General features: G+C 68.8%; 50 protein-coding genes (2 of these 50 only partly in view). 15 read left to right on the forward strand and 35 right to left on the reverse strand.

What is annotated here, in order from left to right; translation table 11 throughout:
• The 6 genes from ACIBL3_RS19215 to ACIBL3_RS19240 form a co-directional block, all read right to left on the reverse strand.
• Window positions 1-1,739: the 5' portion of a hypothetical protein gene (locus ACIBL3_RS19215; protein ID WP_396354754.1), read on the reverse strand. Its footprint begins 574 nt before the window's first position; 1,739 of the gene's 2,313 nt are visible here — the first part of the coding sequence; its start codon is at window positions 1,737-1,739; the stop codon falls past the left edge of the window.
• Complete coding sequence (locus ACIBL3_RS19220) at window positions 1,736-4,081, reverse strand: hypothetical protein (RefSeq protein ID WP_396354755.1); 2,346 nt, start codon at window positions 4,079-4,081, stop codon at window positions 1,736-1,738. Before ACIBL3_RS19220 ends, ACIBL3_RS19215 begins: the two co-directional genes overlap by 4 nt.
• A gap of 6 nt (window positions 4,082-4,087) precedes the next feature.
• On the reverse strand, window positions 4,088-4,954 hold the full coding sequence (locus tag ACIBL3_RS19225) for a carbohydrate ABC transporter permease (RefSeq protein ID WP_396354756.1): 867 nt from the start codon (window positions 4,952-4,954) through the stop codon (window positions 4,088-4,090).
• Window positions 4,951-5,892, reverse strand: a complete 942-nt coding sequence (locus ACIBL3_RS19230) for a carbohydrate ABC transporter permease (protein ID WP_396354757.1) — start codon at window positions 5,890-5,892, stop codon at window positions 4,951-4,953. Before ACIBL3_RS19230 ends, ACIBL3_RS19225 begins: the two co-directional genes overlap by 4 nt.
• Window positions 5,889-7,280, reverse strand: a complete 1,392-nt coding sequence (locus tag ACIBL3_RS19235; protein WP_396354758.1) for an ABC transporter substrate-binding protein — start codon at window positions 7,278-7,280, stop codon at window positions 5,889-5,891. The genes ACIBL3_RS19230 and ACIBL3_RS19235 overlap by 4 nt, the downstream gene beginning before the upstream one ends.
• Window positions 7,281-7,420: 140 nt before the next feature.
• Entirely contained in the window at window positions 7,421-8,401 is a 981-nt protein-coding gene (locus ACIBL3_RS19240) for a LacI family DNA-binding transcriptional regulator (RefSeq protein ID WP_396354759.1), read from the reverse strand.
• 165 nt (window positions 8,402-8,566) lie between these two features.
• On the opposite strand from ACIBL3_RS19240, the gene ACIBL3_RS19245 reads away from it, so the two are divergent.
• Together ACIBL3_RS19245 and ACIBL3_RS19250 are read left to right on the forward strand one after the other, a co-directional pair.
• Window positions 8,567-9,706 carry a mandelate racemase/muconate lactonizing enzyme family protein gene (locus ACIBL3_RS19245; protein WP_396354760.1) on the forward strand — a complete coding sequence of 380 codons (1,140 nt, stop codon included), beginning with the start codon at window positions 8,567-8,569 and terminating at the stop codon, window positions 9,704-9,706.
• Between the two features lie 138 nt (window positions 9,707-9,844).
• Entirely contained in the window at window positions 9,845-10,420 is a 576-nt protein-coding gene (locus ACIBL3_RS19250; protein ID WP_396354761.1) for a GNAT family N-acetyltransferase, read from the forward strand.
• Here ACIBL3_RS19250 and ACIBL3_RS19255 read toward each other — a convergent pair.
• Window positions 10,417-12,042: an ABC-F family ATP-binding cassette domain-containing protein gene (locus ACIBL3_RS19255; protein WP_396354762.1), complete on the reverse strand. Its 1,626-nt coding sequence runs from the start codon at window positions 12,040-12,042 to the stop codon at window positions 10,417-10,419. The two genes, ACIBL3_RS19250 and ACIBL3_RS19255, sit on opposite strands and share 4 nt — an antisense overlap.
• Window positions 12,043-12,484: 442 nt before the next feature.
• On the opposite strand from ACIBL3_RS19255, the gene ACIBL3_RS19260 reads away from it, so the two are divergent.
• The 3 genes from ACIBL3_RS19260 (at window position 12,485) to ACIBL3_RS19270 (ending at window position 16,027) form a co-directional block, all read left to right on the forward strand.
• Window positions 12,485-13,498: a LacI family DNA-binding transcriptional regulator gene (locus tag ACIBL3_RS19260; protein WP_396354763.1), complete on the forward strand. Its 1,014-nt coding sequence runs from the start codon at window positions 12,485-12,487 to the stop codon at window positions 13,496-13,498.
• A gap of 101 nt (window positions 13,499-13,599) precedes the next feature.
• Window positions 13,600-14,700 carry a glycoside hydrolase family 172 protein gene (locus tag ACIBL3_RS19265; protein WP_396354764.1) on the forward strand — a complete coding sequence of 367 codons (1,101 nt, stop codon included), beginning with the start codon at window positions 13,600-13,602 and terminating at the stop codon, window positions 14,698-14,700.
• A gap of 13 nt (window positions 14,701-14,713) precedes the next feature.
• Complete coding sequence (locus ACIBL3_RS19270; protein ID WP_396354765.1) at window positions 14,714-16,027, forward strand: glycoside hydrolase family 32 protein; 1,314 nt, start codon at window positions 14,714-14,716, stop codon at window positions 16,025-16,027.
• Here the strand turns inward: ACIBL3_RS19270 and ACIBL3_RS19275 are convergent.
• Together ACIBL3_RS19275 and ACIBL3_RS19280 are read right to left on the reverse strand one after the other, a co-directional pair.
• Window positions 16,017-17,579 (reverse strand): GAF domain-containing protein, encoded by a 1,563-nt coding sequence (locus ACIBL3_RS19275; RefSeq protein WP_396354766.1) that lies wholly within the window; start codon window positions 17,577-17,579, stop codon window positions 16,017-16,019. The two genes, ACIBL3_RS19270 and ACIBL3_RS19275, sit on opposite strands and share 11 nt — an antisense overlap.
• Before the next feature lies 1 nt (window position 17,580).
• A complete protein-coding gene (locus ACIBL3_RS19280; RefSeq protein WP_396354767.1) occupies window positions 17,581-18,744 on the reverse strand; it encodes an FIST signal transduction protein in 1,164 nt (387 codons plus the stop codon).
• 184 nt (window positions 18,745-18,928) lie between these two features.
• Here ACIBL3_RS19280 and ACIBL3_RS19285 point away from each other — a divergent pair, with 184 nt between their 5' ends.
• From ACIBL3_RS19285 to ACIBL3_RS19300, 4 genes are all read left to right on the forward strand, one after another.
• Complete coding sequence (locus tag ACIBL3_RS19285; protein WP_396354768.1) at window positions 18,929-19,303, forward strand: response regulator; 375 nt, start codon at window positions 18,929-18,931, stop codon at window positions 19,301-19,303.
• The gene (locus ACIBL3_RS19290; protein WP_396354769.1) at window positions 19,300-19,950 is read left to right on the forward strand and encodes a response regulator; all 651 of its coding nucleotides are present in this window, start codon (window positions 19,300-19,302) and stop codon (window positions 19,948-19,950) included. Before ACIBL3_RS19285 ends, ACIBL3_RS19290 begins: the two co-directional genes overlap by 4 nt.
• Before the next feature lie 116 nt (window positions 19,951-20,066).
• Entirely contained in the window at window positions 20,067-21,752 is a 1,686-nt protein-coding gene (locus ACIBL3_RS19295) for an alpha-amylase family glycosyl hydrolase (RefSeq protein WP_396354770.1), read from the forward strand.
• A 1-nt stretch (window position 21,753) separates the two neighbouring features.
• On the forward strand, window positions 21,754-21,903 hold the full coding sequence (locus tag ACIBL3_RS19300; RefSeq protein WP_396354771.1) for a hypothetical protein: 150 nt from the start codon (window positions 21,754-21,756) through the stop codon (window positions 21,901-21,903).
• Here ACIBL3_RS19300 and ACIBL3_RS19305 read toward each other — a convergent pair.
• From ACIBL3_RS19305 to ACIBL3_RS19340, 8 genes are all read right to left on the reverse strand, one after another.
• Window positions 21,891-22,490: a short chain dehydrogenase gene (locus tag ACIBL3_RS19305; RefSeq protein WP_396354772.1), complete on the reverse strand. Its 600-nt coding sequence runs from the start codon at window positions 22,488-22,490 to the stop codon at window positions 21,891-21,893. The genes ACIBL3_RS19300 and ACIBL3_RS19305 overlap by 13 nt on opposite strands.
• A gap of 10 nt (window positions 22,491-22,500) precedes the next feature.
• Window positions 22,501-23,982 carry a gamma-aminobutyraldehyde dehydrogenase gene (locus ACIBL3_RS19310; protein ID WP_396354773.1) on the reverse strand — a complete coding sequence of 494 codons (1,482 nt, stop codon included), beginning with the start codon at window positions 23,980-23,982 and terminating at the stop codon, window positions 22,501-22,503.
• Window positions 23,983-24,218: 236 nt separating this feature from the next.
• The gene (locus ACIBL3_RS19315) at window positions 24,219-24,908 is read right to left on the reverse strand and encodes a GntR family transcriptional regulator (protein ID WP_396354774.1); all 690 of its coding nucleotides are present in this window, start codon (window positions 24,906-24,908) and stop codon (window positions 24,219-24,221) included.
• Window positions 24,909-24,923: 15 nt separating this feature from the next.
• The gene (locus tag ACIBL3_RS19320; RefSeq protein WP_396354775.1) at window positions 24,924-26,210 is read right to left on the reverse strand and encodes an NAD(P)/FAD-dependent oxidoreductase; all 1,287 of its coding nucleotides are present in this window, start codon (window positions 26,208-26,210) and stop codon (window positions 24,924-24,926) included.
• 23 nt (window positions 26,211-26,233) lie between these two features.
• The gene (locus ACIBL3_RS19325; protein WP_396354776.1) at window positions 26,234-27,130 is read right to left on the reverse strand and encodes a dihydrodipicolinate synthase family protein; all 897 of its coding nucleotides are present in this window, start codon (window positions 27,128-27,130) and stop codon (window positions 26,234-26,236) included.
• A 34-nt stretch (window positions 27,131-27,164) separates the two neighbouring features.
• The gene (locus tag ACIBL3_RS19330) at window positions 27,165-27,938 is read right to left on the reverse strand and encodes an amino acid ABC transporter ATP-binding protein (protein ID WP_396354777.1); all 774 of its coding nucleotides are present in this window, start codon (window positions 27,936-27,938) and stop codon (window positions 27,165-27,167) included.
• The gene (locus ACIBL3_RS19335; RefSeq protein ID WP_396354778.1) at window positions 27,938-28,660 is read right to left on the reverse strand and encodes an amino acid ABC transporter permease; all 723 of its coding nucleotides are present in this window, start codon (window positions 28,658-28,660) and stop codon (window positions 27,938-27,940) included. The genes ACIBL3_RS19330 and ACIBL3_RS19335 overlap by 1 nt, the downstream gene beginning before the upstream one ends.
• Window positions 28,661-28,690: 30 nt before the next feature.
• Entirely contained in the window at window positions 28,691-29,533 is an 843-nt protein-coding gene (locus ACIBL3_RS19340) for a substrate-binding periplasmic protein (RefSeq protein WP_396354779.1), read from the reverse strand.
• Window positions 29,534-29,672: 139 nt separating this feature from the next.
• Here ACIBL3_RS19340 and ACIBL3_RS19345 point away from each other — a divergent pair, with 139 nt between their 5' ends.
• Entirely contained in the window at window positions 29,673-30,740 is a 1,068-nt protein-coding gene (locus ACIBL3_RS19345) for a proline racemase family protein (protein ID WP_396354780.1), read from the forward strand.
• Window positions 30,740-31,741 (forward strand): proline racemase family protein, encoded by a 1,002-nt coding sequence (locus ACIBL3_RS19350; protein ID WP_396354781.1) that lies wholly within the window; start codon window positions 30,740-30,742, stop codon window positions 31,739-31,741. The genes ACIBL3_RS19345 and ACIBL3_RS19350 overlap by 1 nt, the downstream gene beginning before the upstream one ends.
• On the opposite strand, the gene ACIBL3_RS19355 is transcribed toward ACIBL3_RS19350, so the two are convergent.
• The 4 genes from ACIBL3_RS19355 to ACIBL3_RS19370 are packed head-to-tail and all read right to left on the reverse strand — an operon-like array spanning window position 31,738 to window position 34,906.
• Window positions 31,738-32,121: a DUF2255 family protein gene (locus tag ACIBL3_RS19355; protein WP_396354782.1), complete on the reverse strand. Its 384-nt coding sequence runs from the start codon at window positions 32,119-32,121 to the stop codon at window positions 31,738-31,740. The two genes, ACIBL3_RS19350 and ACIBL3_RS19355, sit on opposite strands and share 4 nt — an antisense overlap.
• 13 nt (window positions 32,122-32,134) lie before the next feature.
• Window positions 32,135-33,172 carry a zinc-dependent alcohol dehydrogenase family protein gene (locus tag ACIBL3_RS19360; protein ID WP_396354783.1) on the reverse strand — a complete coding sequence of 346 codons (1,038 nt, stop codon included), beginning with the start codon at window positions 33,170-33,172 and terminating at the stop codon, window positions 32,135-32,137.
• Window positions 33,172-33,561, reverse strand: a complete 390-nt coding sequence (locus tag ACIBL3_RS19365) for a cupin domain-containing protein (RefSeq protein ID WP_396354784.1) — start codon at window positions 33,559-33,561, stop codon at window positions 33,172-33,174. The genes ACIBL3_RS19360 and ACIBL3_RS19365 overlap by 1 nt, the downstream gene beginning before the upstream one ends.
• Window positions 33,500-34,906: an MFS transporter gene (locus ACIBL3_RS19370; RefSeq protein WP_396354785.1), complete on the reverse strand. Its 1,407-nt coding sequence runs from the start codon at window positions 34,904-34,906 to the stop codon at window positions 33,500-33,502. The genes ACIBL3_RS19365 and ACIBL3_RS19370 overlap by 62 nt, the downstream gene beginning before the upstream one ends.
• A gap of 100 nt (window positions 34,907-35,006) precedes the next feature.
• On the opposite strand from ACIBL3_RS19370, the gene ACIBL3_RS19375 reads away from it, so the two are divergent.
• Complete coding sequence (locus ACIBL3_RS19375) at window positions 35,007-35,864, forward strand: helix-turn-helix transcriptional regulator (protein ID WP_396354786.1); 858 nt, start codon at window positions 35,007-35,009, stop codon at window positions 35,862-35,864.
• Window positions 35,865-35,867: 3 nt separating this feature from the next.
• Here the strand turns inward: ACIBL3_RS19375 and ACIBL3_RS19380 are convergent, their stop codons facing one another.
• Genes ACIBL3_RS19380 through ACIBL3_RS19395 form a run of 4 tightly spaced genes read right to left on the reverse strand, consistent with a single transcriptional unit; the run spans window position 35,868 to window position 42,368 of the window.
• A complete protein-coding gene (locus ACIBL3_RS19380) occupies window positions 35,868-36,716 on the reverse strand; it encodes a carbohydrate ABC transporter permease (RefSeq protein WP_396354787.1) in 849 nt (282 codons plus the stop codon).
• Window positions 36,700-37,641 carry a carbohydrate ABC transporter permease gene (locus ACIBL3_RS19385; RefSeq protein ID WP_396354788.1) on the reverse strand — a complete coding sequence of 314 codons (942 nt, stop codon included), beginning with the start codon at window positions 37,639-37,641 and terminating at the stop codon, window positions 36,700-36,702. The genes ACIBL3_RS19380 and ACIBL3_RS19385 overlap by 17 nt, the downstream gene beginning before the upstream one ends.
• A 6-nt stretch (window positions 37,642-37,647) precedes the next feature.
• Window positions 37,648-38,931, reverse strand: coding sequence for an ABC transporter substrate-binding protein (locus ACIBL3_RS19390; RefSeq protein ID WP_396354789.1), 1,284 nt, complete (start codon window positions 38,929-38,931; stop codon window positions 37,648-37,650).
• Window positions 38,932-38,960: 29 nt separating this feature from the next.
• A complete protein-coding gene (locus ACIBL3_RS19395) occupies window positions 38,961-42,368 on the reverse strand; it encodes a DNRLRE domain-containing protein (protein WP_396354790.1) in 3,408 nt (1,135 codons plus the stop codon).
• 181 nt (window positions 42,369-42,549) lie between these two features.
• Here ACIBL3_RS19395 and ACIBL3_RS19400 point away from each other — a divergent pair, with 181 nt between their 5' ends.
• Window positions 42,550-43,581, forward strand: coding sequence for a LacI family DNA-binding transcriptional regulator (locus tag ACIBL3_RS19400; RefSeq protein ID WP_396354791.1), 1,032 nt, complete (start codon window positions 42,550-42,552; stop codon window positions 43,579-43,581).
• 204 nt (window positions 43,582-43,785) lie between these two features.
• Window positions 43,786-44,736, forward strand: a complete 951-nt coding sequence (locus ACIBL3_RS19405) for a hypothetical protein (protein ID WP_396354792.1) — start codon at window positions 43,786-43,788, stop codon at window positions 44,734-44,736.
• Between the two features lie 297 nt (window positions 44,737-45,033).
• Here the strand turns inward: ACIBL3_RS19405 and ACIBL3_RS19410 are convergent, their stop codons facing one another.
• The 9 genes from ACIBL3_RS19410 to ACIBL3_RS19450 form a co-directional block, all read right to left on the reverse strand.
• A complete protein-coding gene (locus ACIBL3_RS19410; protein WP_396354793.1) occupies window positions 45,034-46,272 on the reverse strand; it encodes a serine hydrolase domain-containing protein in 1,239 nt (412 codons plus the stop codon).
• Window positions 46,273-46,361: 89 nt separating this feature from the next.
• Window positions 46,362-47,117 (reverse strand): peptidoglycan-binding protein, encoded by a 756-nt coding sequence (locus ACIBL3_RS19415; RefSeq protein ID WP_396354794.1) that lies wholly within the window; start codon window positions 47,115-47,117, stop codon window positions 46,362-46,364.
• 84 nt (window positions 47,118-47,201) lie between these two features.
• Complete coding sequence (locus tag ACIBL3_RS19420; protein ID WP_396354795.1) at window positions 47,202-48,263, reverse strand: hypothetical protein; 1,062 nt, start codon at window positions 48,261-48,263, stop codon at window positions 47,202-47,204.
• A 35-nt stretch (window positions 48,264-48,298) separates the two neighbouring features.
• On the reverse strand, window positions 48,299-49,255 hold the full coding sequence (locus ACIBL3_RS19425) for an RNA polymerase sigma-70 factor (protein WP_396354796.1): 957 nt from the start codon (window positions 49,253-49,255) through the stop codon (window positions 48,299-48,301).
• Window positions 49,256-49,310: 55 nt separating this feature from the next.
• Window positions 49,311-50,498, reverse strand: a complete 1,188-nt coding sequence (locus tag ACIBL3_RS19430; protein ID WP_396354797.1) for an NAD(P)/FAD-dependent oxidoreductase — start codon at window positions 50,496-50,498, stop codon at window positions 49,311-49,313.
• Window positions 50,499-50,610: 112 nt separating this feature from the next.
• Window positions 50,611-51,564: a sigma-70 family RNA polymerase sigma factor gene (locus ACIBL3_RS19435; RefSeq protein ID WP_396354798.1), complete on the reverse strand. Its 954-nt coding sequence runs from the start codon at window positions 51,562-51,564 to the stop codon at window positions 50,611-50,613.
• A gap of 18 nt (window positions 51,565-51,582) precedes the next feature.
• Window positions 51,583-52,824, reverse strand: coding sequence for an NAD(P)/FAD-dependent oxidoreductase (locus ACIBL3_RS19440; protein WP_396354799.1), 1,242 nt, complete (start codon window positions 52,822-52,824; stop codon window positions 51,583-51,585).
• A 126-nt stretch (window positions 52,825-52,950) separates the two neighbouring features.
• The gene (locus ACIBL3_RS19445) at window positions 52,951-54,159 is read right to left on the reverse strand and encodes an acyl-CoA dehydrogenase family protein (protein WP_396354800.1); all 1,209 of its coding nucleotides are present in this window, start codon (window positions 54,157-54,159) and stop codon (window positions 52,951-52,953) included.
• Window positions 54,159-55,460 carry an acyl-CoA dehydrogenase family protein gene (locus ACIBL3_RS19450; protein WP_396354801.1) on the reverse strand — a complete coding sequence of 434 codons (1,302 nt, stop codon included), beginning with the start codon at window positions 55,458-55,460 and terminating at the stop codon, window positions 54,159-54,161. Before ACIBL3_RS19450 ends, ACIBL3_RS19445 begins: the two co-directional genes overlap by 1 nt.
• A 63-nt stretch (window positions 55,461-55,523) precedes the next feature.
• On the opposite strand from ACIBL3_RS19450, the gene ACIBL3_RS19455 reads away from it, so the two are divergent.
• The gene (locus ACIBL3_RS19455) at window positions 55,524-56,594 is read left to right on the forward strand and encodes a methyltransferase domain-containing protein (protein WP_396354802.1); all 1,071 of its coding nucleotides are present in this window, start codon (window positions 55,524-55,526) and stop codon (window positions 56,592-56,594) included.
• On the opposite strand, the gene ACIBL3_RS19460 is transcribed toward ACIBL3_RS19455, so the two are convergent.
• On the reverse strand, window positions 56,557-57,280 hold the 3' portion of the coding sequence (locus ACIBL3_RS19460; RefSeq protein WP_396354803.1) for an alpha/beta hydrolase fold domain-containing protein. 491 nt of this gene lie beyond the right edge of the window; only the last 724 of its 1,215 coding nucleotides appear in the window; its start codon lies off the right edge, out of view — the gene reads right to left on this strand; it ends in the stop codon at window positions 56,557-56,559. The genes ACIBL3_RS19455 and ACIBL3_RS19460 overlap by 38 nt on opposite strands.

Here is a 57,280-nt window from a genome sequence, read left to right on the forward strand (position 1 = left end):
ATGGTGTCGTTCCACCAGTAGTTGGGCCGGGTGCAGGCGTAGGCCTCGGTCAGCCACAGCTCCTTGCCGCCGCCGTACTCGGCGATCCGGCGGTTGGCCTCGCGGACCGAACCGAGGAAGTTCCAGTAGGTGCCGTTGTCACCGGTCACCCACTCGTCCGGCGTCGGCGCGTAGTCCGGGGTGAAGTTGCCGCGACCGGGGTGGAACGCGAACACGTCGATCAGGTCCCAGCCGCCGGCGGCGTGGAAGTTGTCGGTCCAGTTGACGTCCATCCCGCCGAGACCGTTGTTCATCACCTTCACGTCGTACCCGACCTCGGCCAGCCGGTCGACCACGGGACGCAGGCCGTCGCGGATGTACTTGTCGGCGTACAGGCCGGACATCCACGGCTGGTTGCGCTCGTTGTCCACCTCGAAGTAGCGCGCGCCGGCGTCGACCACGACGTCGACGAGCTCGGCAGCCCAGGCCTTGGCCTGCTCCGGCGTCGAGTCGAAGACTACGTCGCCGTGCTGGATGTTCGTCATGATGCCCAGCGCCCGCAGCTCGTCCGGCGCGATCCCGGGTGCGCCGTTGTAGGCGATCCGCACCGAGGCAACGCCGATCCGCTGCATCAGCGCGGCCACGTCTTCCTTGCTCGGCTCGAGCAGCCAGGGGTAGTTCGCGATGCCGAAGATGCCACCGCCTTGATACTCGTACGGCGGCAGCGTGGACAGCGTCGTCCGCGCGAAGGCCTCGGCGCCACCGGTCGACGCCTTCACCTCCACGAACGCGATGCCCTGTTCCTTGAGCGCGGGCACGGTCAGCGTCCGGTCGGTGCTCTCCCCCGCCGCCAACATGAGCGTCGTGGACCCGCCCGCGAGCTTCCGGCCGTCGAAGTCGCGAGCGAACCAGGTGAGCTGGATCGACGCGGAGGTCTTGCCACCGTTGACCACCTGCGCGTTGACGGACATCACCTCGCCGACCTCGTACAGGTTGAACGGCTGGTCGGTCCAGACGTCGACGCCCACCGGCCGGGCGACGGCAGCGGCGTTGGCGGCGGCCGGTCGCATCTCACCCAGGACCAGGTCGGCTTCGTGCACGAGCACCCCGAACGCGTCGTACGTGCCGACGATGTGCATCCAGGACGGGGTCGTCCAGGCGGGGCGGCTGGACTCGAGGCGGAAGTAGGCGGTGAGGTCCGGCCAGGACGAGGCGTAGACGATGCCGTCGTTGGTCTCGTACGGCACGCCGCCGCCCGCGTCGCGGTTCCACCGGGTCATCGCGGTCGGGCGCTCGGGCCCGCTCGCGTTCACCACGGTCCGGTGGAACTGCGAGTTGAGGTACATCGTGTTCGAGCTCGTCGCGTCCCAGCGCACGTGCAGGCGATGGGCGGTGACGTCGAACGTCCCGGTGACCGTGATCCCAGCCCCGGCCGCGCCCATCCGGTAGTCGACCCGGATCGCCTGCCGGCCGTCCGCGAGCGTGACCAGCGACGGCGTACCACCGAACGTCCGCTGGTTCCCGAGCACGGTGTCCTTCACCTGGAAGTGTGCGATCCGGACCCGCTCGGTGCCGGCGCCGTCGCTGACCACCACGGTCCCGTCGGTCTGGGCGACGACCGAGATCCCGTCCGCGCTGAGCGTGTACGCCGTCGCCGCCCGGGCGGTTCCGGTCGGGAGCAGCCCGCCGGCCACTCCGGCGGCGGCGATCGATCCGGCCACGAAGGTCCGGCGGGACGGCTTCGATACGTGTTGTGTCATGGCGTTCCTCCGGTGGTCTGCAGGGGCAGGGCGAGGCCGATGAAGATCCGCGGGGCGCCGTCCAGGGTGACGGTCACCTGCGAGTTGCTCGCCTGATGGGTGGCGACGTCCATGCCGAGGCAGTTCAGCTCGCGCACGGTGGTGGTCGCGGCCGGCGTCGGCAGCGTTGCGCTGGTCTTCGTCGGCCACAGGTCCTCCCACGGTTCGGGAGTGCGGTAGTACTCGGTGCTGCTGGGGATCCGGCGGGCCGGGTCGGTGATGAGCAGGTACCCGTCCTTGCGGGACCACAGGATGTTCACCTTGCCGCCCGGCCCGCTGAAGACGAGGCCGAACAGCTGTGGATCGGCCAGGTCGGCCCAGCCGAGCCAGGTGGACTGGTCGAGCCAGCGCGCGACGGTCGCGAACGCCAGCAGCGACGGCTTCGGGCTGAGGTCGCGGTTCAGCAGGCCGTAGTGGTACTCCGGATCGTCCGGGTCGGCCTCCATCGGCTGGAACTGAATCGAGTCGTTCAGCGTGTACCAGGTCACGCCGCGGACGCCGTACACCTTCGCCAGCGCGAGCTGGAGCAGCACGTTCTCGGCCGCGTTCCGGTGGGTGTCGGACCACCATCGGTTCGGCCGCGTCACGGCGTACGCCTCGGTGAGCCAGAGCTCCTTGTTGTTGGCAACGGCAGTCGCCTTGGCCTTGCGGAGCGTGCCGAGGAAGTTCCAGCGGGTCTCGTTCGACCACGGCTGCGGCGGGTCGTAGTCCGCCACGTAGTTGCCGCGCCCCGGGTGGTACGCCAGTACGTCGACGTGTTCCCAACCGCCCGCATCGCCGAAGTCGGCGACCCACTGCTCGGGGAAGCCGGCCAGCCCGCAGTGCATCACCTTGAAGGTGGCGCCCTTCGCAGTCATTGCCGCGCGCAACGGAACCAGGACGTTGTCGACGTACTCGGCGGGCGTCCGGTCCGAGGCTGTGAGGTTCAGCTCGTTGCCGCACTCGTAGTACTGGGCACCCGAGTACATCGCGCGGCCGACCATGTCGTCGGCCCACGTCGCGCCGCCACCGTCCCACGGAAGCTCGCCGGCCAACTGCATGTTGTGCGCGAAGCCCTCCGCGTCCAGAGCGTCGACCGTCGGCCCGGGTGAGGCGCCGAAGTTGTTGTAGTTCCGGTACGCCGTCCGCACCCAGCGCATCCCGATCAGCTGCATCAGATCGAGCACGGCGCCGGACGACGGCCGCTCGAGATACGCGAAGTTCGCCATCCCGAACATGCTGGCGTCGCCATCCCCGTAGGAGTACGCCGACAACACCGCGAGGTTGGTGCGGGCAAACGCGACCTCGGTCGTCGGCGCGGTCGCGTCGTACACCACTGCCTCGACGAAGCGAACGTCACGACCACCGAGGGCGACCTGGAAGTACGCGTTCCAGACCGCGCGGGCGCCGACGGTGCCACTGACTGTCCCGGTCGTGCTGGTGTTGTTCCAGTCCCGGACCAGCCAGTCGACGCGGACCGTCCGAGAGGTCAGGCTCGCGTTGACCACTTGGAGGTTGACGGTCTTCGACCCGCCGGTGGGCCACAGGTTGAAGGCTTGGTCGGTCCACAGGTCGATCCCGAGGTCGCCGTCGCGAGCGATCACGCCGGCCGAGTGCGGTCGCATCACCCCGAGGACGACGTTGCTCTCGACGTACCCGCTGGAGCTGTTGATCGCCGTCCCTACCGCGTGCAGGTAGCCGCCGTTGGTGAAGCCCTTGGTGCTCTGCGGCACCCGGACGAAGGTCCGGTTGTCCGACCAGGTGTAGGAGTAGCCGACGCCGTTCGTGGTCTCGAACGGGATGCCGCCGCGCAGAGCTCCCGTAGTGGGGTCGCGGTCGCGGTTCCAGAGCGCCACCGGGTCGTAGTCCTCGGACGCCGTACCCTTCACGACCCGGGCGAAGCGGAAGGAGTCGGTCCGCAAGTTCGCCACGCCAGTCACGTCCCAGCGCACCCGGGCCTTCCGCAGCCCGACCGCGAACGTCCCGACGACCGAGCCGACCGGCGCGGTGTAGGTGATCGTGAACTGCTGCGCGCTGTCCGACCTGATCGACGTGATCCCGGTCGTCCGCTGCACAACCTTGGTCTCGCCGGTCCCGTAGGCGTACTCGAACGTCGTCAGCTCTAACCGATGGACGCCACCGCCGTCGAGCACCTTCACGTAGCCCGGGACACCGGCACCGTCAGGTACGGCGACCAGGCTGACGGTCCCCGCCGAGTCGGTGATCTGTACGTCGGCGGCGTACGCAGGAATCGCGGATGCGCCGGCGACTGTCGCAGCCACCGTGCCGCCGAGGACGATCCGCCTGCTGATCGGTGTTTCCATTGCCGATCACCCCTTCACACCGGTGAAGCCGAGGCCCGCGACGACGTAGCGCTGCAGGACGAGGAAGACGAGGACAGGTGGGGCAAGCGCCATCGCCATCGCGGCGATGAGCTCGTCGAGCGGAGCGGCGTCGACGAGGTTCACCAGCGCGACGCTGATCGGCTGCAGGGTGGGATCGGAGATCACCACGAGCGGCCAGATGAACTCCTTCCAGGAGTGCATGATCGCCAGCAGGCTGATCACCGCGATCACCGGCCGGCTCATCGGCAGCACGATCCGGGTGAGCAGTTGCCAGGTACTCGCGCCGTCGACCTTCGCGGCGTCGTACAACTCCTGGGGCAGGGCCTCGAAGAACCGGGTCGCGAGCAGCACGTTGAACGCGTTGGCACCGGCCGGCAACCAGATCGCCCAGTAGGTGTCGAGCAGGTTCACCTCGAGGACCGTGAGGAACAAGCTCACCAGCGACACCGTGTACGGGACGAACATCGTGGCCAGGATCGCCGCGTAGACGTAGCGACCGATCCGCGGCCGGATCACCGCGAACGCGAACCCCGCGGTCATCGCCACGAACAGCTGGACGAACCACGAGCCGAACACGACCTGCACCGTGTTCCACAGGTACCGGCCGACCCTGAGCTCGGTGAACGCGGTGCCGAAATTGCCGAAGTCCGGCTCGATCGGCCACAACCGCAGTGGATGCGCCACCAGTTCCGACGGTGGCGAGATGGCGCCCTTGATCGTCCAGTACAGCGGCCCGACCCCGATCACCAGGAGCAGGATCAGGGTGAGCACCTGCGCGGTCCGGAGCGCGAACGCCACCGGCGGCCTTCGCAGGTCATTGCTCGAGGCAAACGTCGTCGATTGCTCACTCACGTCGTGCTCCAGCTTCTCGTCAACCGCAGGTAGACCGCGGACAGCGCCGCCAGGACGATCGCCAGTACGACGGACAGCGCGGCAGCCTGCCCGTACTCGCCGTCCTGGAAGCCGTAGCGGAAGATCAGCAGCAGGATGGTCAGGGTCGCGTTGTCCGGACCGCCTTGGGTGAAGATGTACGGCTCGGTGAACACCTGGATCGTGCCGATCAGCTGCAACAGCAGCAGGAGCCCGATCACCGGTCGCAACTGCGGCAGCATCACGTGCCAGATCCGCCGCCAGATCCCCGCGCCGTCGCTCTCGGCCGCTTCGTACAGCTCGGCCGGGATGCCGGTCATCGCGGCCAGGTAGATCAGGGCGGCGCCGCCCATCCCCGCCCAGGTTGCCTCCAGCACCAGGCTCAGCATCGCCGACTCCGGCGACTGCAACCACGGGTACGGGCCGAGACCGATCAGGCCGAGCGCCTGGTTGAACAGCCCGGTGCCCGGGTCGTAGAACCACTTCCACAACAGGATCGCCACGACCGGCGGCACCACCACCGGGAGGTACACCAGAACCCGGTACACCGCGCCAGCACGCCGTACCGTCGACATCAGGGCGGCCAGGACGATCGGCGCCGGGAACCCGATGACCAGGCCGAGCGCGACGAAGAGCAGCGTGTTCAGCACCGCCGTGCCGACCAGTGGATCGGTCAGGACGGCCCGGAAGTTCTCCAGGCCGACCCAGACGGCCGGATCGACCAAGTTCGTGCTCTGGAACGAGATCAGCAGTCCGCGCAGGATCGGCCACCAGGAGAACAACCCGAAGACCACCAGGGCCGGCGCGAGGAAGAGCAGGCCGAGGAGCTCGCGGCGGAGCGCGGCCCGCCTGCGGGACGCCGGCGCCGGTTGGACGGCGACGGTGTCCCGCTGCGGCGCGGGCGCCAGGAGTGCGGTCACTTCTGCTCCGTGGCGAGCATCTTGTTCGCGTCCGCCTCGGCCTTGGTCAGCAGGGCGGCGATGTCCGCGTCCGGCTTGGTCAGGACCGACTGCACCACCGGGTCGAGGATCGTGTAGAGCTTCTGCGCCGCCATCGGCGGCTCAGGACGCAGCTCGAGCTTCGGCGTGCCGTCCAGCCAGGGCTTGAAGTGCTCGAGCTCGACGTTCACGTGCGGCTTGATCGCGGCGTCGATCTTCTGCTGCTGCTCGACGCTGAACATCGGCAGCGTCGGCACGCCGACCGCGGCCTCCGGGTCCTTGGCGAGCGCCTTCGCCCGCTCGGCGGCGACGTCCGGGTTGTACTGCGGCTCGGCGTTGGCGAACAGCAGCCACTTCGCGGCGGCCTCCGCCTTCTTCTTCGACACCGATGCCGGGACCATGAACACCTCGGCCCCACCGAGGGTGGCGTTCCCACCGGCCTGTGGGAGGGCGGTGATGCCGTAGTCCGCGGTGTTCTTCATGCCGAACTTCATCTTGGCCAGCCGGTAGGTGCCCGGGGTGCCCATGAACATGCCGATCTGGCCGGCGGCGAACTGCTTGACCACGTCGTCCTGGTCCATCAGCTGGTTCTGGCCCATCGAGTTGTCGGTCCAGCGCATCGCCTTGAGCAGCTCGAGCGACTTCTTCGCCGGCTCACTGTTGAACGCGGCAACGAACTTGCCGCCCTGCTCGGTCTCCATCGAACCGCCGTGCGTGTAGGTCAGCATGGTCAGCTGCCAGCCGCCGGTGTTGCCCTTCGCCTCGTGCACGAACCCGGCCTTCCCGGTCTTCGCGCTGATCTGCTTGGCGTAGGCCCGGACCTCGTCCCAGTTCGCCGGCGGCTTGTCCGGGTCCAGGCCGGCCTTGGTGAACAGTGCGCGGTTGTACACCAGCCCCTGCGCGAACGGTGCCTGCGGGACGCCGTACACCTCCCCCGCGCTGTCACTCAGCGGCTGCAGGACCTGCGGGTTGAACTCGGTGTAGTGGTTCCAGGCCTTCAGCGAGGAGGTGATCGGTTGCACGTGCTTGCGCGCGATCAGACCCTGCGGCTCGGTGAGCGGGACCTGGATGACGTCCTCGATCGTCTTGCCGGCCAGCTTCGCGGAGAACGTCAGCGGGTCCCAGCGGTTCTCGGTGCCCTCGATGGTGATGCCGGGGTTCTTCGCCTCGAAGTCGTCGGCCAGCCGGTTGAACTGCTCCAGCGCGGCCTTGTCGGTCGCGGCCGGCATGCCCTGCACCCGCAGCACGATCGCGGATCCGGTCCCGCCGCCGTCGTCGCTCTTGCTGGGGGCCAGCCCCGAGCAGCCGGTCAGCGCGAGGGCTGCCGCTGCGCCAACCACCAGGTATCGGGCACGCGTCGATGTAGCCATGTCTGTTCTCCAGGGGAGTGCGTACGACGAGCCGCCGGCCCGTCGCCGTGGATGAGTTGCGCGCCGTGGGCGAGTCGGCGCTTGGCCGCGCTGGTACTGCGCGGTGTGGTGACTGGTGTGGTGACTGGTGTGCTGAATGGTCAGGCGCGTTGTGGTGCGGGGCCGGTCGACGCGCGCGGGATGAGGCGCGAGCCGACTTCCACCGGCAGCAGGCTGGTGACAGCACCGGTGATCGCCGCGACGATCAGGTCGGTGGCGTGGGTGGCCACGGTTTGCGGTGAGATCCGGATCGTCGTCAGCGCTGGGATCGACAGACTGGCGAGCAGCGTGTCGTCGATCCCGATCACACTCACCTCCCCCGGTACGTCGACGCCGGCGGCGGCCAGGCCGTGCAGCACCCCGACCGCGACGAGATCGTTGTGCGCGAGGATCGCGGTGGCGCCGTTCGCGATCGCGAGGGTCGCCGCGTGCAGCCCGGTCTCGAAGCGTGGTTCGTACGGCCCGAGCTCGACGAGCGCCAACCCCTGCGCGTCGAAGGTTTCTCTTATCGACTTGCCCCGCAGGTGTTCCGGACGGGAGCAGTTGACGAAGACGCAGCTGGTGTGGCCGAGCGCCCGCAGGTGCTCGGCGGCCTGCGTGACACCGGGGGTGAGTGAGACGTGCAACTCCGGGATGCCGGGCAGGTGCCGGTTCACCAGCACGAGCGGGATCTCCGCGGCCAGCTCCCGCAACTTCGGATCGGACAGGGTCGATGCCCACAGCACCAGACCGTCGACCTTCTTGACGATCGCTCCGATCGTCTCGAGCTCGTCCGCCTCCCGCTCGTCGCAGTCCGCGACCAGCAGCGTCTGGCCGTGGTTGCGCGCCCTGGTCTGCATCGCCTTGACGATCGGCGGGAAGAACGGGTTGGCGATGTCCGGGATCACCAGACCCAGCGACTCCGTCCGCCCGCTGCGCAACGTCCGCGCCGCCGGATCGGGCCGGTAGCCGAGGTGGGCCGCCGCCTCCACCACCCGGTCCCGGGTCGCGGCCTGCACTTGCTCCGGCACGGTGAAAACCCGGGACACAGTCGAAGCCGACACCCCGGCCGCCCTCGCCACGTCCCTGACTGTCACTGCCATCCGGACCACCTCCGTCACTCGTTCGCAACATGTTTGCAATCGATCCCGAAACATGTCAACTCCTCAGATGGGCTTGTTTTCCGCACGCCTCCGACTTGCGCCAACAGCAAGCCGCGAGGTTTCATGGAGTTGTCCCGCAACGTTTCTGAAACACAGTGAGGCTCGATGAAGATCACCGGCTGGGAAGTTCTCACCCTCCCCGACCGCGGCGACGCGATGATGCTCGTCGTCGTCGACACCGACGAGGGCATCCACGGCATCGGCGAGGTGGGCGTCCGCTCCCGGCAGCGTGCGGTCGCCGGCGGGCTCGACCACTTGGGAGAGCTGATCACCGGCGAGGACCCGCTGCGGACCGAGCATCTGTGGCAGCTGATGTTCCGCAGCGGCTTCTATCCCGCCGACCGCATCCTCACCTCGGCGATCGCCGCGCTCGACGTCGCGTTGTGGGACATCCGCGGCAAGGCACTCGGCGTTCCGGTGCACCAGTTGCTCGGTGGGCCGGTGCGCGACCACGTGCCTTGTTACGTCCACGTCGGGGACGGGATGAACGATCGTCCCCGCTTCCTCGAACGCTGCCGGACGTTGGTGGCCGAGGGCTGGCGGCACCTGCGGTTCTCCGTGCCGCACGACGACGACGTGCTGGACGAACGCCGTACGCTCCGGCATGGGATCGAGTTGTTCCACCAGGTTCGGGAGGTGGTCGGTGCCGATGTCGAACTGATCCTCGACGTGCACACCCGGCTCGACCCGCCGGAGGCGTTGACGTTGTGCCGGGAGATCGAGTCGGCCCGGCCGTACTTCGTCGAGGACGCGATCCGCGCGGAGCATCCGGAGACGTATCGCATGCTGCGGGCGCGGACCGGCGTACCGCTGGCTGCGGGTGAGCAGTTCGCGTCGAAGTGGGAGTTCGCCCGGTTGATCGAGACCGAGCTGATCGACTACGCACGCGTCGACGTGGCGATCGCGGGTGGCCTGACCGAGGCGTGGAAGATCGCGGCCGGCTGCGAGACGCACTACGTCAAGCTGGCGACGCACAACCCGCTCGGCCCGGTGACCGCGGCTTCGTCGCTGCAGCTCAACCTCGCCAGTCCCAGCGCTGCGATCCAGGAGCACCAGTCGGAGCCCGCGCCCGAGCTGGCCGACTTGTTCACCGCTCGCCCGACCGTCGTCCCCGGGCGGGTGCTGCTCTCGGACCTGCCCGGTCTCGGCGTCGACATCGACCGCGAACGCGCCCGCGCCTTCCGCGCCGAGTCCCGTGAGCTCCCCCAGTTGCGCAAGCCCGACGGATCCTTCACGAACTGGTAGCGCTGACCCACCGGCTGAATAGCGTCTCCGGGATTGGACCTCCGGAGGTGGGATGGCAGCTCAAGGGACTGTCGTTCGGGCGCACCGACCAGCGAGTCCCGCGGTGGACTGCGCCGGCACCTCTGAGATGGTGGACCCATGGCCATCGAGGTTCGTCCGGCGTCGGTGTTCGAGGACGTGCGGGCCGTGCTCGGCCCGAAGTCGCCGAACTCCAACGTCTGCTGGTGCTTGAGCTACCGGATCCCGTCCAAGCTCAACAACGAACTGCGCGGTCCGGCCCGCGGTGAGTACGTCGCCGAACTGTGCCGCGCCGAGCTCGCGCCCGGCGTCCTCGCGTACGACGGCGACGAGCCGGTCGGTTGGGCTGCGATCGCACCGCGCTCGGACACGTCGTTCGCCCGCAATCGCAAGATCCCGCACGTCGACGACCTGCCGGTGTGGTCGCTGTGGTGCATCCGCGTTCGTCCCGGTCACCGCAAGCAGGGCATCACGCACTCGCTGATCGCCGGCGCGGTCGACTTCGCGCGCGAGCACGGCGCACCGGCGATCGAGGCGTACCCGCTGGACAACGGCGACGCCAAGGTCGACCTCACCATGGCGTACGCCGGTATCCGCAAGAACTTCGAACGCGCCGGCTTCACCAAAGCCGCCGACACAACCTCCGTCCTGGCCGGTCACCCCCGAATCCTGATGCGCCTCGACCTGACCCGCTAGCTGTCCTGCGGGAGCGTGAGGCGGGGCCAGTTGGTGGTGTCGCGCAGGAGTTGTCGGTCGTGGGTGGCTATCAGGACTGCTGCGGGCGTTGCCTGTAAGGCCTCGGTCAGTTCGTCGACCAGGCTGATCGACAGGTGGTTGGTCGGCTCGTCCAGGAGTACGACGTGCGGCTGCGACGCGAGCAGGATCGCCAGGTCCAGACGGCGTTGCTGCCCGATGGACAGCTCGGCCACCGGCCGGGACGCATCCCGGGACCCGAACAACCCCAGCGAACCCAGCGACACCCGATCGGCCTCGGCCAGCTTCCCGGCGCTCACCATGCGGCCGAGTGCGGCGTCGTACGCATCGATCGCACGCCGTCGCGACGGTGCCGGTGACTCCTGTGCGAGCAGGCCGATCCGCGCTCCCGGTCCGGTTTGTACGACGCCTTCCGTCGGGGCCAGCGTTCCGACCAGCACCGACAGCAGGGTGGACTTCCCGGAACCGTTGCCCCCGGTGATCAGGAGCCGGTCGCCGGACCGCAGCAGGAGCGGGTCGACTCGTTCGAGTCGTCCCGCGACTGCTACGTCTGCGGCGTACACGAGCGTCGAGCCCGGGCGGGCAGGCAGCTCAGGAAGGCGGAATCGCAGCGGCGGACGTGGGACATCCATGACGTGCGCTTCCAGATCCTCCTGACGGCGATGCACCGCTCGGACCAGACCCGGCGCCCGGGTGGCTCGAGTGTGCTTGCCGGTGCCCTTGTCGGGCCGCCATCCGGTGGACAGCCGGTTCTGCGCTGCCGACAGGTCGTCGGCGAGTCGCTGCCGCTCGGTGACCTGCGCACGATGGGCACTTTCCCACCGTTCGCGTTCGGCTTCGCGCCCTTCCCGGTAGCCCTGGTAGCCGCCGCCGTACATCCGCGGTCGGCCGTTGCTGGTCGGGTCCAGGTCGAGCACTGTGGTGGCGACGTCCGCCAGCAGCGCACGGTCGTGGGTGACCAGGACGACACCGCCTTGGTGCGCCCGCAGCTCGGACGTCAGGTACGCCAAGCCGTCGGCGTCGAGGTGATTGGTCGGCTCGTCGAGCAGCAGCAGGTCATGCCCAGCACCGAGCAGGCACGCGAGCCGGATCCGATAGCGCTGACCGACCGACAAGTCGGCCAGCAACCGGCTCCGATCGTCGATCGCACCGAGTGCGGCCAGCGAGACCTCGACCCGGCGATCCGCATCCCAGGCATCGAGTGCCTCGACTGCGCTCAGCGCCTCGGCGTACTCGTCGTCGGCGTCCGGCCGGGCCTCGGCGAGGGCCGCCGTCGCCGCATCGAGCGCAGCGAGCGCCGCGCGAATGTCGGCCAGTTCGACATCGATGAGATCGCCGACGGTACGGTCGTCGGCGATCGGCATCTCCTGGTCGGCGATCCCGAGGGCGCCGGCGCGATGGACCTGACCCGAGTCGGGCGCGAGCCGCCCGGCCAGGATCTGCAGCAAGGTGGTCTTGCCCCGGCCGTTCTCGCCGACCACGCCGAGCCGGTCACCGGCCGAGACGGTCAGGTCGACTCCGGTCAGAACAGGTTTGCCCCCGCGCGCGACGCTGACGTCGGTGGCGGTCAGATGGGCACGGGAACGGACAACAGTGGTGGACATACTTCCTCCGAGACGAATCCCGGGCACAGAACGGCCAGGGATTCGATGACGTGCAACGGACAGCGGACACGAAGAACCGCGGCCGGCACGTCGAACCGTGCACAGTGACCGCGGGGCCCTGGCTGTCAGAGGAAGAAGAGATATTGCACGAGACAACTCTAACAACCGCGGGACCAAGGGGCCTGTGAGTTTCGTCAACCCTGGCAGGCGGGTCCCCTCGAGGTGGAGGCTCAGGTGCCGACGACAGGGGGACTCATTCGATGGGTGCGGCCGCAACGGCCCTGTAGTCACCGCCTGCAGCAACTGGCAGACGGCCGAGGCCTAACCCCGCGGCTGACGCGGCACAGCCGGCGGTGGCTTGCCGTCGGCCGTGCCGGCTCGGGGGTGCGTGAGATGCTGGGCCGGTCGGTCTAGCGAGGGCGGAGTGATGGGGCAGCGGCGGGTGACGTCGGCGGATATCGCCAAGGCGTCTGGAGTGTCGCGCTCGGCGGTGTCGCTGGTGCTGAACGGCCGGGCCGCCGGCATGGTCGACGCCGAGAAGCAGGAGCGGATCCGTGCGGTCGCGCGTGAGCTCGGCTACGTGCCCAACGCGTCGGCCGTCAACCTGCGCCGGCAGCGGACCGCGACCATCGGCCTCGTCACCGACGCGATCGCGAGCGCGCCGTTCGCCGGACCACTGCTGTCGGGCGCGAGTGACGTTGCGCTCGAGGCCGGGTACATGATCCTGACGATCGACACCTGGCAGCATCCCGCGTACGTCGACGGCGCAATGGCAACGCTTCGGGCCCGGGACGTCGACGGCCTGATCTGCGCCGACGCCGGACTACGGCGGGTCGACCGCCTCGACGTACCGCCGGGCCTGCCACTGGTGATGGCCAACGCGTTCCTCCCGGACCATTCGCTCCCGGCCTTCATCCCGGACGACGAGGGCGGCGAACGCTCAGCCGCCGAGCTCGTGCTCGAGGCCGGCCACCGCCGGATCGCCTTCATCACCGGCAACGCGGACTCCCCCGCCACGACCGCCCGGATCCAGGGCTTCACCGCGGCGATGAAAGCCGCCGGTCTGCCGGTCACGGACGCCATCGTCCCCGCCCGCTACAGCCTCGGCTCCAACCACGCCGCCGCCCTCGAACTCCTCCAGCGCCCCGACCGCCCGACCGCGATCCTGGCCGCCAACGACCGCGGCGCCATCGGCGTCATCCTGGCCGCCACCTCGCTCGGCCTCTCCGTCCCCCGCGACCTGTCGGTGATCGGGTACGACGACGAGCAGTTCCTGGCCGCCGAAGTCCCGCCAGGCCTCACCACGATCGCGCTCCCCCACCGCGAAATGGGCCAACTCGCTGCCACCGAACTCCTCGCCCGGATCGCCGGCGAGGCCCCCGGCGAAGTCGGCACCAGGAGACTTCCCTGCCTCCCGGTCGTCCGCGAGACCGTCGCCCCACCGGCACGCCTCTGACACCTCACCAGAGCCCGGAACGGCCCTTGACACCCGCGACCTCACACCTGTTAGGTGGTTCGACCTAACACGTGTCAGGTCCGCCGCCCCAGAGGATTCAGATGACCGACTGGACCGCCCTCACCCGATCCCCCGGCCGACGTCGAAGCCGGTCGATCAACGCCGAGAACCCGACCGGCGCACCAGGCCAAGCAGCCATGACCGCCTCGGCTCTCGGCCCGTCCCGCAAAGGCCGGCCGGCCATCTCGCTGGACCCGGGCGAGACAGCCACTCTGGCCGACATCACCGGCCCCGGCGTGATCCGGCACCTCTGGATGACCGTCCCGGACAGGACCTCCGCAGGTCCCTGGGTACTGCGGGACCTCGTCCTGCGGATCTGGTGGGACGGCGACGAGCGGCCCGCGGTCGAAATACCGCTGGGGGACTTCTTCTGCAACGGCTTCGGTCAACGTGCCCTCGTCACCTCGGTTCCGATCGTGGTCGCGCCGACCGGCGGGATGAACAGCTACTTCCCGATGCCGTTCCGCCGGCACGCCAGGCTCGAGCTCACCAGCGAGCACCCTGGCCGGGTCGACGGGATCTACTACCAGATCGACTACACCGTGGACGACGAGCTGGACGACGAGACCGCCCGCTTCCACGTGCACTGGCGCAGGAGCAACGGCTCGACCGCACCGGCCGAGGACCACGTCGTCCTCGACGGAGTCGTTGGCAGCGGCAACTATGTCGGCACGTACGTCGGCCTCACCGCACTGGAGCGCTACTGGTGGGGCGAGGGCGAGCTGAAGTTCTACATCGACGACGACGATGCCTACCCGACCCAGTGCAGCACCGGGCTCGAGGACTACGCCGGCGGCGCCTGGGCGTTCCAGGACGCGCTGCGGCATGATCCGCCCCCGGTCCCGCTCACGTTCAGTGCGCCGTACTGCGGCTATCCGTTCTACTCGGCCGAGGACACCACACGCGCATCAGGGTTCGCGACCAGCACGCTGCAGTCGCACGGCATGTACCGCTGGCACTTGCCGGATCCGGTGATCTTCCACGAGCGACTGCGCGTCACCCTGCAGCAAATCGGCGCCTGGGACCACGGGCACTTCGAGCGGTCCGACGACGTCACCAGCGTCGCCTACTGGTACCAGCTGCCCGGTGGATCGAACGACCTCCCAGCACTGCCGACCCGCGAGTACCGCCGTCCCCGCTAACGGAAGGACAGCCGTGACCGACTACCAGGAAAGCAATCGCGGTCAGTTCCACTTCAGCCCGCGGCGCGGGTGGATGAACGACCCGAACGGGCTGCTGCACTACCGCGGCGTCTACCACTTCTACTTCCAGCACAACCCGCACAGCCTGGTCTGGGACACCATGCACTGGGGTCACGCGACCAGTCCGGACCTGGTGCACTGGACGGAGCAACCAGTCGCTCTCGATCCCGCGATCCACCCTGGCGAACTGTGGTCGGGCGGCGGCGTGGTCGACGTACACAACACTTCTGGCCTGAAGGACGGCGACCACGACCCGATCCTGGTGTTCACCGGCACCCAAGGCGTGCGGGTGTTCTACAGCCTCGACGGCGGCATGACGTTCACGGCGTACGACGAAGGCCGGGTCGTCGCTCAGCCGAGCGGTCGCGAGAGCCGGGACCCGAAGGTGGTGTGGCACCCGTCGAGTGAGCGCTGGGTGATGGTGGTCTGGTCCGACAACGACGGCAACGGCGTGGACTTCTTCGTGTCGCCGAATCTGCGCGACTGGGAACGGACCAGCCGGTTGGTGGCCGACTGGTTCTTCGAATGCCCGGACTTCACACCGACGACACTGGCCGGCGAGGTCGCCTGGGTACTGCGCGACGGCCGCGGCTCGTACCTCGTCGGCGACTTCGACGGCAAGCAGTTCACCACGGCATGGACGACACCGCAGACGATCACGGCCAACCCCGGTCCGGCAGCCGGCCCGTACTACGCGGCGCAGTCCTTCGACAACCTGCCCGACGACCGCGTGGTCACGATGGCCTGGCAGGGCGAGAACCGCGGCTCGACCTGGACCGGCAACGCGAGCTTCCCGGTCGAGCAACGCCTGGTCACAACTCCCGACGGCCCACGCATCCACAGCCAACCCGTCGAGGAACTCAAGGCCCTCCGCCGTACGACGAGAACGCTGGGCCCCACGCTCGTCACCCCGGACACCCCGATCGACGAACCCGCCGAAACCGTCGACGTCGAAGCAACCTTCGACCTCACCAAGACGACCGCAACCTCCTTCACCCTCCACGTCCGGCCCGGGGTCGACCTCACCTACGACCTCGCCTCCGAGCAACTCAACGGCGTACCCCTGGCCACCGACGGCACCCTCACCCTCCGCCTCCTCATCGACCGCGGCCAACTGGCCATCTTCGCCGCCAACGGCGCCTACTACGCCTGCCACAACGTCGAACCCGGCGACAACCTCCGCCTCACAACAGACGGCAACCTGCACGTCCACTCCTTCGAAATCCACCACCTGGCATCGATCTGGCCGCCCGCGGTCAGAGGTTGAGGGGTGGGTTCAGGGGGAGTTCGGCGGTGAGGTGGGTGCCTTGGCCGGGTGGGCTGGTGATGGTCAGTTTGCCGTCGGCGGCTTCTACTCGGTCCTTGAGGCCGACGAGGCCGGTGCCGCGGGTGGGATCCGCGCCGCCGATGCCGTCGTCGCTGATCGTGAGGCGGATGGTCCCTTCCACGGTCTCGACCTGCACGGTGATCGCCTCGGCGTTCGCGTGCTTGGCCGCATTCGTCAGCGCTTCCGACACCACGTAGTACGCGGTCACCTCGATCCGCTCGGGCAGCCGTCCGTTCGTTCGTACGGCGAGGTCGACCGGGACCGGGGACCGCCGGGCCAGCGTCCGCAGCGCGGGCGCGAGTCCGCCCTCGGCGAGGATCGTCGGGTGGATGCCGCGGGCGATCTCCCGTAGTTCGTCGAGGGCTGTCGACAGGTCGGCGGCCACCCTGTTCAGGTGCTCGGCCACCTCCGCGTGCTCGGCCGGCACAGCTTCTTGAGCGGCTTGCAGTCGCAGCGCAAGCGTGACCAGCCGCTGCTGCGCGCCGTCATGGAGATTGCGCTCGAGCCGGCGCCGCGCCTCGTCGGCGCTGGCAACGATTCGCGCGCGGGACGCCTTCAGCTCGGTCTGTGCTCCGGCGTTGGCGATCGCGGTCGCGACCAGTTCGGTGAAGTCGGCGAGCCGGGACTCGGTGTGTGGCGGCGCCGGCTTGTCCCCCGCCGACCCGACGGCGATCACTCCCCACAGTTCGCCTTGCACGATGATCGGCACCCCGACCGCGGACCGGATCCGAACCCGTCCGGTGACAGCCGGAGGCGGCGTACTCCGCTCGTCGTACTCGAGCCGCTCCGGCTGATGGGTCCGATGGATCAGCGTCGACAAGTTGCGCCCGCCGAGCGGCTTCGGCCCGACCAGCGGGACCGGCCGGCCGTTCGCGCTCCACGCCGCGACCACAGTCTTCGCCTCGTTCGGCACGAACCGAGTCAGCTCGGTGAAGTCGGCACCCAGCAGCTGCCCGACCTCCGCCGTGACTGCCGCGAAGATTTCGGCCGGGGACGCGCCGGTCGCGACCAGCGTCGCCACGCGCCGCAGAGCAGTCTGTTCGCGGGCAAGCCGCTCGACCTCGGCCCGGGCAGCGCGCTCGTCGTACAGCACGCGCAACATCCGCATCGTGATCGCGGTGATCCTGGCCATCCCCCGCATGAGCCCCGTCTCCTCGCGGGTGAGGTCGTCGTGCCGGGCCACCACCAAGGTCGAGCCCGGTGGGTGCTCGAGGAACGCCAACGACGCCTGACACATCCCCACACCCGGAACGTCGAGCTGCCGGGAGCTCCCTGGGCGGACCGCTTCGAGGTCGCCCAGCGGGACCGCACCCTCCGGGTAGCCGACGGCCGCGATCAACTCGCCACCCGACACGATCGCTGCCACCTCGGCGTCCAGCGCCTCCGCCGCGCGCTCGACCGCGATCTTCGCGGCCTCGGCCTCGCTGCGCGCGGTCGAGACCACCGCGACGAACTCGGCGAGCTGCTGTGTCGACCAGGCCGAGACGTCCATCTCAGCCGACCGAGAGGACGACCAGGGTCTGGTTGTGGAACCCCCGCAGGCCGCGGGTCCGGGCGATCTCGCCGTACGTGTAGAAGCCCGCGACCGGTACGCCGGCCGTCACCGCTGCGAGCCGGTCGATCTCGGACCGGATCCCCGCGTCGCCCAGCACCCCGCGCCGGGCGATGCAGTCGAAGGCGATCACGCCGAGCGGACGTCGCCCGTCGAGCGCGGCCAGTGAGTCGCCGCACGCCGCATCGGTTGCCTCGAGCACCGATGTCTCGTCACCCTCCATGATCCAGACCAGCGCACCCTGCGGAACCTCGGCCATACAGGACAGCGACCGCTCGACGAAGTCGCCGCCACTGATCAACCGCACCTCGTCCTCGCCACTCGGACGCCCGAGCCCGAGCGGGTGGGTCAGCGCCAAGCGCGCCAGCCAGCTCTGGTCGCTGCTGGTCGACGGATCGAGGCCCAGATGCTTCAGGTACACGTCCAGCGCCGGGAGGTCGTCGAGCGTGTAGACCCGGTTGGCCGAGCTCGCGGTCACCAGCATCGGCTCGCCGACCCGTCGCCAGCCGTGCCGTACGCCGATCCCGAACGGCGCATCCGACGCGAGGCCGGCCGCGACCACCGAGTCGGTCAGCACCTGATCGTCGTACAGCTGATGGGTCTGCGTCATCCGCAGGTCGTCACCCGCGCAACCGCCGACCAGGGGAACTGCCGCGCCGAGTACGCCGTACGCGCCGCGGACGACCTCCTGCTGATCGCCGGCCAGGCCGTCGGTGAGCAGGATGAGGATCTGGTGCGGGAGATCCTCGCGCACGGGCAGACAGCGGGCCACCGTAGCGCCCGCCACGCGCAGATCGCGGGACGCCTCGGTGGCGGCCGCGGTCTCGACGGCGAACCCGTCGCCGCCGAAGGCCGTCACGACGATGCTGGCCTCGCTCGGCCCGGACGCCGCGATCTCGCCGGCGGTCGTACAGCCGATCAGCGGTACGCCGGGCGCCCGCTGCCGGATGTCCGCGAGCAAGCCGTGCAGGTCGAGCGACTGGGAGCAGAAGACGATCAGCAGCTTGGGGTCGTCCCGGACCAGGGCGTCGTCCACCGCGCTCGCCCCGGCTCGCTTGTCGAGTCCCTGGGCGGATCCGACCGCCAGCCACCGCGCGGGCTCCATGCCGGTCACCACCTCGAGGAGCAGCGCTATTGAAACTGACGCTACAAGAGCGTCTCGCACTGCTCAATGACGTGGCGAACCGATCTCGGCCCGCCGCTGGTCCACCACGCCCAGTGATGGCGAACGCCGGAAAGGTCCCGCTAGCCGGAATGCGTGACGGCCACGATCGAGTGATGCTGGTGCCATGGAGTTGCGCTGCTACATCGTTGACGACAGCATCCACTTCCTCGATGCTGCCCAGACCCTGCTCGAACGTGACGGGGTCTCCGTCGTCGGTGTCGCCTCGACCATCGAGCAGGCCTTGCGGGAGGTGGACGACGCCGAGCCGGACGTCGTACTGGTCGACGTGAACCTCGGCAGCGAGAGCGGACTGGAGCTGGCCCGGCGGATGCCACGCGAGACCGGTGTAGACCGCTCGCGGGTGATCCTGATCTCGGCCGATGCCGACGACGACGTCGCGGAACTGGTCCAGGAGGTCCCGGTGGCGGCGTACCTGCCCAAGGCGGGTCTGTCCGCTGCCGCCGTACGACGGGTCCTCAACGCTACCGTGGAGGGATGACCACCCGGGTGCTCCTGGCCGAGGACGACGTCCTCCTGCGGGAGGGGTTGGCCAGCCTGCTCGAGCGATCCGGGTTCGAGGTCGTCGGGCAGACCGGTGACAGCGCGTGGATCCTGCCGCTGGTGCGGGACGTGACACCCGACCTGGTCGTGCTGGACATCCGGATGCCGCCGACGAACAGCACCGAAGGTCTCGACGCCGCTCGCGAGATCCGGGCCGAGTTCCCCGCGACCGGGATCCTGGTGCTGTCGGCGCACGCGGAGGTCGAGCACGCAATGGAGTTGCTGGCGTCCGGCCAGCGGATCGGCTACCTGCTGAAGAGCCGCGTGACCGATGTCGGTGACTTCCTCGAGACGCTGGGGCGGATCGTCCGCGGCGGCTCGGTGATGGACCCGGCGCTCGTGCAGGAACTGGTGAGCGCCCGCCGGCAGAACGACCCGCTCGCCGAGCTGAGCCCACGCGAGCGCGAGGTGCTCGCGCTGATGGCCGAGGGCCGGTCGAACGCCGGGATCGCCCGGCGGCTGTGGGTGACGGAGGCGACCGTGGAGAAGCACGTCCGGCACATCCTGGCCAAGCTCGCGCTGCCCGAGACCGGTGACGACCACCGCCGGGTACTTGCTGTGATCACGTACCTCGACACCCGTTAGCGCGCCGTCAAGATTCCGGCTAGCCGGTATCCGGCTTGGGCGCTGGCCGTGCAGACCCGGACGGCCGGACGCGCGATGGTTGCTGCAGGATCACTGCAGCCAAGGGACCGATCGCCATGTTCACCGTCAACGCCCAGCGGGGGGCCGGCTGGTGGCGCAGCGCAGTCATCTACCAGGTGTATTTGCGCAGCTTCGCCGACTCCGACGGTGACGGCATCGGCGACCTGGAAGGCGTCCGGGCGCGGCTCCCCTACCTGCGCAGCCTCGGCGTCGACGGGCTGTGGCTCAACCCGTTCTACCCCTCACCCCAGCACGACCACGGGTACGACGTCGCCGACTACTTCACCGTGGACCCCGACTACGGCACGTTGGAGAGCTTCGACCTGTTGATCCGGGACGCCCATCGGCTCGGCCTCAAGGTTCTCACCGACATCGTCCCGAACCATTGCTCGATCGACCATCCGTGGTTCAAGGAAGCACTCGAGGCCGGTCCGGGCAGTCCGGAGCGGTCTCGCTTCCACTTCACCGACGAGCCGAACAACTGGCGCTCGATCTTCGGCGGACCCGCCTGGGAGCAGGTCGACGACGGCCAGTGGTACCTCCACAGCTTCGCGCCCGAGCAGGCCGACTTCGACTGGCGGCACCCCGACGTTCCGGCGTACTTCGACCAGGTACTGCGCTTCTGGCTCGACCGCGGCGTGGACGGTGTCCGGATCGACGTCGCGCACGGCCTGCACAAGGCCGACGGCCTACCGGACCACGAGTACGCCGCCGACGACGAGCTCACCGGCGACCCGGTCAACCCGCACGCGTGGAACCAGCCCGAAGTGCATGACGTGTGGCGCCGCTGGCGGGCGATCACCGACGAGTACTCCGCACGGACCGGCCGCGAACGCGTGCTGATCGGCGAGGTCGGCGTACTCGACCCGCAGCAACTCGCCCGCTACCAGCGCCCCGACGAGCTGCACCAGACCTTCTACTTCGAGTTCCTCCGCGCACACTGGAACGACCAGGTCCTGTACGACGTCGTGGACCGCGGACTGGGCACGATCCACGACACCGGCTCCGCGGTCGCCTGGGTGCTCAACAACCACGACATGCCCCGCTCGGTCACCCGGTACGGCGGCGGCGCTCCTGGACTCGACACCGGCGACGTCGACCTCGGAACGAGCCGCGCCCGGGCGAGTGCCCTGCTCATGCTCGCGCTGCCGGGATCGGCGTACCTCTACCAAGGCGAGGAGCTCGGGCTGCCCGAGGTCACCGACCTGCCGACAGAGGTCCTGGTCGACCCGATGTTCCACCGCAGCAACGGCGTTCGGCGCGGTCGCGACGGCTGCCGCGTCCCGCTGCCCTGGACTGCGGACCAGTCCGGCTTCGGCTTCTCTCCCGCACCCCCTTGGTTGCCGCAGCCGGACTGGTTCGCCGAACACGCCGTGGACCGGCAGCTGAGCTCAGGCGAGTCGATGCTGCACCTCTACCGCGAGGCACTGGCCTTGCGGCGGCGGCTGCCCGTCCTGGCCGCCGGCGAATTCCGCTGGCTGCCGACCGAGCCCGGCGTACTGGCCTTCACCCGTGGCGACGGATTCTGCTGCGTCGTCAACTGCTCGTCCCGCGTCGTCGCGCCTCCTGCCGATGGCGAGCTCCTGCTCGCCAGCCACCAGGAAGCCGGCGACAAACTCCCGCCGAACAGCGCCGCGTGGTACCTGCTGGCGCCCTCCACCCCACCAGACCGGCGGGCCTGGCGTCTTGAGTCCCCTCCTCCGCAGCTCGGCGCCAGGCCTGCCGCACCAGAGGAGCCGTGACATGCGCCAGATCCGCATCACCAAGCCCACCCGCACCAGACGCCGGCAGTACGACGACCTCCCGCTCGACCCGCGCGACCCCGACATCCTCCGCGCCAAACAGGCCGCCCGCCGGGCCGAGACGCCACCGGAGACCGATCAGATCCGGTAGATCTGTCCCGTCTCCATGGACTCGACGGAGCGGACGAAGGCCTGGCCGACGACCGCCGCGTCGACCGTCGGGTACCCCGGGAACGCGTCGGCGTACTTGTCCTTCGACTCGGTCAGGACAGTCGGGCTGACGGCGTTGAGCCGGTAGCGACCCCAGAGTTCGCCGGCGCTGGCGACGACCCACGCCTCCAGCGCTCCGTTGACGGCGGCCGCGACACTGCCGGTCCGGATGGGTTCCCGGGCCAGGATGCCGGTGATCACGGTGAACGAGCCGCCCGTGCGGACGGCCGCTGTCCCCCGGCGGACGAGTTCGACCTGGCCCAGCAGCTTGCTGTTCAGACCGGTCAGCCAGGCCTCGCGGTCGAGCTCGTCCCATGGTGCGTACGGCGTCGTGCCCGCCGTACAGACCACGGCGTCGAGCGGACCAGCCCGGTCGAGCACGTCCTGGATCGAGCCGGGATCGGTGAGGTCGACCGGGTAGTCGGGCGACGAGCGATGGGCCGCGACGATTTCGTGGCCGCGGGCAACCAATGCGTCCTTCGCGGCCCGGCCGACGGTGCCGGTGGCCCCGACCAGCAGGATCTTCATGATGTGCTCCTCAGATGTCGCCGTAGATGGTGGTGTGCCAGGACTTGGCGGCGCGTCCGGTCAGGTCGGACATCACGTGCTTGACCTGCGTGTACTCCTCGAACGAGTACGTCGACATGTCCTTGCCGTACCCGGAGGACTTCATCCCGCCGTGCGGCATCTCCGAGATGATCGGGATGTGGTCGTTGATCCAGACCGTCCCCGCCTCGATCGACCGGGCCGCCTCCTGCGCGCGGTACACGTCCCGCGTCCAAGCGGACGCGGCCAGCCCGAACGGCACGTCGTTCGCCAACTGCAGAGCTTCACTGTCGGAATCGAACGGCAGCGCGACCAGCACCGGGCCGAACGTCTCCTCCTGCACGATCTCGCTGCGCTGGTCGGCGTTGACCAGCAAGGTCGGCTCGTAGTAGGCGCCCTCGGCCAGCGCACCGCCCGGCGCACGGCCGCCAGTGACCGCCCGAGCCCCATCGCGCACCGCACGGTCGACCATGGCCGCAACCCGATCCCGCTGCCGGAAGGACACCAGAGGCCCTTGGTCAGTCTCCGGATCCGTCGGCACTCCGAGCCGCACGCGCCGCATCAGGTTGGCGACGCCACCGACGAAGTCGTCGAACAACGAACGGTGCACATAAGCACGGGTCGCGGCGGTGCAGTCCTGCCCGGTGTTGATCAGTGCAGCCGCCACCGCGCCCCGGACAGCGGCTTCCAGGTCGGCGTCGTCGTACACCACGAACGGCGCCTTCCCACCGAGCTCGAGGTGCAGGCGCGTCCCGTTCGCAGCGGCGAGTCCGGCGATGTGCCGCCCGACCGCGGTCGATCCGGTGAACGACGTCATCGCGATCCGGCGGCTGCTGACCAGCGACTCCCCTGTGCTCGGCCCCGGGCCGTTCACGATGTTCACCACCCCGGCGGGTAGGCCGGCGCGTTCGCAGGCTTCGGCGAGCATGAGGGTCGTGAGTGGGGTGATCTCGGCGGGTTTGAGGACGACCGTGTTGCCGGCCGCGACGGCGGGCAGCACCTTCCAGACCGCCATCTGCAACGGGTAGTTCCACGGCGCGATCGAACCGACCACGCCGATCGCCTGCCGCCGGATCACCGAGGTGTGGTCGGCCGAGTACTCCGCCGCCGCCTGCCCGTCGAGGCGCCGGGCCGCACCGGCGAAGAACGCGACGTTGTCGATCGAGCCGGGAACGTCGAACTCACGGCTCAGCCGGATCGGCTTCCCGGTCTGCGCGGTCTCGGCCTGCGCGAGGTCCTCGGCGACTGCTTCGAGCTCGGCCGCGAGCCGGTGCAGGATGCCCGAACGCTCGGCCGGTGTCGCGCGCGACCACTCCGGAAACGCGTCGTGCGCCGCGTCGAGAGCTGCCTCGACGCTCTGCCCGTCGTCACTGCGGTAGGTCCGGATCACCTTCCCGTTCGACGGGTCGACGACGTTCACCTCCGGGCCTTGACCGACGCCGGCCTTGCCGCCGATGTAGTTGCTGGTGGTCATGAGAAGTCTCCAGGGCATGCGTGATCGGCCGGTTCGACGTCCGCCGTACCGGAACTGAACTGCCGGGAACTCAGAGGGCGTCCGGGAACTCTGCGCCGTCGCAAGCAGGTGCTCGGCGGAGTGCAGCGCAAGGCGGAGGACGAGGCTCGGAGTGGGGTTCTCCGTGCCTCGTCCTCCAACGCAGCGATGTGCCCGCCGAGCGCCGCGCAGTAGGCGCAGAGTTTCCGGATGCCCTCTCAGGCCGACTTGCCCGCTTCGATCAGCCGGACGATCTCGTCGGCGCTGTTCGCGATGTGGTCGCGGACCTCGGCGGTGATCGCCGCCTGGTCGCCACTCGCGATCACGTCGACCAGCCGCCGGTGCAGCTCGGCGTCGCGGGCCAGGTCGGACCGGGTGGCCTGGTCGAGGCTCATCGCCATCCGGATCTGGGACTCCACCAACGGCCAGATCCGCATCAGCATCTGGTTCTCCGACGCCTCCCAAAGCGTGCGATGGAGGTCGAGGTGGGTCATGTCGACCTGCACCAGGTCGCCTTCCTCGATCGCGTCCAGATGGGTCTTCAGCGCGGCGCGGAGCTTCGTCATCCCGTCGCCGTCCGGGTGCTCGGACAGGTGCAGCGCGGCCAGCGTCTCCAGCGACACCCGCACCTGCGCCACGTCGAGCAGGTCCTGCGGACTCGGCTCGGCGACAGTGATCCCCTTGTACGGCGTCTGGACCAGCGAGCCCTCGTGGACGAGCTGGTAGATCGCCTCCCGCACGGTCGGCCGGCTCACTCCGAGCAGCTCCGCCAGCGGCGCCTCCTTGACCCGCTGCCCGGGCACCAGTTCGCCCGAGAGCAGCGCGCGCCGAATGGCGTCCACCACGACCTCGCGCCGGGTCACGTTGCTGACCGGAGCGAGTGCTGAATCCGTGCGTTGGGTGCTCATCTGACCGCCCTTCATCTACCCAGACCATGATTGCAGATTGTCTGCACTTCTCCTGCGCCGCCCCGCCCGGCGACGGAAGCGAGCCGGACTGGTCTCGGGATCGGCCGCCTCGCCGCGCACCAGCCGCCGGATCGCCTGCGCTGTCGCCGGCGCCTGGGTCAGACCGAGCATGCCGTGCCCCGACGCCACCCAGACATTGCCACCATCGGTCAGCGGGCCGACCACAGGCAGGCCGTCCGGCGTCATCGGCCGCATCCCGGCCCAGGCAGGCTCGTGCGGCGCAGCCGGATCCCAGTCCCGGAACCCCACCGCCGCCGCACGCTGCACGGCCTCGATCCGCTTCGCGTTGATCGACGTGTCGAAACCGGCGAACTCCATCGTGCCGGCCACTCGAACCACCCCGTCCAACGGCGTGACCGCGACGTGCGCGTCCTCGAACGTCAGCGACGTCCGCAACTTGAACGGCTCGGGACGGTAGTCGACGCTGTACCCCTTACCGGGCTGGATCGGAACCGGCACGCCGAGCTTCTCGCACAGCGGTCCCGTCCACACCCCAGCCGCCAGGACCACACCGTCGCAGTCCAACCGGTCCCCGTTGTTCGTGCGCACGCCGATCACCCCGCCCGGACCGCGGTCGAAGCCGGCCACAGCTGTGTCCTCACGGACCGAGCCGCCGAGTTTGCCGATGTGCTCGACGAGTGCGGACGTCAGCGAGTCCGGCTCGATCTGCCGGTCCCGCGGATAGAACAGCCCGTGCTGGATGCGATCGGACAGCGCCGGCTCGACCGCATGCACTCCGGCGGCATCCAGTACGTCGGGCTCTGCGCCGTACGACGAGAAGACGTCTTGGTATCGCAGTCGGTGCTCGAAGTGGGTGCGGTGCTCGTACGCCAGCAGCACACCGCGCTGGTGCGACTCGAAGTGCAGACCGGCGTCGCGCCACTCCTCGAACAACTCGTCGGCCTGGGTTGCGATCCGGAGGTTCAGCGCCAGCCCGGCCCGGAACTGCGCCTCGGTGCAGTTCCGGGCCATCGCGAGCATGAACCGCAGAAACGGTGGCGACAGCGACGGCTTCACGTACAGCGGGCTGTCCGGGCGCAGCATCCACTTCAGGCCCTGAACCACCATGCCGGGCGCCGGGACCGGGCCGGCTTCGGCGATCGCGACCTTGGCCGCGTTACCGTGCGACGCGGCCTGGCCGGCACGCGCGCTGTCCAGCACCACGACGTCGTGCCCGTCCTGGAGCAGCTCGTAGCCACAGGCCAGCCCGACGACACCGGCGCCGACGACGACGATCCTCACTGCACCCTCCTTCGATCAGTAGGTCAGAGAACGCCGGCGGCGTCCAGGATCTTGGTGAACTCGGCCCGGGCGCTGTCGTCGAGCAAGGCGAACGGCGCCCGGACCGGACCGGCCGGGTGGCCGATCAGCTCGAGGCCGGTCTTGACCGCGGCGGCGTAGTTGTACGACTCGAGGAAGTTGCACACCGGCCAGATCCGGTCCCACAGCCGCCGCCCCTCGGCAAGATCGCCGCGAACCGCGACCGCGTCCCACAGTTGCAGGGACAGCTCGGGAATCACGTTGGTTGCTCCCCAGACGGTGCCGTCGGCTCCGCTGGCCAGCCCGAAGAAGGTCAACGTGTCCCAGCCGTTGAAGGTGGTGATCCGGCCGGAGTGAGCGAGCAGCAACTCGCTGAGCGCGACCGCGTCGCCCGAGGTGTCCTTGAGGTACTCCACGCCCTCGATGTCGGCGAGTCCGGCGATTTCCGCCGGAGTGAGCTTCACCCCGGTGGCCGACGGGATGTTGTAGTACACGATCGGCAGCTTCGAGGCATCGCGGACGGCGGCCAGGTGGTTCCGGACCTCGGCGAGATTCGGCGCGTCGTAGAACGGCGGAACCACCATCAGCGCGGCCGCCCCGACCTCCGCCGCGTGCCGGCTGAGCTCCACGGTCTCGGCGCTCGACAGCGCACCGGTGCCCGCGACGACCGGTACACGACCGTCGGCCGCCTTTACACACTCCTCGGTCAGTAGCTTGCGCTCCGCGAGCGTGAGCGCCGTGAACTCGCCGGTGCTGCCGCCCGGCACCAGGCCGTGCACACCGGCGCCGATCAGCCGGTTGACCTGGGCATGCAACGTCTCGACGTCGATCGCCGATCCGTCGGGCGTGAACGGGGTGACGAGGGCTACCAGCACGCCTCGCAAGGTGACGCTGTCAGTCATGGAGGTCTCCAGAGTTGTTGGTTGGTTGGACACGTCAGTCGATCCGGACGGCATCGACGAACGCCTTGAGCTCGGGGTTGTCGCAGTGGTGGAACGCCTGGTCCGGCGTGGCGTCGACGGCGATCCGGCCGTTGGAGAAGAACACGACGCGATCGGCGGCCTTGGACGCGAACGCCATGTCGTGCGTGACCAGTACGACGGCCAGCCCTTCCTCCTGCTTGAGCCGGGCCAGCACCCCCAGCACCTCGGCTGCGACCGGCGGGTCGAGGGCCGACGTGATCTCGTCGCACAGCAGGACCTGTGGACGCATCATCAGTGCCCGGGCGATGGCGACCCGCTGCCGTTCGCCACCGGAGAGCTGGGTCGAGCGGCTCCGGATGTGCTCGGCCATCCCGACCTCGGCCAGCGCCTGTTCGGCGCGGGCCTCAGCCTCGCCGGCCGACAGCCCGAGGATCTTGCGTGGCGCGAGGATGAGGTTGTCGAGCACGTTCATGTGCGGCCACAGCGTGTAGCTCTGGAACACCATGCCGACCTTCGCGGCGCCGTCGTTCCAGTCCGCCGTCCGGGCGCCGCCGGTACGGACCAGCACGCCGTCGATGGTGACCTCGCCGTCCTCCGGGTCCTCGAGTCCGGCGATCACCCGTAACAGCGTCGACTTGCCAGAGCCGCTCTTCCCGATGATGACGCTGACCTCGCCGGAGGCGACGTCGAAGTCCACTCCGTCGAGCACCTTGCGGCCGTAGAACTGCTTGGCCAGGCTGGTCGCGGAGACGAGTGGTGCGTTGGGGTCCGCAGTACCGAGGCTCATCACTTCACTCCTGTCAGCTCGGGCTTGCGCGGCTTGAGCACCGGCGCGCGGCCGGTCCGGGCGAGCTGGCCCCGGCGCTCGAGATAGCTCGTGAACAGCGACACCGGGAAGGCGATGCAGAAGTAGACGGCGGCGGCCGTGGTGAAGAACTCCAGCGCGCGGTAGGTCTCGGTGGCGGCGGTGTTGGCCTGGAACATCAGGTCGTGGACGGCGATCGTCGAGACCAGCGCGGTGTCCTTGAACATCGAGATGTTGAGCGACAGGATCACCGGGATCTGCTGGCGCAGCGCCTGCGGCACGATGATGTAGCGCAGTTGCTGGAACCGGTTCAGCCGCAGCATCTTGCCGGCCTCGATCTGCTCGACCGGCACCGCCTGGAAGCCGCTGCGGTACGCCTCGGCCATGAACGCGGTCAGGTTCGCGGTCAACGCGATCACGGCGGAGGCGAAGCCGGGGATGGTGATCCCGGTCAGCGTCGGCAACGCGTAGTAGATCCAGAACAGCTGCACCAGCATCGGGGTGCACCGGAAGATCTCGATGTAGATCTGCGCGACCCACCGGACGATCTCGATCGTGGACATCCGGGCCACCGCGACCGGCACGGCGAGGATCATGCTCAGCACGATCGTGATGGCGGCGATCTGCAGGGTGACGCCCAGCCCGCTGATCAGATGGGGCCACGCGTTGGCGACGGCGCCCCAGTCGAAGTCTTGCTCGGTCATGACAGCTCCACGCTTCCGTCGAGTGGCGGGCTACTGCTTGGCCAGGGAGCCGAGCCGATCGATCGGCAGGTAGTTCTCCTCGGCGTACGCACGCTCCAGCTCACCGCTGAGCCGGGTGTGGTTGATGGCGACGTTCACCAACTGCAGTGAGCGGGCGTCGATGTCGTTGGGCAGGCCGTAGCCGGCGCCCGCGGCGTAGATTCCGGGCTCGGGGACGATGATCTTGACCGACGCGTCGGCCTGCGCCTGGGACTCGGCCGTCGGCAGGTCGGCGAACACGGCGACCGCACGGTCGGCCTTCAGCGCCTGCAGCGCGTTCGTGTAGTCGGCCAGCTCGAGCAGCTTGGCGCCGGCGTCCTTGACCGCGGCGGCGGGCGCGCTGCCCTGCGCGACGGCGACCGGTTTGCCGGACTTGATCACCGCGGACGAGGTTCGGTACGGCGACGCCGCCTTCACCACGAACACGCCCTGGTACTCGTACACCGGGTCGGAGAACTGGATCGCCTTCGCCCGCTCGATGGTCGCGTCCAGGTTGGCGGCAGCGTCGTACCGGCCCGCCTGCAGACCGGCGACGATGTTGTTCCAGGTCGCCGAGACCGGGGTCAGCTTGACGCCGAGCGAGTCGGCGAGGTGCTGCAGCGGGATCAGGTTGGGACCGCCCAGCTTCCCGCTCTTCTCCACCGTCATCGGCGGCGCGATCGCGACGCCGACCCGCAACTCGCCGCGGGACTGGACGTCCTTCATCCACGATCCGGCTTCGGCGGACGACGCGGCGGCGCTCCCGCCGCGCCAGCCCGCGCCGACGTAGCCGCCCGCGAGGGCGAGCACCACGGCGGCGATGACCGCCAGGGAGATCTTCGTGGTCTTGGTCATGGTCGGTGACTCCTTGTGCTGCCCCGCGTCGGGTCTTCTGGAAAAGTGCAGATCGTCATACAATCTGCAGTAGCGTTGAAGGTAGGAGCGGCGTACCCCGGTGTCAAGGGGTCGTGAGAATCCAGGTCAGGAGCTGCTGATGGACGGCGTCATGGTGATTCCGTCGGTTGACGTGCACGCGGAGGGTGAGCCGGGGCGGGTCCTGCTCGGCGGAAACCTCCGGGTCCGCGGCGCGACCATGTCCGAACGATTGGCCTGGTGCGCCGAGCATCTGGACGATCTGCGGCGGCTGCTTCTGCGCGAGCCGCGAGGGCATCCGGCCTTGTGCGGCGTGGTGGTGATGCCGCCGGTGACTGCCGACGCGGACGTCGCGATCGTGATCTTCGAGCAGGGCGGGTTCCGCCCGATGTCGGGCAGCAACACGATGTGCGCGGTCACCGCGATCCTGGAGACCGGAGCGCTACCGCTGCGCGCGCCGGAGACGGTGGTCCGGATCGAGACCGCGGCCGGTCTGGTCGAGGCGACGGCGCGCGTCGACGGCACCAAGGTCCGCGACGTCCAGGTGCGGAACGTCCCTTCGTGGGTCGAGTCGCTGGACACGCCGATCGACGTACTCGAGTACGGGACCGTGCACGCCGACATCGCCTTCGGCGGGCAGTACTACGTCCAAGCGCCGGCGTCAGCGCTTGGGGTCGAACTCGGCGCCGCGAACGCACGGGCACTGGTCCGCGCTGGCGCTGCGCTGCTCGCCTCGGCCCGAGAGCAGGTGACGGTGAAACATCCGCAGGACGACAACCTCAGCCAGATCTCACTCGTCATGCTGCACGGGCCGTCGACCGATCCCGGGGTCTCCGGTCGCAACAGCGTGATCCTGCCGACCGGCGCACTCGACGCCAACCGGCCCGAGACCTGGCGCGGCGTGTTGGATCGTTCCCCGTGCGGCACGGGTACGTCGGCGCGGATGGCTTGTCTGTACGCCCGCGGTGAGCTCGGGCTGCACACGCCGTACATCCACCAAGGCGTGGTGGGGACCAGGTTCGAAGGCCTCCTGCACGAGCAGGTTCGCGTCGGCGATCGCGACGCGGTGGTGCCCTCGATCCGCGGTCGAGCGTGGATCACCGGCTTCAACCAGCACGTGCTGCACCCCGATGACCCGTTCCCACGCGGCTACACCGTCGCCGACCTCTGGGGAGAGACCTCACTGTGATGACCACTTTCCGCACCATCGAGTCGCACACCGCCGGCAACCCGACCCGAACCGTGCTGTCCGGCGTCCCCGACCTGTCCGGCGACACGATGCTCGCCAAGATGCACGACCTCGAGGCCCGGCACGACTGGGTCCGTACGGCGCTGATGTTCGAGCCTCGGGGTCACTCGGTGATGTCCGGCTGCATCGTGCTCCCGCCCTGCGATCCGCGTGCCGATGTCGGCGTGCTCTACATCGAGGCCAGCGGACATCTGCCGATGTGCGGCCACGACACCATCGGGCTGGTCACGGTCCTGATCCAGCACGACCTCGTCCCGGTGACCACACCGACCACCCAGCTGGTGCTCGACACACCCGCAGGATTGATCGAGACCGTGGCGACCGTTGCGGACCACCGGGTCACCAGCGTCACGTTCACCTCCACGCCGTCGTTCCTGTACGCGCGGGACGTCGACATCGACCTGCCCGGTATCGGCACGATCCAGGTCGACATCGCGTGGGGCGGCAACTTCTACGCGATCGTCGACGCGACCACCGTCGGCCTCGACCTGGCGGACCCTCGGGTCGGCCGGCGCATCCTGCTCGCCGAGACCGTGCGTGACGTCGTCAACTCGTCGATCGCCGTGAAACACCCTGTTCTGGAAGGCATTGAGGGTGTCACGCATGTGCAGTTCATCGGCCCGCCTCGGCGTACCGATGCCACGAACCTGTGCTCGGTGGTGATCCGGCCCGGAGGCGCGGACCGCTCCCCTTGCGGCACCGGCACCTCCGCGCGGGCGTCCACGCTGGTCGCCCGCGGTCGGCTGGCACTTGGCGAGGCCCTCGTCCACGAAAGCATCACCGGCGAGACGTTCACCGCCGTACCGGTGGAGCACGTCGACGTCGGCGGGATCCCCGGCGTCCGCAACCGGATCACCGGTACGGCGTACGTCACCGGAACGGCGGAGTGGACCATCGACCCGAACGACCCGCTTCGCGACGGCTTCCTCGTTCTCACCTAGGGGTCGACCTGCAGGGTGGTGTTGGGGGCGTCGGCGCCGGTGACGGTGTTGACGAGGCGGGCGCCGTAGTGGTCGTACTTGGCGTGGTAGGCGGCGTCGATGTCGGCGTGGGTTGGGTCGTCCGCGGTCAGGCGGGTGAACTCGACGTCGCGCTCGACGCCGCCGGCGCGGATGCGTCCACGGCCGGCGGCGACTGCCCTGCGGAACCACGGGTTGTCGGTGCCGTAGGCCGACCGTACGTAGATGCTGGTGCCGACGGCGACGGTCCACATGGTGATGTAGCGCCGCAGAGTGCCGTCCTTGCGGTACGACGCCAGCTTCAGCTCGGTGGCGCCGCCGATCCGGGTGAGCTCGTCGGGCGTCCAGCCGTTCGTGGTCACGTCAGTGCCTCCTTCAGGGGCGTACGAGGACCTTGAGGGCCTCGCGCTCGTCCATCGCCCGGTAGCCGGCGGCGACGTCGTCGAGAGCGACTTCGCGGTCGAACACCTTGCCGGGGTTGACGGTTCCATCGAGTACGGCGGGTAGCAAGGTCTCGATGTAGGCGCGCGCCGGGGCAGGCCCGCCGGTGAGCGTGATGTTGGGGCCGAAGAGGCTCGCAAAGCCGACCGGAGCGGCTTCGTACTGAGGTACGCCGACCCGGCTGATGACGCCACCTGGTCGGACAACCCCGACGGCCTGCTCGTAAGCGGGCATGTGACCGACCGCCTCGATGACCACGTGAGTGCCGTCGCCGCCAGTCAGCTCACGGACCTTCGCGATACCTTCCGGACCGCGCTCCGCGACGACATCAGTGGCGCCGTACGCACGCCCAAGGTCGGTCCGGACCGTGTGCCGGCCCATCAGAATGATGCGCTCGGCGCCGAGCTGCTTGGCGGACAGGACAGCCAGCAGGCCAACCGCGCCGTCGCCGATCACGGTGACCGTGGTGCGAGGGCTGACGTTCGCCTTGACCGCGGCGTGGTAGCCGGTCCCGTAAACGTCGGACAGCGTGAGCAGCGATGGGATCAGCGGCGACGTCTCCTCGACCGGTACGGCGACGAGCGTGCCGTCAGCCAGCGGAACGCGGACTGCCTCGGCCTGTCCGCCGCCCACACCGGGACTGTTCCAGAAACCGCCGTACCGACACGAAGTGTGCAAACCCTCGCGGCAGAACTCGCACGTGCCGTCCGACCAGGCGAACGGCGCGATCACGAAGTCCCCGGGCTTCACCGTCGTTACCGCTCCCCCGGTCTCCTCGACGACCCCGACGAACTCATGGCCCATCGAGCTCCCGTCCGCGGACGCAGCCATCGAGTGGTACGGATGCAGATCCGAACCGCAGACACACGCCCGCACCACCCGCACGATCGCGTCGGTCGGCTCCTTGATGATCGGATCCGGTACGTCGGCCACGCGGACGTCGCCGGCGCCGTACAGATAGGTCGCTCGCATCAGTGCTCCTCGTCAGTAACGTGCTCGCCCCAGGTGGTCTCGGGGTCGTCGCCTGTGCCTTCCCAAATGGCCAGGTGGGTCATGAAGTGGTCAGGTGTGGCGCCGTGCCAGTGCCACTCCCCCGGCGGGGTGTGGACGGTGTCGCCGGGTCGCATCACGATCAGCTCGCCGCCGCGCGCCTGCACCAAGCCGACGCCCTCGGTCACGTGCAGGGTCTGCCCGACCGCGTGCTTGTGCCACGCCGTCCGCGCACCCGGCGCGAAGTGCACGGAGTTGACCCGCACCCGCGACGGCTCTTCACCCCGGCAGATCTGGTCGAACCAGACCTCACCGGTGAACCACTCCGCCGGCCCTTTGCCGGTCGGTGCCTTGGGCAACTTCTCCACCACGAATCGTTCCTCTCATCAGAATCAGTACGGTGATCAAGCACAGCCCCAGCAGCACGCTCCCGGCTGCCAAGGCTGCGCTCACTTGTGCAGCCAATGCACCGGAGCCGGCGGACACCGCAACCAGGACGCCGAGCCCGAGCGCCATCCCCAGTTGATGGAAGGTGTTCACCAACCCCGAGGCCGCGCCGGCATCCGCCGCCGGGACCCCGGCAATCCCCGCCGAGGTCAGCGGCGCGAACGCCAGCCCCTGCCCGGCACCGATGAGCACCATCGGCAACGCGACCGCGTCCCAGTACGAACTGGTCGCCCCCACCCGGCTCAACCAGGCCATCCCGACCAGCGTCAGAACGACGCCCGCAGTCAACGGCACCGTCTGACCGAGCCGAGCGACCAGCCGTGGGATCGCCAGCGCGACCGCGAAGTTCACCACCGTCATCGGGAAGAAAGCGACCCCTGCCTGCAAAGCGCTGAAGCCGAGCACGCCCTGCAGGAACTGGGTGGCGAAGTAGAAGAACCCGATCATCGCCCCCAGATACAGCAAGCGGGCGACATAGGCGCCGACGCGCAGCCGGCTGGCGAACAACCGCAACGGCATGATCGGCTGCGGCACCCTTCGCTCACTCGCGACCAGCGTCACCAGCAGCCCGGCTCCGGCGAGCAGTGCGCCCACCGTCACCGGGGATCCCCAGCCGCCGTCAGCGGAGTGGATGATCCCGAACACCAATGCCCCCACGCCCAGCGTGGCGCTCACCGCGCCGACCACGTCGAAGCGACCGGTACGGCGACCTGTCTCCTCGAGGAACCGGGGTGCCAGCAGGATCATCGCCGTACCGATCGGCACGTTGAGGAAGAACCCGGCGCGCCACGAGATCCACTCGGCGACGGCGCCGCCGATCACGAGCCCGAGACTGGCGCCGATGCCCGCGGTCGCGCCGTACAGGGCAACGGCTCTGGACCGCTCCCGCCCCTCCGGGAAACTTGCTGTCAGCAACGACAGTGACGCCGGGGCGACGATCGCGGCCCCGATCCCCTGCAACGCCCGGGCAGCGATCAGCCACCAGCCCGTCGGCGCGAGGCCGATCAGCAGCGACGCGAGCGAGAACACGGTCAGTCCGAAGACGAACACCCGGCGCCGCCCCAGCAGGTCACCCGCCCGAGCACCGAGCAGCAGCAGACCACCGAAGACCAGCGTGTACGCGTCCTGCACCCAGGCGAGGCCGGCCGCGGAGTAGCCCATCGCCGTCCGGATCGTCGGTAGCGCGGTGAAGATGATCGAGTTGTCCAGCAGGATCATGAAGTAGCTGACGAGGATGATCGCCAGGGTGGCGCGAGGTCGGGGGGTCACGGTCCCAGTGAAGAGGCGCCGGCGGCGCCGCGGGAGGACCTGCTGATCCAGGTACTGGCAGTACCTCCTTCCCCGTCCCGCCGCCCTCTACCGTGGAGGCATGGACAACCGAGCAGAGGTCCGCGAGTTCCTCTCGTCGCGCCGTGCCCGGCTGACCCCAGAGCAGGCGGGACTCCCGGCGTACGGCGGGAATCGGCGGGTCAAGGGGCTCCGCCGCGAGGAAGTGGCGATGCTGGCCGGCGTCAGCATCGACTACTACGTGCGCATGGAACGCGGCAACCTGGCCGGCGCCTCCGACTCCGTCCTCGACGGCGTCGCCCGCGCGCTGCAGTTGGACGAGGCCGAGCGCGAGCATCTGTTCGACCTCGCGCGTGCCGCTGAGCCGACGCCGCCGCGCCGGCGCAAGCCCAGCCCCGGAACGGTGCCCTCCAGCGTCCTCGAAGTCCTCGACGCCATCACCGAGGCCCCCGCCTGGGTCCGCAACGCCCGCCACGACCACCTCGCCGCGAACCGACTGGCGCTCGCCTTGTACGCGCCGATGCTCGCCGACCCCCGCCGGCCCGCCAACACCGCCCGCTTCATCTACCTCGACCCCGCCTCCCGCGAGTTCTTCACCGACTGGGACCGCGCCGCCGACGACATCGCCGCCATGCTGCGCTCCGAGGCCGGCCGCAACCCGCACGACAAACACCTGATCGAGCTCATCGGCGAACTCTCCACCCGCAGCGAAGACTTCCGCGTCCGGTGGGCCGCCCACAACGTCCGCTTCCACCGCACCGGCCACAAGAAGCTGCACCACCCGGCCGTCGGAGACCTCGACCTCAACTTCGAAGCCCTCGAGCTCCCCTCCCACCCCGGCCTGACCCTGCTCGTCTACACCGCCCCCAAGAACACCCCCACCGCCGACAACCTGAAGCTCCTGGCCGCCTGGTCCGCCACCACCAACCAGCCCGCGTAGCCGTCAGCCCTTGAGGCCTGTGGTGGCAACGCCTTCGACGATGCGTTTCTGGAACACCAGGAAGATGACAACGACCGGAATCAGGGCGATCACCGACATGGCGAACATCGGGCCCCACAGCGAGTCGCCGCCCATGTTGTCCATGAAGCCGCTGAGCGCGACCGGGACGGTCTGCTTGGCCGGGTCGGTCAGATAGATGAGCTGACCGAAGAAGTCGTCGTACGTCCAGACGAAGGTCAGGATCGCAGTCGTCACCATCGCCGGGGTGAGCAGCGGCAGGATGATGTGCCAGTAGATCCGGGCCGGGCCGCAGCCGTCGATCACGGCGGCCTCGTCAAGCTCGCGGGGCAGGCCGCGGATGAACTGGACCATCAGAAAGATGAAGAAGGCGTCGACCGCGAGGAACTTCGGCACCGTGAGCGGCAGGAATGTGTTGACCCAGCCGGCCTGGAAGAACAGGTAGTACTGCGGGATCAGCAGCACCTGGTGCGGCAGCATGATCGTGGCGAGCATGACCGCCAGCGCGGCGCCGCGGAAGCGGAACCGCAGCCGGGCGAAGGCGAAGGCGGCCATCGAGCACGACAGCACGTTGCCGGCGACGCAGACGCAGGCGACCAGGAACGAGTTCACGATCGCGGCGCCGAAGGAGTTGCCCGCGCCCTCCCAGCCGGTGGCGTAGTTCGACAGATCCCACGACCGTGGGATCAGTGAGCTGGTGGTGAAGATGTCACCAGCCGGCTTCACCGAACTGCTCAGCATCCACGCGACCGGGTAGAGCATGAGCAGGACGCCGGCCAACAGCAGTGTGTGGCGAGCGATCGAGACAGACCGGCGGTTAGCGTTCGTCGTCATAGAAGACCCAGTACCGTGAGAAGAGGAAGTTGACGGCCGTGATCGCGGCGATCGCGACCAGCAGCACCCAGGCGATCGCGGAGGCGTAGCCCATCTTGAACTCGACGAACGCCGCCTTGTAGAGATACAGGCTGTAGACCAGCGTGGACTCGGCCGGGCCGCCTTGCCCGTCGCCGACGACGTACGCCTGGGAGAACGTCTGGAACGCGCCGATCACCTGCATGATGAGGTTGAAGAACAGGATCGGGGTCAGCAGCGGCAAGGTGACGCGGAAGAACCGGCTGACCGCGCCGGCGCCGTCCACGCTGGCCGCCTCCAGCAGCGTGCGCGGGATCTGCTGCAGGCCGGCCAGGAAGATCAGCATCGGGGTGCCGAACTGCCACGCGGCGAGCGCGACCAGGGTGTAGATCGAGTAGTCGGGGTTCGAGACCCAGCTCGGCGCGTCGATCCCGAACGCGCCGAGGAACTGGTTGACCACACCGTCACCGGTGAACAGCTGGCGCCACATGATCGCCACGGCGACGCTTGCCCCTAGCAACGACGGCAGGTAGAAGACCGCGCGGTAGAAGGACAACCCGCGGAGCTTCGTGTTCAGCACCATCGCGACACCGAGGGCGATGGCGAGTTTGATCGGCACCGACAGGCCGACGTACACCAGCGTCACCTTGATCGACTGCCAGTACGACGCATCGTCGGTGAGCAGCTCGGTGTAGTTATGGGCCCCGACCCAGGACGGACTGCCGAGCAGGCCGAAGTCGGTGAACGAGAAGTACAGCGAGGCGACCATCGGCCCGAGCGTCAGCAGCACCAGACCGAGCAGCCAGGGCGCGAGGAACAATGCGCTCCAGCGTCCGTCCCGGCTGCGCGTCGCCGTACGGCGCACTCCCTCGGCTGCGGCCGGGACATCAACCAGTGCAGTTGCCACGAGCGCTCAGCCCTTCAGGGCTTTGGTGGCGTCCGCGATCAAGGCGCGGGCCGCGTCCGCGACCGACAGCTTGCCGAAGGCGACCTTGTCGGCGTACGTCTGGAAGGCTCCGGACACATCGCCGCCACCGGCAGGGAACACGACGTTCTCGAGCGGCGTGTGGTGCTTCTCCACGAGCTCGAGGTGGGTGAACTCGCGAGCCTGGTCCGCTGTCGCCGACGCTTCCACCGCGGCTCGGTTCTTGGGGTTGTTGGGGACTCCGAGTTGGGTGCGGATCAGCAGCGCCGCGTCGGGATCGTTGAGCAGGCCGTCCAGCACCTGCGCGGCCTTCTCGGGGTTCTTGCTCCGGCTGTAGACCGCCCAGACCCGCGAGGGCCGGATGTAGGTGCCGGGCCGGTCGCCTTGTGGGTACGTCGTGGATCCGAGCGGGCGGCCTGCCAGGGTCTGGTTGGACAGGATGCGGTTCGAGAAGTCGAAGTTCATCGCGGCCTTGCGCTTGACCAGGTTGTTGTTGTTGAAGTCGGCCGCCGCGGTGACCTCGGCCGGGACGGTGGCTCCAGTGTCACGCAGCCGCTTCCACAGCGACCAGAACGCGACCACGTGCTCCTCGGTGAAGCCGAGCGCGCCGTCGGGGGTGAAGAGCTCGCCGCCGTTGCCCCGGGTGAAGACCTGGAAGGCCTGGAGGTCGCGGCCCGCGTCGCTGGTGCCGTACGGTTTGCGGCCGTTCGCGTTGGAGACCTCGTTTGCGATCGCCGCGAAGTCGTCCCAGGTCCAGGCCGGATCGAGGGTCTTGATCCCGGCCTTCTCGAACGCCGGCCTGTCGTACAGCAAGCAGAACGAGTTGACCCCGGTCCCGATGCTGTACTGCTTGCCGTCGACCTGGGCGGCCTTGAGCAGCTGCTGATCCCAGTCAGCGGTCTTGATGACGCTGGGCAGGTACTTGCCCACGTCCAGCGCCGCGTTGCTCTTCACGTAGTTGCCGAGGTCGATGGTGTTGGCGAGGAAGATGTCCGGGCCGTCGCCGCTGGCGATCTGCGTCCGCACCTTGGTGAAGAAGGCGTCGTCACCACCGAACTCGGACTGGATCGTGACACCGGTCAGCTTGGACTGGATCTTCTGCAGGGCCAGGCCGACCTGCTTGGTGCGCTCCGCGTTCCCGTCGTACGCGACTCGGACGGTCACTGCGCCGCCGGCCGAGTTCGACCCGCCGCCGCAGGCGGTCAGCAGGCTCGATCCCGCCGCGAGACCGCCGAGTTGCAGCAGCCGCCGCCGGGAGATGTGTGTTGCCATGTCGAGTTCCTTCCGATGGATTGCAGAGCTCAGGAGAAGGTCAGGTGCAGGTAGGGGCGGTTGCCGGTCGCCTCTTTGCTGTTGAAGGCGGTGTGCGGCCCGTAGGAGTTCACGGTCGAGGCGATGGCGATCCGGATCGGCGCGCCGGCAGCGAGCTGCCCTTGGACGTAGCCGGTGAGATCGGCAGTGCGCCAGGCGGCCGTGCCGTCGAGCGTGAGCTTGTCGAGCTCGGCGCCTAACGCCGGACGGTTGTTCCATGTCAGCGTGGACTCGGTCCACTCGCCGTCGACGGCGTAGACGCCGTTCACTGTCGACGTGGCCGTGCCGTCGTCGATACCGCCGTACAGCTGCAAGCTGGCGGACTGGACGGTTCCACGGATGCTGGACGGGTCGAACTCGAGGTAGGCGACTCGGTCGTAGCCGCTGCCCAGGTTGGGGTTGTTGCGGACTTCGAGGGCTGCCGCGTTGCCGTACGTCGTATCCGCGAACGAGCCGTTGCGGACGAAGGCGTCGGCCGTCACCTCGACACGCGACGGGTCGATCACTGTGAACGTCGCGCGGGCCACCTTCAGCACCGGCGGCTCGGTGACCATCGCCGCGACCGATGCCGTGCCGCCCGCCATTGCGGTGACAACACCCTCGGCGTTGACCGATGCCGTGGCGGGCGTGCTACTGGTCCAGGTGATTTGCGCTCCGGTCAGATCAGCGGGGCGGCCGTCGGTCCGCGTTCCGGTCAGGGACAGCGGTTGACTCTCGCCGACAATCAGCTCTGACGGCTTTGTCACGCTGACTGATCCGAGTACGACGGGCAGCCGTGGCGCGTCGGCCTTCGCGTCGGCGGTGCTGGCGTAGCTGCGGACCTCGACGATGCTGTTGTAGTTGCTCACCGAGTTGCCGTGTCCGACGATTCGCAGGTACCTCGCCGTAGTGGCTGGGAAGCTGAACACCTCCAGGTCATCCGTGGTCCCGGAGGACACGATGCCTGCCCGGGCCGTGCTCCAGGTGGTGCCGTCGGGTGACGTCAGTACGTCGAAGGTCGCCGTCCGGCGGCTGCCGTTGTAGAAGGCAACGGCCACCGCGCCGAGCGTGCGAGACCTGCCGAGGTCGTAGGTGATGTACTGCCCGTCCCCCGCGGCCGACCAACGACTGCCAAGATTTCCGTCGACGGTGTTGGCGGCCGCATTGCCGTCGTCACCACTCGCGCTCGCCGACGCCACGGCGTACGCGCGACCGAGCTTGCCGGGCTGCCGGAAGTGCACTTCGTACGTCGGTCCGCGACGGCCGGTCTGGTAGGTCGTGACGGTGGCTACCCCGGGCAGCTCACTTGCTTGGGACACGACTGCCACGGCGCCCCCGGCGGTCTCCGCGACCACCTTCGGTGCACGGGCTGCGGTCCAAGGCAGCGTCACGTCGTACCGGAAGCGTTGCGAGTCGAAGCCGTCGAGTTGCTTGCCGCCGACAACGAGCCCGGTGAGTGGCGCGGCGGTGGTCGAGCCTGGTGTCCACGAACCCAGCGGGGTGATGGCGGGTGTCGTGGACGGTGGCTGCTGCCCCGCGGCGAGCGGCACCGCACGGAGCGCGATTGTTGCATTGGTGACATCAGGAATGTTGACAATCAGCTTGCGGATCCCGGCCTGTGCGCTCTGTCCCACCGGGCTCGGGCTGCCTGGCAGCGGTGTGGCATCGCCGACCAGGAGCCGAGCACCAGCCGGCGCCATCAGTTGCACCCACAAGCGTTGGCCTCCGCGGTACAGCGTCGCGGATCGTCCGTCGGCCGCGACGGTGACGTCGGCCCGGGTGTGCAGGAACGACCAGTAGTCGATCGCCTGACCGGCCTGGACCTCGTCCTGGATCAGGAGCTGACGGCGGTCGTCGAACAGCTTCACACCACGTTGAGCCCGTTGCACGCGGCCGCCGTACATCCCGGTCAGGTCGGTGATCTCGTACCACTGCTGAGACGTCGAGCCCGTCTCGATGACGGGCGCGCCATTGGTCAACGCGGTCTGCGGGTCCGGACCGGAGCCGAGCTGCATGGTGTTCTGGCCCTCGGGACGAGCGACGTAGTAATCCCAGCGTCCACCGGTGTTCTTCCTCCAGTCGAAGTACCCGGGCAGGCTGTAGCTGTCGGCACCCAGATCGTCGAACCAGCGGACACCATTCGCGTCCATCACCAGGTCGCCGGCATCGAGGTTCTCGTGTGCGACGACCTGGTCGTAGCCGGCCCGCAGTCCTTTGGTGGCGACCGAGACCGCGTAGGGGTCGTCCCAGGCACTGCGTGCCGTCGCTACGTCGACACCGCGGAAGAGCCAGTCGGTCCAGGTCGGATGGGTGGTCCCGCCGGTGCGGCTCGGGTCGTACCAGAGGATGTCCAGCGGACTGGCCGAGCGATCGGCGCGAGCGGCCTGCCAGGAGGCCAGGTGCGAGCGCTGGTACCTGGTTCCCATCCACATCATCGACGGCAGGTACCAGCCGGACGTCGGGGTCCCGAACAGGTCCGTGCCGCCGTCGCCGAAGTTGAAGACGTCGCCGGTCGCGCCCGTCACGTGGATCGGGAAGTCGCCGGTGATGGACAGGCCCGGCAGACCCGACAAGCCGAAGTCTGTGCCAACCGCGGTCTTCAAGGCGGCGAGGTACTGGACCAGGTACTCAGTGCCGTACGTCCAGTAGACCGGGCTCTCCGCGTACCCGCCGCCGGGCGCGTACTCGCTGATCCCGTTCTGGATCGAGCTGATGCTCTTCCGCAGCACCTGGTCGGCCAGGTCGGGGTTCTCGTCGCCGATGGCCAGCGCACCCAACGCCACCGAGTTGCAGACAAGGTTCCAGTTGTGTGTCTGCGTGTAGAAGCTGGCCGATCGGTTGTAGATCTCGAGGGCAGGCTGCAGCGCTTTCGTCTCGATCGCCGTGCGGATTGTTGTGCGCTGAGCCGCCGATAGGTAGTCGTGGAGCCAGTCGTAGCCCACGGCAACCGCATTCGTCATCTCGCCGACGTCGAGGAAGTGCGACGGATTCCAGTCCGGGTACGCCGACATGGCCAGGAGCTCCTGTGTCGCGCGAGCGGCGTACCGGGTGTCACCAGTCAGCCGGTACACCAGCGCCAGCGAGTAGACCCGGCGCTTCACCTCACGACTGTTGTCGAGGTTGTTCGGCGGCGACTTCGGCGTCGTACCGAGCATCGCGTCGGCGTCCCTGCGCACCTTCGCGAACCAGCTCTGCAAGCGGGTGTCGGTCTGCAGGCGCTGGCTCGCCGTGGCGAAGGTGGCGGGGCTCGCGAGCAAGCGGGGATGTTGCGGGTTCAGCAGGTCCACGACGCTGGGAGGCGGCTCGATGGCCATGGTTGCGGACGACGCGGCATCGGCAGTTGGTGGCGGAAGCGTGGGGAAGGCGACGACCGCGGCGAGCGCCACGACAGTCAGCCGCCGGACGAGTTGGGTGAGCATGGCACGACCTTTCGTCGAGGGATCGCGACGACTCTCCAGCCACGACCTGACGAGAAAGGTAAAACGGTTGCACACCTTGGTCAAGAGGCAGACACCGTCTGGAGCAAGCGTTTTCCACTGCGCACGCGCTGGCGGGGTGTTACGATTTGGTACAACGCTTTAACCGACCGAGGAGCGGCGCATGAGTGATGGACGGCCGAGTATCCGGGACGTCGCGGCCCGGGCCGGCGTCTCCGTGACGACCGTTTCCCGCATCCTCAACGGCAGCTATCCCCCGGCGCCCAAGACCCGGGACAAGGTGATGCGCGCCGTCCGCGAGCTCGACTACGTCGCGAACCCGCACGCCCGCGCCCTGACCCGCCAAGGCACCGGCACCATCGCCCTGGTGGTGATGATGCTCGACGACGGGTTCCTGATGAGCCTGGTGGAGAGCATCGCGACCGGCGTCGCCGAAGCCGGCAAGCTGTGCCTGATCGGCACCAGCGGAGGCGATCTGGACCGCGAGCTCGCCGTACTGCGGCAGATGCACGCCCAGCACGTCGAGGCCATCATCCTGGTCGGAGCGGTGGTCGAGAGCGACGAGTACCGGGAGCGGATGGGCAGCTTCGCCGCTCAACTCAGGCAGTCCGGCACTCGTTTGGTGCTGTGCGCCCGGCCTCCGATCGACCCTGGTTTCCAGGACGCCTCGGTCGAGTACGACAACGAGGGCGGAGCGTACGCCGCCACCAGCCACCTACTGTCTCGCGGTCATCGCCGGATCCTGCTCCTCGGTGGCCCGGACGGCCAGAGCATCACGACCCGACGCTCCGTCGGGTACCGCAACGCCCTGCGCGACCTGGGTGGCGAGCTCGACCCGGCGCTGGAGATCCATCCGGCCTGGAACCGCGAGTCCGGCTATGCCCGGATGCGTGAGGTCCTCGAGGCCGGTCCGCCGACGTTCACCGGCGTACTGGCGCACACCGACCACGTCGCCTCCGGCGCGATGCAAGCACTACGCGACGCCGGCCTCAGGGTCCCCGAAGATATCTCGGTCGTCGGCTTCAACAACGACTCCTTCGCCGCCGACCTCCAACTGACCACCGTCCACATCCCCGCCCGCGAACTAGGCCGCACCGCCGCCGCCCTGGCCCTGGACCCCACCCCCACCGAACACCACACCACCCTCGGCACCCACGTAGTAATCCGCAACACCGTCCACCCCCGCAACATCTAGTGGTTTACTGAAACCGGGGCCGCCCCATGCCTGGTATTGGTGGGGACCATGCGCGTCGGCGTAGCATTTCTGGCCGCTCTCTTGATACTCCTCGGCGGAGGCTGCACCTCCAGAGAGGAGCGCGAGCAGAACCGGGCCGCACACGGCATCGCTGCCTGGCCATTACGGTGCAACCTCAGCGACGACCGCGTCCTCCTGGATGACGTGACCGAGCGGCTGAACACGGAGGGCCGCGACCCAGGCAACACGCTGCTCGCGACCCAAGTCGAAGGCCTCACCCTGGTGGTCGTCGAGACGCGGTCCAACAGTGAATCGTTTGTTGCACTCTACGGCCGGACCGGGACATCAGTGCAGTCTCTGCGGCTCGTCGAGCTCGGCCGGCCGGTGGATCGGTGGTCGCTCTCGTTGGGTGTCGACAACGAGATTGCCGCCGTGGACTTCGTCGTACCCGCTCCGACTGTGACGCGGGTGGCGATCAGGACGGGTGCTGAACCCGATGGACAGCCCATCAGCGTCGACGTACCGATCCGCGACGGCGTGGCAGCTCTACAGCTCAACGGACAGCGCCCGGCCAACAGCCTGCTCGAGTTGGAGGAGAACGGCATGGTGGTCGGCGGCGGCGAGCTGCAGGCCATGGACGTTGACGATCCTGTCAAGGCGCAGCCGAGCCTCAAGCCGGGAGGCGACAGTACGGCGGAGCCGGAAGGCTATCGACGGGACAATGTTGCTCTTGCCTCCTTCCTCGGACTGCTTGCCTTGGGCATCGCGGCGTGGATTGCGGCGAGGCGGTTCGCTCGACGCGGCGCCGAGGAGGTCTCCGGCGGGCGCGGGCTGTGGCGGGGTCTGGTGGGGGCGGCCGTCGTGTTGAGTGTCCTCACGCCAGTGGTGGTTTGGCTGTCGTCCGATGCGATGTACGACCTGGCGTACTCGGACCCGTCGTTCGACGCCTCAGGGCTGCTCCTCCAGTTCGTCCCAGCTCTGTTCGTCGGCGCCGCCGCCGTTCGCTGCGCCCGCGGCGGGCTCAAGGTGGCGCGGGCCCAAACCACGGGTCGCGCGGCCGCTGTGTCGGCAACAGTGCTCGCGTATCTGGTCGCCGGCCTGCTGATCGCCGCATTTCTATTCGTCGCAATCGCGCTCAGCCAAGGCGGCGGCTGACATCGGGTCGGCAGTTGTTGGTTGTGGATGGCAACGGGTTACGGGGCCCGCACCCACGCCGCTGCGCGAACACCCGCAACCACGCCGCTGGACGAGCACCCGGACCTACGCCGCGGTGGGCAGCCGGTCGCGGGACAAGTAGCGTCCTGCCGGACGGCTGCCGACAGGTTCCCGGGCGAACAGCCGCCATCACCTGGCAGACCAGCAAGTACCAAACCACCAGCCCGGACGACCTGAAGTTCAACTGCAAGCCGTCCTGACCATCCGGCCATACGCCAAGTCCGTCCCCGGCCCGTCTCAGGACGTTGGTGGGTCGAGGACGGCGGCGCGTTCGGCGGTGATGATGGCGGGGATGTCCAGGTCGTAGTTGCAGAGGATGACGCCGATCCAGTCGCCGTCGCGGTAGATGGTCCAGTTGGTGTTGCCGCCGGCGATGCCGCCGCCGTGAGTGGTCAGGCGCTGATTGTCGACAATCCCGCAGATCGGTCCGTAGGCGGCGAACTGCTGGTTCCCGGGCGCCGGCCTGCCGGACAGCGGAAGAGTCGGGAACTTCGGGCCCAGGTAGACCTCGGTGAACGCCGGGTCGAGCAACGTGCCCGGCCGCGCCAGCGCCTGCGCGAACCTGACCAGGTCGGGCGCGCTGGAGAATCCGCCACCGCCACCCGACCCGATGAACGCCCGGGCCGCGTTGGTCCCCTGTCCCCCGTTGAGTACGGCGCCGGCGTCGAGGTTGCGTACGCCGTCCACCCGGTTGCCGTCGGTCTGGTAGATGTACGGATGCGCGATCCGGGGATCGGTCAGCCAGTCCGGCCGGGTGTAGTACGCCGAGCTCGTCATCCCGGCGGGCTGGAAGATGTTCCGCCGTATGTACTCGTGAAACGGCAACCCGCTGATCGACTCCACGATCTCGCCGAGGATCGAGAAGCCGGTACTGCTGTAGGAGTGTTTGCTGCCGGGGACGAACGCCGGCACGACCTGGCGATGGCCGCTGTTGTGGAAGGCCGTCTCCTCTTCGACGCTGTGGGTGACCTGTTTCCGGTCGGCATTCGGAAAGTTCGGCAAGCCGGAGGTGTGGGTGAGCAGGTGGTGGATGCTGACGCGGTCCGCTGTCGCGGCCGGATACCCGGTGAGGTGCTGACCGATCAGGTCCGTGAAGCGGAGCTTGTTTCGCTGCGCGAGCTGGACGATCGCGAGCCCGGTGAACGGTTTGGCCGCGGACGCCAGGTTGTAGATCGTGTCGAGGCGGTTCGGGATCCGGCGTTGCCTGTCGGCCAGGCCGTAGGCTCGCGCGAGCACCGTTCGACCGCGATGGGCGAGCAGCACGGTGCCGGAGAACCTGTCCTCCGCGGCGAGTTTCGCGACGTACCGGTCATAGGCGCCGCCGGGACGGGTGTCTTTCGGGATCGCCCCGGACCGGTCGGCCGCGCGGGCAGGAGCTGCAGCGGGTACGCCGCTCGTCGCGAGTGGAAGCGCGGTCAGCAGTCCCAGCGCAACCCGCCGCGACGAGGCGGGTTCGAGCGATCGTTGGTGAGTCATGCCGACGAGCGAACCAGGACCAACGTTTCGTCAGCGTTTCCAGGGGGTCCGAGTGCGGTCGCCACGAAGAGCGGCGTCAGCGTCCCGGGTCAGAAGGTGCCGGCGTTGAGTGCCTGTTGCAGGTGCCGCGTGGTGTCAGGTCCCCACTCGCCGTCGACACCCGCGCCCACCTTCTTCTGCAACGCCTTGACCGTGACCGGGCCGATCGCGCCGTCCGCGGTGACGCCGAGATGCTTCTGCAGCGCCTTCTTGGTCAGCGGCCCGAACTTGCCGTCCACGCCGAGGGAAGCCCCGTGCTTGTTGAGCGCCGTCTGCAGCGCGGCGTAGGTCTTCGGACCGAGCTTTCCGTCCACCTCGAGCTTGCCGCCGGGCTGCGGCTGGATGACACCGGTGCCGCCGTACGCCGGCCTGCCGTAGCCGACCACCAACGAGTACTTGCGCTTCTTCTCCCAGAATCCATCCGGACCGCCGCCGGGCTTCGACGTGTTGCCCTCGAGGGTCACCAGCTCGCCGGCGCGGGCTTCCTGCACGATGCCGACATGGTCGACGCGCGGGTCGCCGTCGAGTTCGAAGAACACGACGTCTCCGGCGGCGATCCCGGCGCGTCCCTGGTGCCAGGCGCCCTGGCGCTTGAAGGCGTTGATGTGCTCTCGGCACGACGCGTGTTTGCCGAAGACGGCCTCGAGATTGCCGGAGTGCGCAGCCACGTAGCTGACCGCGATGTCACACCACGGCGTGGCGTTCGCGCCGTACCACTCGGTCATGTAGTTGCGGTTGTTCCCCTTGTTCTCGGTCAGTCCGATGTGCTTGCGAGCTTCCTTGATCATGCCGGCCGCAGTACCCACGAGCCTGCTCCCCTCTCCTGTCTGAGCAACAAACGTCCAGCCAGGCTAGGAACGTCCAGAACCTCCCGAACGACGTTTCAACGATCACTGAAACGTCGGCTCGCGGCGGCGCGATTCGAGGGCAGCTTCCTTCGGTGAGGTGCGCCTGGTCCGAGGTCCTGCGCCGCGGTTGGCGCGCAAGCCGCCGACCAGGCAGAGCAGCGCACCGAGGGAAACCCAGGTGACAAGCACGATGAGGGCGTGGGCAGCGCCTCGGCCGTCGAAGAACGCCGTCGATCGCAGCAACCAGCCACCCGCCCCCGGCGGCAGCAACTGGCCCAGCGTGCCGGACCAGCCCGGCAGCATCTCGGGTGCGGTCGACGTGCCCGAGAGCGGGTTGCCGATCAGCATCATGACAACTGCACCGATTCCGATTCCGGCGAATCCAAGGAGGGATTCCAGCCCGAGGACGGTCAGGGCGGTGGCCGCGATCGTCAGCGCGATGGCGCCGGCGTTGGCCGGATAGGACCCGCTCAGTGAACCGAACCAGAATTGCAGGATCGCTGCCAGCGTCAGGCCGCTGGTTGCCGCCGCGGCCAGTGCCCCAATGACCCGCCGGCCAGTGCCACGGATGAGCCTGGTCAGCACCACTGCGGCCAGTAGACCGCCCATGACCAGTGGCAGAGCGCCTGCTGCCAACCCGGCGCCGCGTGGGTCGTCAGCGGGCGTGGCGGCAAGGTCGCGTACAGCAGCCGGTGTGCGGGGTTTCGCTGATTGACCGAGGCCGGCGGCCATGGTCTGCAGTGTCTGCGCGACGGCGTTGCTGGCAGCTGACGCGACGATGACATGCGGGGTGCCGGAGCTCAGGTCGATCGCACCGTACACGTCTCGGTCGCGGATAGCTTCTTCAGCGCCCGCCGTATCGGCGACCTCGGTAATCTCGAACCCGCCCGGCAAACGCTGCTCCAGTGCGACGCGGACCTGAGCGACCGCAGGCGCCGGCCCGGCGACGGCGATCGGCACATCGTGGACAGACGACCGCACCGACGGCCAAGCGAAGGCTACGAGCAACACGCCGATGATCGCCGTGAGCAGCACAACTGCCCCGGCCACCGCCGGCCATCGTGACGGACGCCCATCGGTGACGAGCGGTTCCGACGTGGTCATGTCTACTCCTCGAACGGTTGGGCCCTGGCCGATGGTCATCGCAGGGTGAGTGGGGTGACGGAATCGCTGCGGGTGAGCTTTTGCGGGTTGCGGACGAAGTACAGGCCGGTGATCCGGGTCTGCTCGACGCACATCGCGATGACACCGTCGAACTTTCCGTCGACGTGCAGGGCCAGCGCGGGACTGCCGTTGACCGTTGCCGGCTCGAGGGTGACAACGACGTCCTTCTTGCTGAGTCCGCCGACGATGAAGCGGGCCACCTTGTCAGCCCCGATGACCGGCCGTGGCGTGGCTTGCTTGATACCTCCGCCGTCGCTGATCGCCACGACGTCGGGGGCGAGCACATCCAGCAGGCCCTGGAGATCCCGGGTCTCGAGCGCACGCTGAAAGGCTTCGCGAGCCGCCTCGGCCTGCCGTGCTGTGACTGCGCGGCGCGGGCGGCGAGCTTCGACGTGGCGGCGTGCGCGGTGGGCGATCTGGTACACGGCGGCAGGGGTCTTGTCGACCGCGGCCGCGATCTCGTCATAGTCGATCCCGAACGCTTCGCGCAGCACGAACACGGCCCGCTCGGTCGGAGTCAGTGTCTCGAGGACGAGCATCAGGGCCATCGACAGACTTTCGGCCAGTTCAACGTCCGCGGCCACATCCGGAGTGGTGAGCAGTGGCTCCGGAAGCCAAGAGCCGACATACGACTCTCGGCGACGTTTCATCGAGCGCAGCCGGTTGAGCGCTTGCCGGGTGGTGATCCGGACCAGGTAAGCGCGGTGATCCCGCACCTGCCGTACGTCGACTTTCACCCACCGCAGCCAGGCTTCCTGCAAGACGTCCTCGGCGTCGGCCGCCGATCCGAGCAGCTCGTAGGCGACGGTGAACAGCAGGTTGCGATGCGCGACGAAGGACTCGGTCGCCGAATCGGTGGCGCCGTCGCCATCTCTGAGTGCAGTCGCCTCATCGGCCCGGCGCGCGCCGTCGGGCTCACCTGTCGTGTTCATGACGTCCTTTCCTGCAGATCGTGCGGCCGCACCGGCGACGGTGAACTCCGGTCGCCTACCCGACTGGTGCCGACGTGTTGCCGCGGTGGGACCGCAGCAACTGCGGCCGGTGCTTGCCGTCCTTGGGCCAGGAGTGCGAACCGGGCTTGCGGGCTTCGGTCACCAGGTGCTTGACGCTGAAGGCGCAGGACAGCTCCTTGAGCCTCTTGCCCGCGCGGCCGGTGAAGTAGAGCCGCATTGCGGTGTCGTTCTTGTGGGCAATCTGGAAGATGCCGGCGCGGCGACCGAAGCTGATGCACATGGCGCTGAAGGACAGGTCGATCGGCTTCGGCTGCTCAGCGGCGAGCCGCTTGAGCACCGTGTCCGCGGCATGGGCGCCAAGGCATCCCGCGGCGTAGGCGCTCATCCGGAACGGAAGGCCGGACGGCGCCGAGGAGTCGCCCGCCGCGACGATGCGGTCGTCGTCGGCGCTGGTCAAGGTTTCGTCGGTGAGCAGCCGCCCGGCCGCATCGGTGCGCAAACCGCTGCGATCGGCCAGATCCGGCACCCCGAAGCCCGCGGTCCAGATGGTGACCTGGCTCAGCATGGTACGTCCGTCGCCGAGCTCCACGGCGTCGCGTGTCACCGCCGTGACCGACGTACCAGGGCCTTCGAGAGCGTTCACGCCCAGCTCTGCGAGATACCTGCGGGCGGTGCGTCGAGCCCGTGGATGCAGGTACGGCCCGAGGACGCCACCACAGATCAACGTGACGATGCGGCCCTGCTCTGCCAGCTCCGCGGCCGTCTCGATGCCGGTCGGACCGCCCCCTACGACAGTCACCGCGGCGGTGCTGGGCTTGTCCTCGAGCACCGACCGCAACCGCCGTGCCGCCTCCAGGGTCGCGATCGGATACGCGAACTCGTCCGCGCCGGGCACCCGCGGGCCGGCACTGCCACTGCCCACCGCGTAGATCAGGTAGTCGTAGCCGATCGTGCCGCCGTCGAACAGAGTCACACGCCGCCCGGCGGGATCGATCCGGGTCGCGCTGTCGACGACCAGCCGGACACCTGCGGCGAGGACTTCCCGGTAGTCGACGACCGCATCGTGGGTCCCGCCCACCAGTTGGTGCAGACGCAGTCGCGGGACGAAGACCGGGCGAGGATTCACGACAGTCACGGCCACGTCGTCGCGCTGCGTGAGACGGTTGGCCGCCATCACTCCGGCGTATCCGCCGCCGATCACGACCACATCGGTCTTCTTCATGGTGTCTCCTTCGCTCCGAGTTGCTCGAGCACAAGACACCGGATCCCCTGCCGTTCTGACATCGTGTGAAACAGATCACTCGACGGTCGCCCCGACCATGGTCGGTGTCGGGTCACCACTGGGTGATGAGCGGCGCGTCAGCTTCGTGGTGCCGCCAAGCGTCGGCAAGGCGGGCAAGGCGGCTGGGTGCGGCGATGCCGCGCACGGTTGCGATCTTCCCGCCGATGATGTCGAACGTCACGGCGCCGACGACCTGGTCGCCGGGTACGAAGAGAATGGCGGGGGCACCGTTGACGAGGGCATAGTGAACGGCGGGCGTGCCGCCGGCGAACCGCCGTTTCGCGGGCGTGGGCTTGAAACCGGCCCGTGCGATCGCGGCGATGCGTTGTGGAGCGTCGTACTGCAGCAGCGTCTCGGTCAAACCGGCTCCGTCGGAGATCGCGGTCGCGTCGTCGGTGAGCATCGCCACCAGGCGTTCGGTGCGGCCCGAGGAGGCAGCAGCGAGGAACTCCTCGACAATCCTGCGGGCGGATGCCGGGTCGACCTCGCTGCCGCGGCGGCGCGCGGCGGTGATCCGGCGCCGAGCGCGATGGAGGTGCTGCTGGCTTGCGGACTCGGAGATGTCGAGGATCTCGGCGATCTCGGCGTGGCTGTAGGAGAACGCTTCGCGCAGGACGTAGACGGCCCGCTCGAAGGGTGACAAGCGCTCCATCAGGGTCAGCACGGCCAGGGAGACCGATTCGCGCTGCTCGGCAGTGTCGGCCGGACCGAGCATCGGATCTCCGTCAAGCAGCGGTTCGGGCAGCCAGGCGCCGGCACTGCGTTCGCGGCGGGCTTCTGCCGAGCGGAGCCGGTCGAGACACAGGTTGGTGACGACCTTGGTCAGCCATGCTTCCGGTACCCGCATCCGCTGCCGGTCGGCGGCCTGCCAGTGCAGAAAGGCAGTCTGTACGGCGTCTTCGGCGTCGGCGGCCGAGCCCAGCAGCCGGTACGCCAGCGAGGCCAGCCGGTTCCGGCTGGCCTCGAACCGACTGGCGTCGAAGCGATCAGTGGCAGTGCTGTCCACGCGACGAACCCTAAGTGGCTACACGACCGCCCGGACGGATCCGGCAGCACCAGGCCCGGCGCCTCGGGTTTCCTGGCCGGCGGACGCATCGGGCGCCACGGTCAGGCGGTGCCTGCGTGTGGGCATGCCGAACGTCGGGTTCGAGGTGGCCCACAGCGAGGTCTTGATGATGGCCGACTTGACCCGTGCGGCCTTCCGGCCGCCCAGGTACTTCGGCTTTGCCTGCGCTTCGTCGTCGACCCCCTGCAGGATCCCGTCCTGCCGCCCGAGGCTGATGTGGTTGGCCGTGTAGGTCATCTTGATGTTCGCGATCTTGCGGCCGGTCAGGCGTCCCACGATCGCCTCGATGACCTGCTTGCTGGTGTGGCCGGCGGAAGCGCACGACATCGGCAGCGGGCGGCCGTTGTCGCCGATGGCGTAGGCGCTGTCTCCGGCGGCGTAGACGTTCGGGTGCGAGACCGACCGCATCGAGCGGTCGACGATGATCTGGCCGTTCTCGGTGACCTCAAGTCCGCTGGCGGCGGCGATGGGGTTGACCGCGAACCCCGCCGTCCACACCGTCGCGTCGGCCGCCAGAGCGGTGCCGTCGGCGCACAGCACCCGCGTCGCTTCGACGGCTTCGACCTGGGTGTGCTCCAGGACAGTGACGTCGAGCCGCTCGCAGGCCCGGCGCAGGTGGCTGCGGGCTCCGGCGGACAGGCGGGCGCCCAGCTCGCCGCGGGCGATCAGCGTCACCGTCAGGCCAGGCCGGGATTCGGCGATCTCGGTCGCGCTTTCGATCCCGGTCAACCCGTCGCCGACAACCAGCACACGTCCGCCTTCGCGCCGCCTCCCCAAGCTGTCCAGGCGCTCGCGCAGTCGCAGCGCCGAGGGACGGGCGGCGATGTCGAAGGCGTGCTCGGCCACGCCGGGGACACCGCGGTCGTCGCCGCGGCTGCCGAGCGCGCAGACGAGCGTGTCGTAACCGAGCTCACCGCCGCCGTCCGCGTCGGCGACGGTGACGACCTGGCGCTCTGGGTCGACGGCAGTGACACGGGCCAGGCGCAGCCGGATCCCAGTGCCCGCGAACACGTCCGTGAGCTTGGGAGCCGCAATCTGCTGTCCGGCGGCGAGCTGGTGCAGCCGCAGCCGCTGGACGAAGTCCGGCTCGGCGTTGACCACGGTGATCTCGGTGTCCGCAGAGGACAGTCGGCGGGCCAGATTCCCGGCCACGAATGCCCCGGCATAGCCGGCGCCGAGGACGACGATGCGATGCTTCATGTGCTGCTCCAATCGGTCGCTTGCTCCCGGTGACTGAGCGATATGGCGCTCCGATTGCTGACAGGAACTCCCTGTGGCGCGCGTCACAGCGCGCCGCGCTGAGGACAGATCCCCTTGAAGACAGCGCTATTTCAGCTCGGCAGAGGTCTTCCCTAGCAGGCGGCGGGCGACGATGAGCTGTTGGATCTGCTGGGTTCCCTCGAAGATGTCCAGAATCTTGGAGTCTCGGGACCACTTCTCCAAGAGGTGGTGTTCGGAGTAGCCGAGGGGGGCGGTTAGTTCTACGCAGCGGAGGGTTATGTCGTTGGCGGTGCGGCCGGCTTTGGCTTTGGCCATGGAGGCTTGGAGGGAGTTGGGCCGGCCGTTGTCGGCCATCCAGGCTGCTTGGAGGGTGAGGAGGTAGGCGGCTTCCCAGTCGGCTTCGAGGGTCAGGTACGTCGCTGCCGCGGCCGGCTGGAGGTGGACGGGGCGGTCGTAGTCGACCTCGACGCCGGCCTCGGACAGCATGGAACGGGTGAGCTCCAGCGCGGCGCGGGCCACGCCGACCGCCATGGCGGCGACCAGCGGGCGGGTGTTGTCGAAGGTCTGCATGACGCCGGCGAACCCTTTGCCCGTGTCGATGTCGGGCGAGCCGAGCAGGTTGGCCGCGGGCACCCGGCAGTCTTCGAAGCGGAGCGTGGCTGTGTCGGAGGCGCGGATGCCGAGCTTGTGGTCGAGCCGTTCGACCGTCATCCCGGGCGTGTCCTTGGGCACGACGAACGACTTGATCGCCGCGCGTCCGAGAGACTTGTCCAACGTCGCCCACACCACGACCGCGTCGCACCGCCCACCCGCGGTGACGAAGATCTTCTCGCCGTTCAGGACGTAGGAGTCGCCGTCGAGCCGGGCCGTCGTCTGGATGTTGGCCGAGTCGGAGCCGCAGCCGGGCTCGGTGATCGCCATCCCGGCCCACACGCCGTCGAAGCGCCGGAGCTGCTCTTCCGACGCGACCGACGCGATCGCGGAGTTGCCGAGTCCCTGCCGCGGCATCGACAGCAACAGCCCGACATCGCCCCAGCACATCTCCATGACCGACAGCACTGACGACAGGTTCGAGCCGTTCACGACACCGTCAGCCGCCTCGGCGGACCGCCGTACGCCGGAAGCACCCGCGCCCGAACCGGTGCCCGAGGCACCTAATCCGTCGACCACCGCGGCGAGCATGTCCAGCTCGACCGGGTAGGCGTGCTCGGCCAGGTCGTACTTGCGCGAGTTCGGCCGCAGCATCCCCGCCGCGACCTTGTGCGCCTGATTGACGAAGGTCCGGAACTTGCGCGGGGTCTCAAGATTGATCATCAGACCAGCACCGCGCCTTCCATGACGCCGATGGCGCGCAGATCGCGGTACCAGCGCTCCACTGGATGCTCCTTCACGTACCCGTGCCCGCCGAGCAGCTGTACGCCGTCGGTCCCGATCTGCATCCCCTTGTCGGTGCAGAGCCGCCGCGCCAACGCGACCTCGCGAGCGAACGGAAGCCCTTGCTCCGCACGCGATCCGGCCCGGTAGGCGACCAGCCGCATGCCCTCCAGCTCGATCCCGATGTTCGCGACCATGAACGCGACCGACTGCCGATGGCTGATCGGCTCACCGAAGGCGATCCGCGAGTTCACGTACGGCGTCACGTAGTCGAGCACAGCCTTGGCCGTTCCAAGGGACAACGCACACCACCCAAGCCGCGACAGCCGCACGCACTCGGCATAGTCCTCCACAGTCCCCAACTGCACAGCCGGCACGTCCTGCAGAATTACCCGACTGAGCGACGCCGCCCGCAGCCCCATCGACGGCTCGGCCTCGATCGTCACCCCAGGATGGTCGGACTCGACCAGGAACAACGCGGGCTGTCCAGACTCCAACGCCGCCGCGATCACGAACAGCTCGGCCTCCGCGCCCCGCGGCACCAACGACTTCACCCCGTTCAATCGCCCGCCGTTGAATGTCGTCTGCACCGAGAACGGGTCGAACAACGCCCGAGGTTCGAGAATCGCCAGCGCCGCCGCCGGCACCGACGACCCGGTGAACGCCGGCAGGTACGTCGCCTGCTGCGTCTCGTCACCCCAGAGCGAGATCGCCGTACTCACCGCCGCCGGCGCCAGGCACGCGACCGCCTGACCCATGTCGCCGTGAGCCATCGCCTCGGCCACGAGTACGCCGGTCATCGCGGAGCGCTCGGTGACGATGCCGCCGAGCTCCTCGGGGACCTCGATCAGGCTCAAGCCGAGCTCCGCGGACGACGACAACACGTGAGCATCGGTCGCGCACGCCGTGTCCGCAGAAGCAGCCGCCGGACGCAGTACCTCAGCCGCGAACTCACGCACGACCTCGACGACCATCTGCTGGTCTTCGGTCGGCGTCAGGTCGAACCGCCCGGTGCCGCGAGCGGCGGGCAGCCGGGACGGCTTGGCCAGCTTCGACGCGGCGGTGAACCGCCGGGACAGCGCGCCGGCCGTCCGGAATCCGGTCTTGGTCGCCTCGAACACCGCCCGCTCGGCCGGCTTCCGCAAGCCGAGCCGGTCGATGGCCCGGGAGTTGGCCAGCCGGTTCAGCAACGCCGCCCCGACTCCGATGGCGTCCCGCCGGCTCTTCACCACAACGCTCATACCCGCAACTGTAAACCGAAGTTACAACTCAGGTCACGTGACCCAGGCCACTACGATCCACTCATGGGTACGACGGACGACACCCAAGCCCTCGCCGACCGCCTGCTCCGGCACGCCGGTGCGGCCCTCGAGATCTACACGGTCTACCTCGGCGAACGCCTCGGCCTGTACCGCGCGCTCGCCGAGCAAGGCCCCGCCACCTCGGCCGAGCTGGCCGAGCGCACCGGCACCGCGGAGCGCTACGTCCGCGAGTGGCTCGAGCATCAGGCCGCCAGTGGACTGCTCGACGTCGACGACACGACCGCGGAAGCCGCCGTACGACGGTTCAGCCTGCCGCCCGCTTTCGTTCCGGTCCTGGCCGACCCGGACGACGTTCGTTATCAGGCTCATCAGGGCGTCGAGATCGCCCGCGCAGGACGACGGCTGCCCGAGCTGGTCGAGGCCTTCCGGACCGGCGACGCACCACCTCCGCTCCCCTGGGAGCCGGAAGGCCGAGCGGAGTGGAACCGGCCGCTGTTCCTCAACCTGCTGGCCAAGTCCTGGCTGCCCGCGATCCCGGAGCTCGACCGCAGGCTGCGATCCGACCCCCCAGCCCGGCTGGCCGACGTCGCCTGTGGCACCGGCTGGGCGGCGATCGCCATCGCACAGGCCTATCCCCGCGTCACCATCGACGGATACGACCTGGACGAGGACGCTGTCGCCGCGGCACGTGCCAACGCGGAGGAGGCCGGCGTCTCGGACCGGGTCACGTTCTCGGTCGTGGATGCCGCACAACTGAAACAGACCGGGTACGACCTGGTCACGATCATCGAGGCCCTGCACGACATGTCGCGCCCGGTCGAGGCACTCCAGGGCGTCCGGGACATGCTGGCCGACGACGGGACCGTCCTGGTCGTCGACGAGCTCGTCGAGGACGAGTTCACCGCCCCGGCATCCGACATCGAGCGCTACCACTACAGCTGGAGCGTCCTCTCCTGCCTCCCCGACGCCATGGGCGACGCCGAGACCGCGGCGACCGGAGCGGTGATGCGCCCGTCAACCCTGCGCCGCTACGCCACCGAAGCAGGCTTCAGCGACGTACGACCGCTGCCGATCCTCAACGACTACCTGCGCTTCTACCTGCTGATCCCCTGATCGAAGCGGCGAACTCGCCGATGCGCGTCATCGCCTGCTGTGCATCAGGCAGGAACGACCAGAACAACTGGAACACGTGGGTGTCGGCCGGATACAACTCAGCCACCACGTCGACGCCACACTTGTCCGCCTGCTCGACCAGCAGGCGCATGTCGTCCCCGACCGGGTCGCCGGTGGCCGACTGGACCAGCAACGGCGGCAGTCCGTGCAGGTCGGCTTTCAAAGGGCTGAGCAGCGGATCGTCCAGCGGATGGTCACCGACGTACCAGGACGTCACGCGAGCCATCGTCTTGAACTGATCCTGCTCGGCGAGCGGTGAGCTGCCGTCCAGCATCGCCGCCACGTTCAGCCCCGGGCAAAGCAGTACGGCGCCGCCCGGCAGCGGCAGGCCCTGATCGCGCAGGAGCAGCAGGAGCGACATCACCAGCCCGCCACCCGACGAGTCCCCGGCGACGACAAGCTCTTCCGGAGCGACTCCTTGCTCCAGCATCCACAGGTACGCGCTGCGGGCGTCGTCCACCGCCGCCGGGAAGGGATGCTCAGGGGCCAGCCGATAGTCAGGCACCAGTACGCCGGAACTCGTGCTGACCGCCAACGCCCCGGCCAGCGCCCGGTAGCCGTACGCCGATCCGAGCACGAACCCACCGCCATGCAGCAGCAACACCGACGGCGAACCGCCCACCTGC

The organism is Kribbella sp. NPDC050124 (assembly GCF_044460355.1).
In the GTDB taxonomy this organism is placed as follows: domain Bacteria; phylum Actinomycetota; class Actinomycetes; order Propionibacteriales; family Kribbellaceae; genus Kribbella.

Coding starts and splice junctions, on each gene's coding strand:
- ACIBL3_RS19220 (WP_396354755.1), bottom strand. CDS start 4,081: ATGGAAACACCGATCAGCAGGCGGATCGTCCTCGGCGGCACGGTGGCT.
- ACIBL3_RS19235 (WP_396354758.1), bottom strand. CDS start 7,280: ATGGCTACATCGACGCGTGCCCGATACCTGGTGGTTGGCGCAGCGGCA.
- ACIBL3_RS19240 (WP_396354759.1), bottom strand. CDS start 8,401: ATGGCAGTGACAGTCAGGGACGTGGCGAGGGCGGCCGGGGTGTCGGCT.
- ACIBL3_RS19245 (WP_396354760.1), top strand. CDS start 8,567: ATGAAGATCACCGGCTGGGAAGTTCTCACCCTCCCCGACCGCGGCGAC.
- ACIBL3_RS19250 (WP_396354761.1), top strand. CDS start 9,845: ATGGCCATCGAGGTTCGTCCGGCGTCGGTGTTCGAGGACGTGCGGGCC.
- ACIBL3_RS19255 (WP_396354762.1), bottom strand. CDS start 12,042: ATGTCCACCACTGTTGTCCGTTCCCGTGCCCATCTGACCGCCACCGAC.
- ACIBL3_RS19265 (WP_396354764.1), top strand. CDS start 13,600: ATGACCGACTGGACCGCCCTCACCCGATCCCCCGGCCGACGTCGAAGC.
- ACIBL3_RS19275 (WP_396354766.1), bottom strand. CDS start 17,579: ATGGACGTCTCGGCCTGGTCGACACAGCAGCTCGCCGAGTTCGTCGCG.
- ACIBL3_RS19280 (WP_396354767.1), bottom strand. CDS start 18,744: ATGGAGCCCGCGCGGTGGCTGGCGGTCGGATCCGCCCAGGGACTCGAC.
- ACIBL3_RS19285 (WP_396354768.1), top strand. CDS start 18,929: ATGGAGTTGCGCTGCTACATCGTTGACGACAGCATCCACTTCCTCGAT.
- ACIBL3_RS19290 (WP_396354769.1), top strand. CDS start 19,300: ATGACCACCCGGGTGCTCCTGGCCGAGGACGACGTCCTCCTGCGGGAG.
- ACIBL3_RS19295 (WP_396354770.1), top strand. CDS start 20,067: ATGTTCACCGTCAACGCCCAGCGGGGGGCCGGCTGGTGGCGCAGCGCA.
- ACIBL3_RS19300 (WP_396354771.1), top strand. CDS start 21,754: ATGCGCCAGATCCGCATCACCAAGCCCACCCGCACCAGACGCCGGCAG.
- ACIBL3_RS19305 (WP_396354772.1), bottom strand. CDS start 22,490: ATGAAGATCCTGCTGGTCGGGGCCACCGGCACCGTCGGCCGGGCCGCG.
- ACIBL3_RS19310 (WP_396354773.1), bottom strand. CDS start 23,982: ATGACCACCAGCAACTACATCGGCGGCAAGGCCGGCGTCGGTCAAGGC.
- ACIBL3_RS19315 (WP_396354774.1), bottom strand. CDS start 24,908: ATGAGCACCCAACGCACGGATTCAGCACTCGCTCCGGTCAGCAACGTG.
- ACIBL3_RS19325 (WP_396354776.1), bottom strand. CDS start 27,130: ATGACTGACAGCGTCACCTTGCGAGGCGTGCTGGTAGCCCTCGTCACC.
- ACIBL3_RS19330 (WP_396354777.1), bottom strand. CDS start 27,938: ATGAGCCTCGGTACTGCGGACCCCAACGCACCACTCGTCTCCGCGACC.
- ACIBL3_RS19335 (WP_396354778.1), bottom strand. CDS start 28,660: ATGACCGAGCAAGACTTCGACTGGGGCGCCGTCGCCAACGCGTGGCCC.
- ACIBL3_RS19340 (WP_396354779.1), bottom strand. CDS start 29,533: ATGACCAAGACCACGAAGATCTCCCTGGCGGTCATCGCCGCCGTGGTG.
- ACIBL3_RS19345 (WP_396354780.1), top strand. CDS start 29,673: ATGGACGGCGTCATGGTGATTCCGTCGGTTGACGTGCACGCGGAGGGT.
- ACIBL3_RS19350 (WP_396354781.1), top strand. CDS start 30,740: ATGACCACTTTCCGCACCATCGAGTCGCACACCGCCGGCAACCCGACC.
- ACIBL3_RS19360 (WP_396354783.1), bottom strand. CDS start 33,172: ATGCGAGCGACCTATCTGTACGGCGCCGGCGACGTCCGCGTGGCCGAC.
- ACIBL3_RS19375 (WP_396354786.1), top strand. CDS start 35,007: ATGGACAACCGAGCAGAGGTCCGCGAGTTCCTCTCGTCGCGCCGTGCC.
- ACIBL3_RS19380 (WP_396354787.1), bottom strand. CDS start 36,716: ATGACGACGAACGCTAACCGCCGGTCTGTCTCGATCGCTCGCCACACA.
- ACIBL3_RS19390 (WP_396354789.1), bottom strand. CDS start 38,931: ATGGCAACACACATCTCCCGGCGGCGGCTGCTGCAACTCGGCGGTCTC.
- ACIBL3_RS19395 (WP_396354790.1), bottom strand. CDS start 42,368: ATGCTCACCCAACTCGTCCGGCGGCTGACTGTCGTGGCGCTCGCCGCG.
- ACIBL3_RS19400 (WP_396354791.1), top strand. CDS start 42,550: ATGAGTGATGGACGGCCGAGTATCCGGGACGTCGCGGCCCGGGCCGGC.
- ACIBL3_RS19410 (WP_396354793.1), bottom strand. CDS start 46,272: ATGACTCACCAACGATCGCTCGAACCCGCCTCGTCGCGGCGGGTTGCG.
- ACIBL3_RS19420 (WP_396354795.1), bottom strand. CDS start 48,263: ATGACCACGTCGGAACCGCTCGTCACCGATGGGCGTCCGTCACGATGG.
- ACIBL3_RS19425 (WP_396354796.1), bottom strand. CDS start 49,255: ATGAACACGACAGGTGAGCCCGACGGCGCGCGCCGGGCCGATGAGGCG.
- ACIBL3_RS19430 (WP_396354797.1), bottom strand. CDS start 50,498: ATGAAGAAGACCGATGTGGTCGTGATCGGCGGCGGATACGCCGGAGTG.
- ACIBL3_RS19440 (WP_396354799.1), bottom strand. CDS start 52,824: ATGAAGCATCGCATCGTCGTCCTCGGCGCCGGCTATGCCGGGGCATTC.
- ACIBL3_RS19445 (WP_396354800.1), bottom strand. CDS start 54,159: ATGATCAATCTTGAGACCCCGCGCAAGTTCCGGACCTTCGTCAATCAG.
- ACIBL3_RS19450 (WP_396354801.1), bottom strand. CDS start 55,460: ATGAGCGTTGTGGTGAAGAGCCGGCGGGACGCCATCGGAGTCGGGGCG.
- ACIBL3_RS19455 (WP_396354802.1), top strand. CDS start 55,524: ATGGGTACGACGGACGACACCCAAGCCCTCGCCGACCGCCTGCTCCGG.